This window comes from Candidatus Margulisiibacteriota bacterium (assembly GCA_003242895.1).
Classification (GTDB): domain Bacteria; phylum Margulisbacteria; class Riflemargulisbacteria; order GWF2-39-127; family GWF2-39-127; genus GWF2-39-127.
Genome location: QKMY01000060.1, coordinates 1 through 57,671 on the forward strand (window position 1 = coordinate 1; position 57,671 = coordinate 57,671).

Genomic DNA, 57,671 nt, shown 5'->3' on the forward strand with positions numbered 1-57,671 from the left:
TTATCCATTAGGTTGTTTTAATTATGGAAAGTATCTTTTCAGGTTGGGTTATCTTGAGAAAATGCAGGACGTTTTAGTTGCTTTATTTTAGGATATTACAAATGCCCAGACGGCAGCTTTGCTATTCCACCTGGAAATTCGTTTCCTGAAATTATCTCAGATGGAGCAAAAATTAATCCAAAAAGTAGAAATGACAAAGTGTGGAGATGGTCTCAGGAATCATACTTATCTCAAAAACACAGATTGTCCTTTAATAAATCAAAAAACTCTCCATTGTTAGATGAAAATGGAAACTCTTCTAATTGGAATGTTTACACAAAACAGTATTTGCATGAAATACAAGAAAAAGGATACGTACCTTCAAATCTTATTGATGAAAATACAAACTCTATTGGGTCTAAAGAATTAAAAGAATTAGGTGTAGATTTTGATTTTCCTAAACCGAGCACATTAATAGGTTATTTAGCAAGAATCATTGATTTTAATTCAAGTGACATCCTGCTAGACTTCTTCTCTGGCTCTGCTACCACTGCTCACGCTGTTATGCAACTTAATGCAGAAGATGGAGGTAATCGTAAATATATTTGTGTTCAACTCCCTGAACCTTGTGATGAAAATAGCGAAGCCTACAAAGCAGGTTATAAAAATATTTGTGAAATAGGTAAAGAGCGTATCCGTCGTGCAGGGGAAAAAATAGTTGCACAGCTTAAAGAAAAACAAAATGGGCAACAACAATTACTTGAATCCGAAGGTGCTATAGTCAATCCTGACACTCTTGATATTGGCTTTAAAGTATTTCGTGTTGCGTATTCCAATATCCGCTGGACACATGACGCAATCAACAATACTGGACTTACGCCCATTGAAGAAATCCAATTTTCCCAAAAAGACCTGCTTGATTTCATGATACATTTTACAGATATTGATGTGGTATATGAAATACTTTTGCGTCAGAGAGACATACCGCTTTCAAGTAAAGTAGAACAAATATCAAAAATAGGGAATCGCACTTACATGTTTGCGGACAGTTACGTTGTCTGCCTTGAAGAACAAATTACTAAAGAACTAATAGAAGCGTTAGCAGCCATTGAACCGCTGCCAATCAAGTACGTTTTCAGGGACAGTGCTTTTGAAGATGACATATCCCTTAAAGATGAAACTTTCAGACGGTTACAGGCTTTAATATCAAGAAATACAGGTGAAAGCAAAAAAACTTATACTGTAGAGTTTATTTAGGGAAAGATTAAACCCCACGAATTCGAGTGGTTTAGAAATGAAGAATAAAAGATGACAAACCGTATATTATTTCAATTTGATGACAAATTAGATTACCAGCTAAAAGCTGTTAATTCTATTGTCGAGCTTTTTCGCGGATTGCCTAAAATACCAACTACAAGCATATATAAGAATATTCGTAAAAAATACAAATGGACTGCTGGTGACCCTGTTCGCAACCTGGATATAACAGAAGGCAGTAAACTACTGGAAAACTTGCGGTCAGTACAGCTAACAAATAATCTATTTGCAGATAGTGAAATACAAAACAATAATTTCACCATTGAAATGGAAACTGGAACAGGAAAAACTTATGTTTACCTGCGAACAATACTTGAGCTAAATCGTGAATATGGCTTTAATAAATTCATCATAGTAGTCCCTTCTATCCCAATCCGTATGGGTGTTGAAAAAACAATTGATATGTTAAAGGAACACTTTAAAGCTCTATATGATATTGACCTTAAAAAACACAGTTTTGTTTATGATAGCAATAACCCTCAAAAAGTAAGCACCGGTTTTGTAGAAACCAAAGAACTTAGTATTTGCGTAATGAATATCCATGCGTTTAATAAAGATACCAACAAAATCAGACAAGAGGATGAATATGGTCAGGTTTTGTGGGAAGACATCAAATATGTCCGCCCTATAATAATCATAGATGAACCTCAAAAAATAGAAGGCACCGCCAAGAAAAAGTCCGCTTCCTTGCAGGCAATTGAAGTAATTAACCCATTATTTACTCTGCGTTATTCCGCTACTCATAAACAGCTATTTAATCAAGTATACAAGCTGGATTCTTTTGATGCATTTCAAATGGACTTAGTTAAAAAAATAGAAGTAAAAACCGTACATGGAATCATTCCTAAAGATAGTCCTTATATCAGGTATGTAAGTTTCACAAAGGAACTAAAAGCCCGCATTGAAATATTTTGTCAGGAGCAAGGTAGTAGCATCAAATTTAAAACATTTGACGTTCGTGGTGGTACACCGCTATTTGAATTGTCTGGTAAACTTGTTCAATACAGGGATATAAGAATACAGGAAGACCCGCACAAACTTAAACCTTTAAAAATTGCTTACAAGGATGACATAAAAGAAATTGCTCTGGGTCAAAGCACTAATGAATTCACACATAATGAAGCTGTCAAAATTCAAATACAACTGGCTATTATTAATCACTTAGACAAACAATTCAAAATATTGGCAAAAGGGGAAAGAATAAAGGTATTGTCTCTATTCTTTATTGATGAAGTTGCTAAAGTAAGAGATAACACACAACCAGATGGACGAGGAGAATATTTTAGAATATTTGATGAAGAATATAAAAAGTTTATTTCTGACCCCAAGTATAAAAAAGAATTTGAAAAGTATTCTGATTTGTTTAAAAGCTATACCGACATCCAAAATGTAAGAGAAGGCTATTTTGCCATAGATAAAAACAAGACTGCGGTAGATATAGAGGGCTGGGACAGTTCAATTGATGACAACAAAGTAAAAGCCAAATCGCAAGAAGATATAGACAGGGGGATAGACCTGATATTGAAAAAGAAAGATGAATTAATCTCTTTTGATGAACCTCTTGCTTTTATTTTTTCACACTCTGCATTACGTGAAGGCTGGGATAATCCTAATGTTTTTACACTATGTACTTTAAAAAGCGGCGGGTCTGAAATTGCTAAAAAACAGGAAATTGGCAGAGGGTTAAGATTGCCTGTTGATGTTACAGGGAACCGCTGTACTGATAGCGAAGTTAATGAGCTTACTGTTATTGCTAACGATTACTATGAGCAATTTGCGGACAATCTACAAAGGGATTTTAATGACAGTATGAATTTTAATAAGGATGAAGTTACCGCAGATATAATTATTTCAACTTTAAAAAGTGCTGGTATACCAAAGATTAAAATTACTCCGGCATTGGTTGATGCATTCAAAAATGAACTGTTTTATGGAGGTGTTGTTTCTACAAGCAATACCCTAACCAATGCCGCTGAAAGTATAAAATATTTGAATTTTAAAGACGAGACACTGCAAGAACACAGTGAAATGATAAAAGAAAATTTCATTAAATATATGGTTCAAAAAGGGACTCACAAAATCACTATAAAAAATGGTGATAATGACCCAATTACTAATTCCGTACATAATTACGTTGCAGAGGAAGATTTTGTTAAACTCTTTAAAAGTTTGTCTGAAAAACTTTGCAAACGGTCTATCTATAAATTTGATTTAAACAAAGATAAGTTTATTGAAGAATGCAGTAATGAGCTAAATGAATATTTAAAATTTATGCGTGTAAAAAATGAATATGAAATTGAATCAGGAAAAGCTGGTTTTGATGAAACCCAAAAATTTAAAATGGCAGATGCTGCTATTAAAGTCATTGACAATATTTCAGAGGATTTTATTGAACAGAAAAGTGATTTGGAAATTGTTAACTATATAATGCATCATACTATGCTGCCACGTTTTGCTATCCTTAAAATTATATGGAGGCTTGAAAAAAGAGAGCTGCTAAATAATCAGGATATACTAGATGCTATTACAGGGGAAATATTAAATAAACTAAACAACGCGAAAGCCCAAAACCTTTATGCCTATGAAGTAATTGAAGGGTATGAACTTGAAACCGGGAAAATATTTGAAGCAGATACGATTGATGAAGAACTATTTAACCGCGAAAAGGCAGTATACATAACAAATGCTGCTAATCGCAGAGCTATTAATAAATATTACCGTATGGATAGTGAAGGTGAATACTCCTTTGCTGAAAAGCTGGAACAGAACAAAAATGTCCTATTATTTACCAAACTTAAAAAGGGCGGTTTTGTAATAGATACTCCTTATGGCAATTACTCCCCAGACTGGGCAATTGTTTATAAAAAAGATAATGGCAATATTAAACTCTATCTCATAGTTGAAACAAAATTTGCAAAACAGATAGAAAACCTGACCTCAGTTGAAAAATTGAAAATTAAGTGTGGGAAAAGACACTTTGAAGCAGTAACAAAAGAGGCTCAATTTGATTGGGTCAACAGCTATGACGATTTCAGGCGGAAATTTGGGGTTGTTGATACGTTATAATAGGCCTGAAATAATTATAATAAAAAATAATATCTTATGAAGCTAACAAATCATTTGGTCACATAGGCCGTTATTGATGATATAATACTGGAAATGAATAGTCCTAATTGTAAAGTTGAGCGAAATGAAAATAGTTGCCGGTAAATATAAGGGCAGGACCCTGTTTTTTAAAAAGACCAAAGAAGTAAGACCTATGACTGAGAAGGTAAGGTCTGCCATTTACGATATTCTTCAAGACTGGATCGTTGATAAAAAAATGCTCGATCTGTTTTGCGGCAGTGGCTCTGTCGGGATCGAGGCAATAAGCAGAAGTGCTGCCCACGTCGATTTTATTGACATGGACACGCGAATTGTCATTGAGAATGTCGAGAACCTGGGAATTGGCGAATCCGTGAGTATATATAGGAAAGATGTTTTCAGCGCTTTGCAGATAATAAAGAAGAAAAGTAAGCGCTATGATTTTATTTTTATTGGTGCCCCGTATACTTTCGAAAAAATTCCGGAAATATTGAAAAATGTAGATGATTTTGGTATATTAAACCATAAAGGATTGATGATTTTAGAACATGTAAAAGGGCTTGATCTGCATTATACTTTTAAATCCTTGTTTCATGTGAAAACCTATACTTATGGACAGACAATTCTAGAACTATTTGAAAGTAACGTATGAGAACCGCAATATATCCTGGGAGTTTTGATCCGATTACTAACGGGCATCTGGATATCCTGGAAAGAGCAACAAAAGTCTTTGACAAGATCTATGTTACAATACTGGTGAACCCTCAAAAGAAATGTCTTTTCAGCGATGCTGAGAGGCAGGAACTGATTGAAAAGAGTATCGAGCCTGAAAACAAGATCATTGTCACTACTTTTGACGGATTGCTTACAAATTATGCTGTTAAGGTTGAAGCTCAAGCAATTATCCGTGGTCTAAGGGCGGTATCGGATTTTGATTATGAATTTCAAATGGCGTTAACAAACCGGAAGTTAAACGATAGTATAGATACGGTTTTTTTTATGACCAGTGAAAAATATTCGTATTTGAATTCCGGACTGATTAAACAGCTCGTAATGTTTGGGGCAGATGTTTCTCAGTTTGTTCCTGATATTGTTGAAATGAGACTTAAAGAAAAATTTAATAGATAGAGGGTGGACTAGATATGGAATTATTGGGATTAATTGATGCCTTAGAGGCAACAATTCTTTCATCTCCTAAATTGCTGCTTACTAATAAAACAATTATTGATGAACCTAAGGTTATCGGGATCATCGATAAAGTTAGGCTCGTCATCAAGAATGGTGGGCATATCATTCACGATAATGTTACAAAATTATCAAAAGACGATATTCGGGTTGAGCCTATTTTTGAAAAGAAACAGGTTCTGTCCAGTCATGAAGTTGTCAGTAACAATAATTTTAAAAATAAAAAATTGGATGAAGTGGATGAGATTATTGAAAGAGCAAAGAAAGAGGCTCAGGAAATTATCGAAAATGCTGATAATTATGCAATTGATGTATTAGAAAAGCTTCATTTGACGGTTATGAAAGTTCAGCGGAATGTAGCCCGGGTTGAGAAAACTATTGAGGATAGCAAGGTTAATCTTAAAAATGATTATAAGAATGATTATATAAAAAATAATTTAGAAAAAATATAATAATGATAAGAAAATAGAATACAAAATATAAGGAGATTGTATGAGACTTGATGGCAGAAGCGCAGATCATTTAAGGCAAATAAAGTTTGTGAGAAAGTATAATAAATATGCGGAAGGGTCCGTATACGTGGAATCCGGTGAAACCAAAATTATCTGTACTGCTACAATTGAGGAAAGCGTTCCTTTTTTTCTGAAGAATTCGGGAAAAGGTTGGATTACTGCAGAGTATGGCATGTTACCGCGATCAACTGTAGATAGAATGAAGCGCGAAGCTAGCAGTGGTAAGCAGGGTGGGCGTACTGTAGAGATTCAGAGACTTATTGGGAGAAGCCTTCGTTCTATTATCGATTTGGAAAAATTGGGAGAACGAACGATTAAAATTGATTGTGATGTAATTCAAGCTGATGGAGGAACAAGAACGAATGCTATTTCCGGTTCTTTTGTTGCTCTCCATGATGCAATATCCTGGCTGCTTGAGCGTAAAAAATTAACCGTCAGTCCTCTTAAAGAATTCTGCGCAGCTATAAGTGTTGGTATTGTTAAAGGAGAGAATTTACTTGATCTCATTTATGAAGAAGATAGCAAGGCTGAAGTTGATATGAATGTCGTTATGACAGAGTCCGGGAAGTTTATCGAGATACAGGGCACTGCAGAGGGCGATCCTTTTTCTTATGACCAAATGACAGGGCTTGTTGCTCTTGCTAAAAAAGGTATCGATGAGATTATCAGTATCCAGAAGCAAGTTCTCGGGTTGTAGAGGAATCTGCATGAATAATATTTACCTTATTGGGTTTATGGGGGTAGGCAAAACATCGGTCGGTACATTATTGGCAGGACGGATGGAGTGCCAATTAGTTGATACTGATAAGCTAATAGAAGAAGCGCATCAGTGTGAAGTGTCCACTATTTTTTCGCAGTTTGGGGAACCTCATTTTCGTCAGTTGGAATCAGCTCAGCTCAAGGAACTTTCCGGAAAACAGGGACTGATTGTCAGTACCGGAGGCGGAATAATCCTTAGTGAAAAGAATGTTACGGTTATGAGAGAAACAGGCATCGTTGTTTTGTTAACGGCGACACCGGAAACAATTGTTCAGCGGCTAAGTCATGACACGACAAGACCTCTTCTCCAAGGGGATGACAAATTTCAAAAAATTATGTCTATTCTTGATGCCCGTAAAGAAAAATACCTCGGTGCTGCGCATTTTACTGTCGCGACCGATGACCTAAAATTGGAAATTATCGCAGAAATAATTGTGAATCATATACATCAGCATAAAGGAGTAGCTTGTGGGTAATCTGGGTACTTTGCCTTTGTTCAATACAGGAGAAGAACTTACAGGTATTGAGACAATCCATGTCAACGTAAAGAATGCACCTTACGATATTTATGTCGGCGGCGGAATGCTTTCAAAAACTAATTATTTATGGAAAAAGTTAAAGTTATCTTCTCAGGTTCTTATAGTGTCTGACCCGGTGGTTTTTGAACTATATGGAAAGAAATTGATAGATAATTTCAGTTTTCTTGGGATTGAACCGTTTGTTCATTGTGTTGCGCAGGGTGAAGCTTCCAAGAACCCGGATGAGATTTTTAAAATATACGATATACTTGTAGCAAATAAATATAGCAGAGATTGCGTTATTGTTGCTTTTGGCGGAGGTGTCATCGGTGACCTTACCGGTTTTGCTGCAGCTACCTATATGCGAGGCGTTAACCTGATACAGATTCCAACAACGCTTCTTGCCCAGGTTGACAGCAGTATCGGTGGTAAAACTGCTATTAATCATAAATACGGGAAAAATCTGATTGGATCGTTTTATCAACCTAAGGCGGTTATAATCGACGTTGATGTTTTAGCTACATTGCCGGAGAGAGAGCTGAGGACCGGACTTGCCGAAGTAATTAAATACGGCGTCATTGAAGATCAGAGCTTTTTTGACTATCTGTCGAGAAATAAGGATAAGCTCGGAGTATATCAGCCGGAGAATAAAACTATCTGGATCAAGATAATTCTGACATCTTGTAAGGCAAAAGCTAAAATTGTCACAATTGATGAACGGGAACAAGGGCTTAGAGCAATTTTGAATTATGGGCACACGATTGGGCATGCTATTGAGACAATAACTGATTACAAGAAGTATAATCACGGTGAGGCAGTTGCGATTGGCATGGTCGGAGCTGCGATAATTGCCAAAAACAGGGGACTTGTTGATCCTGATGTTGTTATGAGAATTAGTAATCTTGCCAAATATCTGGGATTGCCTGTTGAAGTCAAAGGATATGATGCTAGTGAGATAATAAATATATTGAAATTAGATAAAAAAGTTAAAGAAGGCAAGGTGCATTTTATTCTGCCCAAGAGAATCGGGCTGGTTGAAGATTTTGCTGATATTACAAATAATGAGATAATGAAAGCATTAAAGGAATTAGAGGGAACGAAATGAACCTATTAATTATTAATGGTCCGAATTTAAATATGTTAGGCAAACGAGAACCTGCTATTTATGGGAGCGATTCACTCCTTGAGGTTAATAATAAAATTGAAGCGGTTGCAACAGAAAAAGGGATAACGGTTAGTTTTGTCCAGTCGAACTCTGAAGGAGTAATGATTGATTCGATCCATAATGCGATGGGGAACTATAATGCGATAATTCTTAACCCCGGTGCTTATACCCATTATAGCCTTGCCTTATCAGATGCGATTGCTTCTGTCGATATTCCGGTCATCGAAGTGCATCTCTCTAATATACATGCCAGGGAAGACTATCGAAAGACGTCTGTAACAGCCTCAAAATGTATTGGACAGATTAGCGGATTTGGTTATTATAGCTATGTCTTGGCGATAGAAGCGCTTTGCAAGAAATTGGGTAAATAACGGAAAACATAACGGTTCTTGCGGTGAGAGTGAAGAAAGATAAGCATTATGAAAAAGTTTCTGGTTAATGCAGTAGAAAAGCTAACTATTTTTGTCGATTTTATCTGCCAGACGAAAACTGAAGAAGAGAAGAATTATTTACGTGAAGCCGCAGCTATAGCTGATTCCATTTTCATTCAAGTTAGTAAAGAAATAAAGCCTGGCGTCAGCGAACTACAGATCAAAAGGCTGTTTGATAGCTATGTAGAAGAATCAAAGGCTGAAAAATTAGCTTTTGATACTATAGTAGCTTCGGGACCGAACGGAGCATTTCCTCATGCAGTTCCTTCCGGGCGCATTATTCAGCGCAATGACATTGTTGTTATTGATTTCGGGGTGGTATATAATGGCTATCATTCTGATATGACGAGGACGTTGCTAATGGACCCTGACGACAAGAAAGCCCGTTCTCTCTATAAATTAGTTCTCGAAGCCCAGCAATTGGCTTTAGCTAAGGTAATCTCCGGAGTTGATATCAAGTCTCTCGATGATATTGCGAGGGGACATATCGGCAGTTATAATTTTCAGGATTATTTTGTCCATGGGTTAGGGCACGGCGTAGGGCTAAAGATACATGAAAAGCCTTTTATTAATCAAAGAGCCAAAGGTGTTCTCAAAAAAGATATGGTTATAACCATCGAGCCTGGGATCTATTTGCCGGGCTATGGAGGTGTCAGGATAGAAGACACGGTTATCGTCGGTAAAAAGGGTTATGAAGTCCTTACGAAGTCTCCCAAAATGATTTTCTCCTAGTGATTTAATTTTAATCGAAATTAATGTTAAAATAGATAATATTAATATTAGAGGTATAATGAATGAAACGTAATAGAATTAGATTTTATAGAAGGTCTAAGCTTCTTAGAGAAATAGAACAATACAAGGCAAAGCTAGATATCCTTCGCTATTACGTCGAAGAAATTAAGTGTATTTATAAATCAAAAAATGAAGAGCTGCAAAAAACAAATGAAGAGCTGATATTAAAGAATAAGACTATCAATGAGCAGTTTATTAGTCTCTATGAGAAAGAAGAAGAACTCATAGTAGCTAATAAAATTCTTAAAGCCAAGGAAGAAAAATTAAAGTTATTAAACGAAGAAATTTTTCAGATAGCGCAATTGAAAAGTGACTTTCTTGCGAATATGAGCCATGAATTACGTACGCCGCTTAATTCTATTTTAGGGTTTTCTGATATTTTGGTGGACGATAATTTCGGCACGTTAACAGAGAAACAACGCAGATTCGTTATAAATATTCAAAATAGCGGAAAACATTTGCTTGAACTTATTAATGACGTGCTTGACCTTTCTAAGATAGAATCCGGCAAGGTCGAGATTAACGTTGAGGATGTATTGATTGAAGACACGGTGGAATATGTTGTAGAAACACTGTCTCCTTTAGCCCTCAAGAAAAATATTGAACTTTCGGTTATCAATAAAGATAATGTTAATAAGATAGAAGCTGATGAAACTAAGCTTAGGCAAGTTATTTTTAATGTGGTTGGGAATGCGATCAAATTTACTCCTGAACATGGCAGTGTTAAGATTTTTATAGAGAATTATTTGCCTGAAGTAGGAGCCGGGTTTACTAAGTTTACAATAACTGATACAGGGATCGGAATAAAAAAAGAAGATTATTCGAAAATATTTTCTGAGTTTGAGCAGATAGACAGCTCTTATGCCCGCGAAAACTCAGGAACAGGTTTAGGCTTAGCGCTGACTAAAAAACTAGTTGAAAAGCATAAGGGAGATATCTGGTTTACTTCAGAGTATGGTAAAGGAACGTCCTTTTATATAATTATCCCGAAGAATATTACCGAAAAAAAAAATGAAGATATCTGGGAAGAGTTCAGCAAGTTCGCTCCGGCAGTCGATTATGCGCAAGACCTATCTTTTTCTCTTGACTCGGTTCTCGTTTATGAGCCTGATGAAGATAATAAAGAACGACTGTCAATGATCCTTTCTGAAGATGGATATCGAATTATTTTCATTGATAACTTCGAAAATATCCTTGATATTGTGAAAAAAGAAGAACCGTTACTGATCCTCGTAAATTCTTCTGTTCTGCCTGATCCTGACGAAGTATATTCCTTGTTAAAAAATGAGCAGGTGCTCTATGATATACCACTTCTTATTATGACTGATAACGATGATAAGAGGTTACGTTATAAATATGGAATTTCAGATGTTGTACTGCTTCCAATCGATAAAGTAGGCATGAAGAATAAAATCAAGAGCATGGAAAAGAAGAAAAACGATAAAGAAGCCAGGAAAGAAATTGTTATCATCGATGATGACATAAACATAATAGAACTGGTTCATAGCTTCTTTGAAAATGATAATATAATTGTCAAAGGTTTTTCTGATTCCCGCCAAGGGCTTCGATATTTAGCTAATGCCCCAGACCTCGTGCTTCTTGATATCATTATGCCGGACCTTAATGGGTTTGAGCTGCTTAAAGAAGTTGATAGGCTCTATAAGAAAATGGACAATATTGTGATATTTTCTATGAAAGAGCTCAATGAAGAAGAACGGAAGTTCCTGAATAAAAGAGTTATCAAAGTAATCGATAAAACCAATTTTAGCCGTGAGACGTTTGTGAGAGAGATTAATCGGCTATTGTCGGTATTGAAGCAATGAAAAACTATGCAATTATTGCCGCAGGAGGTAGTGGCAGCAGACTGAAAATCGAAGGAGGCAAGCAATTACTCAAGCTCATGGGAAGACCGGTTGTTGCTCATTCGATCCAGTATTTCCAGGATAGTGATGTTGTTGATGAAATAATTATTGTTACTGAAAAGAACTCAATTACTGCATATGAGCAACTTGTTTTAGAATATGAATTCACCAAAGTACGTTGTATTACCCCTTCCGGTGCAACCAGACAGCAATCAATCGCAAACGGCCTCGCTCAGCTTATGGACGCTAGATATGTCTTTATCCATGACGGTGCCCGGCCTTTAATGCGTGAAGAATATATTTCCGATATCATTGGTGCCCTGTCTATATTTGATGGTGCAATTATCGCTGTTCCTGTGACTGATACTATCAAAAAAATTACCACCGATGGAATTGTAGAAACTACTTTGAACCGTAGTGAGCTGGTATCGGTACAAACCCCACAGGGATTTCGTTTTGATATACTTAAAAAAGCATATGAATTGGAAGATAAGCATCTTTTTACCGATGATTCTTCGATGGTGGAAAAGGTCGGTGGAACAGTAAAAGTGATTGATGGTAGCCCTGAAAATATAAAAATTACTTATCCTCCTGATGTATTAATTGCCGAGAGGTTAATGAAATCGAGAGAACGTAAGGAGTTATCATGAGGGTAGGTATCGGGTACGATGTACATCAACTGGTGGAAAACCGGAAATTAATATTAGGCGGCGTGGATGTCCCCTATGAAAAGGGATTGCTTGGGCACTCCGATGCAGATGTGCTGGTTCATGCTATTATCGACGCATTATTAGGCGGCGCAGGACTAGGTGTCATCGGACAGCATTTCCCGGATACGGATAACCAGTACAAGAATATCGATAGTATGGTTTTACTTCGCAGAACAAATGAGCTGTTGGCAGAAAAAGGATTTGAGATTAATAATATCGATGCTACCATAATAGCTCAGAAGCCCAAATTGTTGCCATATTTTGACGCCATGACCGACAATCTGGCAGATGTGCTGAAAATAGACCGCAAGCTTATTAACATCAAGGCTACTACAACTGAATATTTAGGGTTCGAGGGCAGGGGAGAGGGTATCAAAGCTGTCGCTGTTTGTACGGTACTATGATAAAAAATATAGATTCTATACATAATAACAAACTCAAACATATAAGAAAATTGTTGGAATCTCGCAAAGAAAGAAAACAAGCAGGTTCTTTTGTTGTTGAGGGATACAAATCCATTCAAAGCCTTTTGGAAGGGCACATAACCAGTTACAAAATAACCGAGATATTTTTTTCACATTCAGCCCTTAAAAACGATAAGAGCACATCTATTACCGATCATTATCCTTCGATGTCTTACTATTCTGTCCCTGATGACGTATTCGAAAAGCTATCGGACGTTGTTACGAGCCAGGGTATTCTTGCTATTGTCAGCTATACAACAACAGTCCCGTTAATCAGTGAAGATCGTGGCCTCTACGTTTTAGTCGATTCAATTACCGATCCCGGGAATCTTGGTACTATTATTCGATCGGCAGTAGGCGCTGGTTTTGATGGGGTATTATTCTACGGTGCTACTGTTGATCCATACAATCCGAAAACAATCCGTGCAACGATGGGCACTTTTGCATATGCAACGTTTTTTATTATCGATGATGGTTTTCTTAATGATCTTAAAGAAAGAAAATATGATATAATAATTTTCACAATGGACGGAAAAGAGAATATATTTGCTGCAGACTATTCTCCGAAGACAGTAATAGCAGTGGGGAATGAATCCTCCGGTATTTCTCAGCGTTTAAGATCAATTGCGAATCGAAGTATTTTTATACCAATGAACCCGCAATGCGAGTCATTAAATGCTGCTGTAGCCGGGAGTATAGGTATGTTTCAGATAGCGCATCGAGTTTATGACAGGTGAGGTTATATAAATTAGCGCTATTAGCCACCTTTAGTGGATTTAGGGGTTATAGTGACGAAGGGAGTCATATATGGATTATTCTCTCAATGTAAGCAATGCGTTTACTCTCGATATAAGAAGAATGATGAGTAATTTGAAAAATGTTTTTGAAGAATATGGCATAGAATCAATACTGTTCTTGGATCAATCTGCGATGGAAGAACTCTACTTATTCAGTCAGATGAACGTTACTGTTTATGCTGATATTGAAAATGAAAAGCTGTCAAGGATTTTGAAAAAAGATTTAAAGCGGGTCCGCCCTGTTTCCGAACTTGATGATAAAGTCGACATGATATTTTTGCCTGCGGATAGATCGATTAATCATTATGACCTTCGTACAGAACGAAAACGATTAAGAAAAAAGGGTTTGATTGGGTACAAGACCTATAATTTCCCGAAAAAAGGCGAAGCACCTCTTTTGCTGCAGCAATATTACAACCGCTTGGGATTTATGACATTATTGTCTCCTAAAGGTAAGTTAACTAAAGTCGTAATTACGAGTCATGAGACCTGTTATTATTATCAGGATAAGGACACGCGGCTTGAATCTAAAGAGGTTAAGTCACTTGTTAAAAGCTATGGATTTAAGAAGGAATTATATTTCGGGGAACTCTGCGAGGCTTACGACAAAGAGGTAAACCATTATGCCTATAAGTTCTATCGAAAATCGAAAGGCGTTATGACCAAAGAGGAGATGGATGAGGAATTGATGCCTCTGATGACGTCCGGAGAGATATCTGATAGATTTAACGATATCATGGAAAAAAATAGCTTAAAGCGTGAAGATTTTGAATTGTAAATATTGACAAATAATGTCATCGCAGTTAGCATTATGGTGAAGATCTTATCGAGAGTGGTGGAGGGACAGGCCCGAAGAAACCACGGCAACCTTGTTTAGTAACAGGTGCCAAATCCTGAGCAGTGTAACTGCGAAGATAAGAAGTTGAAATGTAATATTTTAGCCTCTTATCAATAATGGTAAGAGGCTTTTTTTGTCGCTGGGGAGTGCACTTTCTCCCCTGATGATGTGAAAAACTCTTGATAGAACGAGGAATTGTATGGATCAGGACTTGAATACCCAGACTGGAAAATTTACCTTTGCTGAGCCGCCAAGTACGTTTGTATTGGAGAGCGGACAGATAATCGGCCCGATTACGATTGTTTATGAAACTTATGGTCATCTTAATAAAGAGAAAAGTAATGCGGTACTGATCTGTCATGCTTTAAGCGGAGATGCTCATGCGGCAGGGAAGTATAACGAGAAAGAGAAAAAACCAGGCTGGTGGGATATTATGATAGGTCCGGGTAAGCCGTTTGATACGAATAGATATTATGTCATTTGCTCGAATGTTATCGGCGGTTGTAAGGGAAGTACCGGTCCTATTACGATTAATCCCGAAACTGGAAAACCCTACGGAATGGATTTCCCGGTAATAACAATTCAAGATATGGTGAAAGCTCAGAAGGCGCTTATCGATTGTCTCGGTATAGAGGTCCTTTACTGTATAGCTGGCGGATCGATGGGCGGCATGCAAGTTCTTAAGTGGACACAATTATTTCCTAAACGGGTAAAGGCTGCAATGGCCATCGCTACAACGGCGCGGTTGTCTGCCCAAAGTATTGCCTTTAATGAAGTCGGAAGACAGGCGATAATCGGAGATCCTCATTGGAATAGAGGGGATTATTATCATAAAGATCATCCGCACAAGGGGTTATCAATTGCCAGGATGCTTGGACATATAACCTATTTGTCCGATGCGTCTATGCGCGAGAAATTCGGGAGAAAATTGCGTGGCAGTGATACTTATAGCTATGAACTGTTAACAGAATTTCAGGTGGAAAGTTATCTGCATCACCAGGGAAAGAGTTTTACTGAGAGATTTGATGCGAATTCTTATCTCTATTTAACAAAGGCCATGGATTATTTTGATTTGGCGGATGGGTATGCTAGTCTTCAGGATGCCTTAAAAGATTATAAGAACAAATACCTGGTTTTGTCATATTCTTCTGACTGGCTTTTTCCTACCTATCAGGCGAAGGAACTGGTAAGCGCGTTACGGGGAAATAATATCGATGTGTCTTTTTGTGAAATACAATCAGCTTACGGCCACGATTCTTTTTTAATTGAAAATCCGTTGCAGGATAAGTTGATTCGGGGTTTTCTGGAAAATATTGAGTAAGCTTACTTGCTAACTGAGAGGTTGGAAACTATGTATCATTTTCAAGGAATATACCACGAACCGTCACATAAGCGGCTCGATTTACAAATTATCGTTGATTTGATAGAAGAGGGCAGCAAAGTCCTTGATATCGGGTGTGGTGATGGCGATTTGCTGGCACTTTTGAAAAAAGAGAAGAAGATTACTGCATACGGGATAGAAATACTTGATGAGAAGATAGGTAATTGTGTCAGCAAAGGGCTTACCGTTTTTCAGGGGAACATTGATGAGGGACTTTGCGATTACGGGAACGGGTGCTTTGATTACGTCATATTATCCCAAACTCTTCAGGTTGTTATGAAAACCGAATTTGTTATTAACGAAATACTTCGTGTGGGAAAGAAAGCTATTATAAGCTTCCCAAATTTTGGCTTTTGGAAGTGCCGCTGGGACTTGTTGATTACAGGACGGTCGCCAAAAACGAAATCATTACCATTTGAGTGGTACGATACTCCGAATACGAGAATACTGACAATAAAAGATTTTAGAGCTTTTTGTGAAGAAAAGAATATCGCTATAATCAAAGAAATCCCTTTATTAGGAACCAAAACACAGGGGAAAGTTGTGGCGATGCTTCCTAATTGGAGGGCACATTACGGCATGTTTATAATTTCGAAGGACTAGGGAATAGTATGAATAATCTCGTTTCAGCGTGTTTTAAACCTAGAGCAAAAGATTCGTACAAGGGTGATTATGGTCGGTTAATGGTGTATGGCGGCAGTTTCGGGATGATGGGTGCTGCGTGTCTGGTTGCCAGAGGCGCGATGAGGACCGGAGCTGGTTTAGTCTATATTGCATCTCCTTTATTATTAGTAAACTTTTTTAACCTTGCTTTTACCGAGGCAGTAATTAAGGGGTATCCTGACGAGTTAGGAACTATTTCGCATGATTCTATCGATACGTTATTAGCAGACATGGAAAAAGCGAGTGCACTCGTTATCGGACCGGGTTTGGGAGTCTCTCCCAACGCGAGAAAAATAATTTTGGATATTTTAAAAAATTTAAGAAAGCCGGTTGTTTTAGATGCTGACGGTATTAACAATATTCATCGGCATGAATTGAAACATATTAAAGCATCTGTCATCATTACTCCTCATTACGGAGAATTTTCACGGCTGATGGATTTGTCGATTGCTGATATCCAAAGCAGCGGGACTGAGTTATCCAGAAGAGCTGCCGGAGAGTTGAATATTACTATCGTTTTGAAAAGTTACAGAACGTTAATAACAGATGGGGAACGTTCTATTGAGAACACAACAGGTAATCCGGGAATGGCGACAGCCGGATCCGGAGATGTGCTGTCCGGTGTGATTGGCGGGCTGCTGGCTATGGGTAATGGAGTTTTTGAAAGTGCTGTTGCCGGGACATATGTGCATGGGTTGGCTGGAGACATTGCGGCTGTTGATAAAGGAGAGTATGGTCTGATAGCCTCAGATATTGTAGAATGTTTACCTAGTGCAGTTTTAAAGGTGCAAAAATATAATGTTTAAGTTATTAGGTTCTTTAGTCATAAGTTTCATTGACGAGTTAGGTAATATCACTATTCTGGGCCTCAGGGCAATGCGTTCGATTGTCAAAGGAAAGGTCCAGATGCGGAATGTTATTGATCAGATGGCTTGGCTTGGCGTCAACTCACTGGCTGTTTCGGTGACTACTGCTGCTTTTGTCGGCATGGTATTTGCGACGCAGATCGTTACTAAATTTTCGAAGCTTGGTGCGATCAGTATGGTCGGTGGAATTGTTGGGCTAGCTGTGTGGCGGGAATTAGCTCCTATCCTTACTGCTGTTGTTCTTGCCGGTAGAATAGGCGCTGCGATTGCTGCAGAGTTAGGTTCTATGAAGGTTACTGATCAGATAGATGCCATGGAATCTATGGCAGTAAGCCCGGTTGATTACCTTGTTGCTCCTAGAGTATTATCCTGCGTTTTTATGTTGCCGGTCTTGATTATTTTTGCTGACCTGATAGGTTTTCTAGGCGGATATTTCGTTTCTGTATTTATCTTTAGTGTTAATCCGGTATCCTATTTTACCTCGGCTTCAACAATGCTAACAGTTACTGATATATGGCCAGGTATTTTTATTAAAGGCCCTATTTTTGGTTTGATTATTTCTATGATCGCTACATACAAAGGGTTAAGCGCAAAAGGTGGTGCTCGAGGTGTTGGCGAAGTAACAACAAGTGCTGTTGTTCTCGCATTAGTAAGCATATTTGTCTCCAACTATTTTTTGTCGCAAATTATTTTTAGGTGATACCGTGATAGATTTTGAGAGAGTAACAAAAATATTCGATAGCAGGCTTATAATTGATAATGTTGACCTGACAATCAACAAAGGAGAGAAAGTCTCTATTATCGGTCCAAGCGGGTGTGGGAAAAGCACTATGCTGCGACTCATCATCGGGCTTCAACCTGTAACTTTTGGACGAGTCATGATTGAAGGCGATGATGTTGCGAAACTTAGCTCTACGGGACTTGCAAAACTTCGCTTAAAGTTCGGGATGGTATTTCAGTCTTCAGCTCTGTTTGATTCTTTGGATGTGGGTAAGAACGTAGGTTTTGGACTGAAACAGAATACGGATTATGATGATAATAAAATTAATAAAATTGTCGCTGAAAAATTGGAGATGGTTGGTCTTGCCGGTATAGAGAGGACAATGCCATCGGAATTGTCCGGTGGGATGCAGAAACGTGTGGCCCTTGCACGCGCGATTGCAACGAGTCCGAAAATACTTCTTTATGACGAGCCGACAACCGGATTAGATCCTATTACCTCAACTGTCATCGAAAACCTGATAAATAAATTGAATGCTGAGCTTGATGTTACTTCAATAGTGGTTACTCATCAGTTGAGCACTATATATAATACTTCAGATAGAATTATCATGATGCATAGCGGGAAGCTGTTCGAAGCCGGAACTCCGGATGAAGCTAAAAGAAATCAAAATCCTATTATCAACCACTTTTTAAATGGAATAGTGACACCGAGTGAAAGGAAGGAATATTAATGAATTTATCGAATGCTACAAAGGTAGGTATTGTTACTTTTTTATCGGTAATTATTTTAGTTGTCGGACTTCTATGGAAAAGTGGTCTGTATATTAAAGCATACGGTTATCGAATATATGGTAATTTTGAGACTGTAAGCGGACTTTTGCTCAGCTCACAGGTACGATATCGAGGTTACCTGGTCGGGTTCGTAGAAAAAATAGAGCCTCAAACACGCAGAATAAGGGTTTCGCTTATTATTAAACGAGGAGTTGTACTTCCAGCAAGTTCAAGGCTCAGAGTCTCGTTTGATGGGCTGATAGGTGAAAAATATATGGATATTCTCGCTGAAGTTCCTACAGATGAAGTTTTAAAAGCAGGCACAGTATTGCCTGGCTATGCGTCTAGGGGCCTCGTGGATTTTGTCGATATCGGGACACAGAACCTGGAAGAAACCAAGAAAATGTTGGAAACACTGCGCAATATAATTACTTCGCCAGAAGTTGAAAAATCGATTAAAGATACAATATTAAGGCTTGATACCATCACCATAAGATTTGATGAAATACTCTCGAGTGTCAGCAAATTTACGTCATCAGAAGAAGTATCAGGATTAAAAGATAGTTTGTCTAGTATTTCTCTCTTTGTTAATGATTTGAGGAAAAAGCTTCTTAATCCGGAAGCTGTTAATGATGTTCACGCTATTTTGAAAAATACTGATAGTGCAATGAAAAATATCAAAGAAGCCTCAGATAAAATTAATAGTATTTTTGGATCTGTTGATGGAATGATGCAAGAGAAAGGAACTACTACTGATATTACCGGGCTGCTTAAAGATACAAGAGAGACAATTCAAAGTGTTAATAAATTACTTTCTGAGCCGGAGGTAAAAACAACTATCAAAAAGACGAATCTGGCACTTGATAAGACAAATAGAATTCTTAGCACCATAGAAAACACTGAATTTGTTCCTTATGCCAGTTATAATAATAGAACCAAAAACAGTAATAACTTCTATGATCTAGGGTTTGACGTGAAATATGCAGATATTTATTCAACAGGTATTGGCCTGAGCAATCGTAGTGGAAAAGATAAGCTGGATTACTTACAACAGGGTATACAGTTGAATCAGGATATTGTTGGTCGTGTAGGGATAATGAGATCATTAACCGGCTTTGGTTTGGATTACAAAAAATATGAGTCTCTCCATGTGTCAATTGATTTTCCATACGATAAAGGCCTTAATCTTGACTGTCGAGTGAAGTATAGTCCGTTTAATAAAGGCGTGTTCGAGAAACTATACTTAATGTTGGGGCAAGAGAGTGTTTTTCGCGAGAATTCTTCTTTTGTATTTGGAATAGGATTTTAGTAAGGTTTTTTTCTGACAATAATAGTTATTTCTGAAAAACCATCGGATAATAATTTTTGTATTTAATGATTAATATGATAATATAATAACAATGGGTAATATTTAGTACATTTAATGTATATTATAAATATTAGATGATGGAAACTAAGTGATCAGATGTTAATAAGATTTAGTGATGATAGGTTACATGCTGATATTAGTGTAGGCAGTGATGAGATAGATGCTGCTACTGAAGATAAACTTTATCAATTTCTCAAAGCTAAAGGCATTGGGTATGGTATATTGACGGCCAATGTTACAAGAATTATTGCAGAGAAAATATCCAATAAATATGTTCGGATAGCTGAAGGTAAACCTCCGCAAAGTGGCAAGGATACAGAATTTATCTTGTTTTTTAAGAACGAGATTAAAGCGGAAAAACCAAGAGAACGGGAAAATGGATCGGTAGATCATAGAGATCTTGGTTATGTTATTCCAGTAAAAAAAGGCGGCAGATTAATTGAGATTATCCCACCTTCAAAAGGGGTACAGGGTATAGATGTTTTCGGCAGTATAATCCCGGTAGTTGATGGAAATACATTCTGTATAGCGATTGGTGAAAATACGAGCCTATCAGAGGATGGCCGGTATGTTTATGCTGAAGCTGATGGTGCGGCATCTTTTTTAAATCAAGAGGCGAAAGTTACGACTACACTTCTCATTAAATCTGATATCGATTACTCGGTAGGAAATATTCGCTTTCCAGGGGATATAACAATTTGTGGTAGCGTTAAAGATGGATTTACCGTAATATCCGAAGGAAATATTTTGATCCTTAAGGATATAATTAATGCAACTGTCGAGACAAAAGGTTCAATAGTTATTAAAGGTGGAATAAACAATAAAACCGGCGGTCATGTGAAGGCCGTTAAAGATATCGAGGTAAACTTTATTCAATTTGGCAAAGTTCATGCAGGAGAGAAGCTTATTGTTGAAAAAGAAATTATGTATAGTAACGTTGTAGCGGGTGCGCTGTTAACCAACGATGGCAAAGATAGCCGGATATTAGGCAGTAATATTAAGTGTTATGGCAAAATAATCGCATATGATCTCGGTTCTAGAAAAGAAGCGAGTAAAATGGTGATCACCTTATCTGAAAATTTGGAATTATTGGAAGCAATTGAAAATATCGGGATTAAAATCCAAGCAAATAAATCTGAATTAGTTGGGATAGATACGGAAGTAAAGTATATTGAACAATACCTGGCTGCTCCTAATTTAGCCTCAGATGAGTTCCATGAGTTCGAAAAAATTTATGAAGATTTTAACCAAAAGAAGTTGGAAGTTGAAAAAAATAATATGTATTTAGAAGAAGAAAAGAATAAAATACTTAACTACATTAAAGAAAAAGGCAAACCAATGATCCATGTCAAGAATTCTATCTTTCCGGGGGTTACGTTGCAGTTTTCGACGAGGAAACTTGATATTACCTCTGAAAAAAGAAGAATTAGGATTTTCGAAGAAAATAATGTAATTAATTTTAGGCCTTTGTAAACCGGAATTTGTTTAAATAATGCAATTAATTTCTCCTGAGTAACTCCCACTTAGATTCTGTCGACTTTAATCCTGGTAACTAAAAAGAATTCTTTGGCTTAAACTGGTCAAAAATGTCAACTAACTATTCTTTTAGTCAATATTATATGTTTGAATTATTGATCCGCTAGTGCTATTGATGAGATGAAGTTTTGTATCCTCTAAAATCATCACTGTTGGTGTTTTTTCGTTATTTTTCGGGGATGCCGGTGATCCGGGGTTAATGAAATATATCCCGTCTTCTTTAAGGTAGTTATAGATATGAGTATGTCCGGAGATCAGGATATCTGCCCGTAATTCTTTTGCCAGTAATTTTTTTGATATGTAAGATAAATATATGTCGCCATGAGTAAAAACAATTCTTTTTTTATCGAAGGTTACTGTTCCATATGGATGGGACATCATTCCGTCAGGAATCTCCTGGGCCATATATTTATCGCAGTTTCCTCGGGCAGCATAAATCGGAATGGTAGTAGTTGTCAGGGATGACGTGAAGGATTTCATGTTGGCGTAATCAGCACCGTAAAGGATGTCTCCTGCGTGAATGATGGCGTCAACATCGAGAAAGATATAATTTCGGATGTATTCCCATGCGGAATAATCACCATGAGTATCGGATATAATTCCAAGTTTCATTGTATTACCAGGTAAAGGGTATTTTTAAAATATTAAATTTTAATAGGGATGCTACGAACCCCATAGCAATTGCAATACTATATGTGAATGTCGCAGATTTTTTTTTGTCAGGAAATATGAGTGGCATTCGATAGAGCAGTTTATTTTTTAAACTTATAAAGAATATAATAATTTGAGACCTTTTTCTTTTTGTTACGATATCATTTATTATTAGAAAAAAGCTGCATATTCCTCCGGCTATCAATGTATACAAAATGCACCAAATAATGAAGTGAGAACCCATAAATGCGCCTATTGCCCCCATAAGCTTAGCATCTCCGCCACCAAACCATCCGAAGGCAAAAAGAATAAAGAAGACAACGAGTGCAATAATAAGTCCCGAGAAACTGAAAATAAAGCCTTCTGCAATTGCTCGAAGGGAAAAATTGTTTAAAGAAAAATAGATCATGTTGAACAAGAGTCCGCAGCATATGGCTGGTAAAGTCAAAATATTGTATATTTTTCTTGTGGCTAAGTCAGTGATAACAGAGATTGTTATTATAATTGTGACGAGAATAACTTTAGAAAATATTAATACGTCCATTTTTGTTTTATTTACTAGACCTTTTGAGATTAAGTAAGAAAATAAAAAAGGAAGCCCTATCGAGATGGTAGGGCTTCCTTTTAATACTAGGTACCTGCGATGTTGCCGCCGACAGCTTTCATTTTGTTGCTTACTGTCCCTCCAAGGAAGGTTAATGCAACGATAGCTGCAACTGCGATTAAAGCTGCAATAAGAGCATATTCAACTAGCCCTTGTCCTTCTTCATCTTTAATAAAATTAGCTATTACTGATAACATGGTATCCACCTCTTTTCTGTAAGGTAATATTTTTATTTTATCATAATAATATATAAATGCAAAAATTTAATAATTTGGGTCAAGCTTTCATGTGTCTGTAGCGATGTTGTCGCCGATAGCTCTCATTTTGTTGCTCACTGTCCCTCCAAGGAAGGTTAATGCAACGATAGCTGCAACTGCGATTAAGGCTGCAATAAGGGCATATTCAACTAACCCTTGTCCTTCTTCATTTTTAATAAAATCAGCTAGTAACTCTGTCATGGATTTCACCTCCTAATCATTTGTACTATTACTTCAACAAAAAAAGTATATATTTTTGTTTTATTCAGCCATCCAGTGTGATTGAAAAGGATTAATCATTTTTTGTGCCAATGTGAGAAAAGATTATATTAACTGAAGGATTGTTCGTTATGCCGTCCACAATCACGTAATTATTTTTGTAACGGGATGGCTGGTATGAAAAGTAAGCTCAGCGGTGGCATCTGTATGTGGGATTATGCTGCATGGAGATGATCACATTGTTGCATTATGCTAATATCGTTGTTCTTCTGTGATCATAACGGTCTTTGACAACGAAAAAAGAAGGGAAGGCATGGGAACTTAAAACTAATTGCCTGGGTCAAAGGGGGTTTTAATAAAGAATGTGGTAAGTCGAGATGTTTTTTGTAGTTACCGGGAAGCGATAATGTGAGATCTCGTTAAAAGCTTTTTAATCTATAAAATAAAAATAGATATAGCCTGATAATTATCAGGCTATAGTAACTATTAATTTGGCAATCCAAGTATTAGAAGGTTTTTTCGAGCTTATTTGTCTTTATACAAGATGTGCAAGCTTTTACTTTTTTCTTAATACCTTTTACAAGAATTGTTATTGCTTGTATATTAGGGTACCATTTTCTTCTGGTTTTTTTATTAGAATGACTTACTGCATTTCCGAATATCGGACCTTTTCCACAAATATCACATTTTTTTGACATTTAACTGCCTCCCATGCATTTCATTAGCGAGAAAAAATTATATCACAGCGTATTTTTATTAACAATGGTTAATTTTAAAAGAAATTCCTTGATTTCTTAGTAAAGTATTTTTTCGGATATTATTCGGCAATAGGTTCAAAAATCCTGTAATAGAAATATTCGTATCTGTATTTCAGATTTCAGCTAATTTGGGCAACCGTGCATTTTTATATACTCCTGCGAATGGAAATATTTAGACAACCAATGCAATTTTATGTTACTATCAATGAACGTATCAAAAATATATTTATTATTGAAGCGTAGCGTTTATTATGGATGGATTTGCTTTGATGCTCATAAAATTAGCTTGAAGCGCTTACCTGATACAACCATCCGTTGAAGTCACATTTAAAATAATAAAAAATAATGGGGAATTGTCATGTCAAGAACAAGCTTAAAAGAATGTGATGGAATAAGGCTGAAAAATTTTATTATTGCAGGAGCTAAATGGGTTTATCATCATAAAGATCATCTTGATGAGATTAATTATTTCCCTGTTCCGGATGCTGATACCGGCGCTAACATGTATCTTACCTTTACTTCGATCCTTAATGAAATCAGAAAAGTTGAAAATCCTTATTTGACCTCTTCGATTGCCCGAGCTGCCGCTTTAGGCGGATTGATGGGGAGTAAAGGAAATTCAGGACTGATCCTGTCCCAGTTTTTTAGAGGGTTTTCTGAGTCAATCGGAGATAAAGAAGTGCTCGATGCCGAAGATATTGCCAATGCTTTTTATAGAGCTGCCCAGACGGCGCGCGAAGGAATCCTAAGCCCAAAGGATGGTACCATCCTAAGCGTAGCATATGATGGAGCTAACGCTGCATTAGCAAGTATAAGCAAAAGCGAAGATCTTATCGAAGTGATGACAAGTTTTTATGACGGTGCTTGTGAATCTCTTGAAAAAACAAAAACTTTATTGCCTGAACTCAGAAAAGCCGGAGTTGTTGATGCTGGAGGTAAAGGGCTGGTTCTCTTTTTTGAAGGTATGCTGCGCTTGGCTACCGCTAGGTCAGTTAAAGATGTGCCTGTGATAGATTCTCAGGAAATACCGGACAAGGCTAAAGAGGGAAAAACTATTACTCATCAGTTTTGTACTACGTTTATTATTCAAAAGAATCTCGATATCGATGATAATCATATCAAAAAAATTATTAAGTCATACGGAGATAGTGTTATTGTCGATAAAGGCATCGATAATTTTGCCAAGATATACATTCATACCAATAACCCTGATCAAGTTCTGGAGAAAGCTTCTGAACTGGGAAAGATAACCAACGTTATGATTGATGATATGAAGAAGCAAATTGTTGATCTATGAATATAGGGCTTGTTATTGATTCAACGATCGGTATCCCTTATGAAATTGTAAAGAAATACGCAGTTCGTACTGTAAGGTGTTCGACTCATTTCCTGTGTCTATCTGTTCAGCAATAAAACTAATTGTAGCGCTGAAAAGCCTTGAACATTCGGGCTCATTGAATGATATCAAAATGATATTTGCGGAAGAAACCAGAAATGTTCTAAAAGAGATTGAAAAGTTATTTAAAACATGGAAGAATAGTTCTTGAGAACTTGAATATGTCGGGCTTGCTTATAGTAATTCGGATACTCTGGTCCCAGAACTTGAAACTGTTGTTAAACTGTACTATCCTCATGTTGATCTGGTAATTGTTCAGTTAAGCCCTGTTGTCGGATGCCATGCCGGACCAGGACTCATAGGCTTTGCAGTTTACTAAATCCGAAAAAGATATTTTGCTTTTTATAAGATAAACAATCATGAACGAAAAATTAAAAACATCAATACAATATATCAAAGGTGTTGGTCCGAAGTTAGCTAAATGTTTTGAAAAGCTAGAGCTTTATACTGTAAATGATCTTATCTATTTTTTCCCGCGTTCGTACGAAGACAGACGCCGTATCCCTAAAATTTCGGAAGCTAAAAATAACGAAACAATGTTTTTTGTCGGTGATGTTGTTGCTACGAAAGTGGAGACTACTAAGAACCGGCATAAGCTTTTTAAGGCAAATATCCATGATGGCTACGGGTATCTTTCGGTAGTCTGGTTTAATCAGGCGTTCCTGGAAACTACCATAATGAAAGGAAATCGTCTCTTTGTGTCCGGTAAAGTTGAGTACAATCACTATACTGGCGAATATCAGTTGATGTGTGCCGATTATGAGATTCTGGATAAAGATATGGCGAATAATATTTCCTTGAACCGAGTTGTTCCGGTGTATAACTTAACAAAGGGCATCGTGCAAAAAAAGATCCGTATGTCGATCTATAGTGTTCTTCTCGGATATTTGAACTATGTTGATGAATTCTATGAGGAAGCTTTTCGCAAACAGCATAAACTTATGGGGATCAAGGAAGCTCTGTATAATCTCCATTATCCGAAGGACCGGGAATCCTATGCACTCGCTAAAAGAAGAATTGTGTTCGATGATTTTTTTATGATGCAGCTTGTTCTGGCAAAAAAGAGATTTCTTAACCAGCATCGAGAAAAGGGAATTAGCTTTAATGTGGATTCACAATTATATGTTCGCTACCTTGATTCGCTTCCTTATTCATTAACCAATGCCCAGCAGCGTGTTATTAACGAAATTAAAGGCGATATGAAGAAAATTCATCCGATGAACCGGCTTGTTCAGGGCGATGTCGGTTCCGGTAAAACCGAGATTGCAGTAGCCGCTATTATTGTCGCAGTTGAGAATGGCTATCAAGCAGCGCTGATGGCTCCGACAGAGATTCTAGCCGAGCAACATTACAAAAAGCTTCTTAAATATCTTGAACCACTTGGTATTAAAGTGGAATTGCTTATTGGAAGGCTCAAAACCAAACAGAAGAGGAATGTGCTTGAGTACGTGGCCAGTAACAGTGTTGATGTTGTGATTGGAACCCATGCGCTTATTCAGGAAAAAGTTGAAATTCCTAATTTAGGCTTAGCAATAGTTGATGAACAGCATCGCTTCGGGGTTATGCAACGAGCAGCACTGAAGAAATATGGGAAGAACCCCGATCTCGTGGTAATGACTGCGACTCCAATTCCACGAACGTTATCGTTGACTGTTTATGGCGATCTCGATAAATCGGTTATCGATGAAATGCCTCCGGGAAGAAAAGAGATAAAAACCGAATGGGTAACGAAGTCAACACAGGTACTTGAGTTCCTCAGAAAGAAATTAAAAGACGGAGAGCAGGCATATTATGTTTTGCCTTTGGTAGAAGAGTCGGAGAAGCTTGATCTTAAAGCTGCAATAGATATGCACGAATATCTTAAAACTGATATATATCCTGAGTTTCCGGTAGGGCTTATTCATGGGAAAATGAAAGGTGATGAAAAGGATAATGTCATGCAGATGTTTAGAAATAAGGAAATCCGGCTTCTTGTTGCAACAACCGTTATTGAGGTTGGTATTGATGTTCCTAATGCTACTGTGATGGTAATAGAACATGCTGAAAGGTTCGGGTTATCCCAACTTCATCAATTGCGGGGAAGGGTAGGCCGGGGAAGCTTGCGGTCCTATTGCATCCTCATAGGGAACCCAAAATCGGAAGATGGCCGTAAAAGGCTTAAGGTGATGACTGAGACAACAAACGGCTTTAAACTTGCAGAGTTTGATTTGCAGTTGCGGGGACCGGGAGACTTCTATGGCGTCAAGCAGAGCGGGCTCCCGACAATGAGAATGGCTGATTTTATCAAAGATGAACCGTTGTTGCTGGAAGCTCGTAAGATTGCCGTCGATATTATTGAGATAGATCCGCATCTTGATGGTAGCGAACATAAGAGCATCAAAAAGGCATTGGAGCGGACTGAAGAATACCAGTTTAGTAAAGATGCTATGAATTAAAGCTTAATCTGACGAGATTTATTTTGAGATACTAGAAATCTTCCAGTAAATTATATTTTTTTAGTATGTCAGTATTCCTTAGTATATCTATCGGGCCATCTTGTGCAATTTTCCCTTTTTCAAGGATAATAACTCGCTGGCATAGATATTGTGCCACGTTAAGTTCATGTGTTGCGATAATTTTGGTGCAGGTGAGATTTTTAAGGAGCCTCACTGTTGTAGACTTTTGTCCGGGATCAAGGCCGGCTGCCGGTTCATCAAGTACGAGTATCTCAGGCTGTTGTGCCAGTATTCCTGCCAGTGCGACCAATTTTTTTTCGCCTAAGCTAAGATGAAGAGGATGTTTGTGTTGCAAGTGAGTGGTTCCGGTCATCAGCAGGGCATTGTTTATCCTGGCTTCAATATCGTTTGATCCAAAGTTATAGGGAGCAAATCCAATATCTTCGCGCACGCTTGACATGAAAAGCTGGTTATCGGAGTTTTGGAATAACATACCCACTTTAGCTCGAATTTCGGATAAGTTTTTGTTATTGATGGGAAGCTCGCCGATGATGATGTTTTCATTGTGTTTTTCCGGTAGAATGCCATTGAGGTGATAGATAAGCGTTGATTTGCCTGCACCGTTCGGTCCCATTAAAGCAACATTTTCTCCTTTTTTTATTTCTAACGAGATGTTGCTAAGGCCTTTATTGCCGTCACTATAGATATAGGTTACATTATTCAGTTTTATAATTGTCATGAATTGCCTTATGTCAATTTTATTCGGGTTATAGGAATAGTCCGCAGAGAAACATTCCTACCATTGCCTGCGCAAAAATTATATCACGGAAAGATATGTGATTTTTTTTTGTTTTTTTATGGAGTAACGGTCTGTGGACCTGATACCCTCGGGCGATCATTGCATAATGAACGTAATGAGCTTTATGGAGAGATTTTACCAGCAGACCGGTCAGGATGTTGCCGAAAAGCGTTGTCGATTGTAAGCGGGAGACTTTTAGTCCTCTGCTCAGCGTGGAATTTTTGATGTGGAGGTATTCTTGTTGGACAATGCCTTGATAGCGCCAGGCTATCATGCAGATATCTATGAGGAGATGCGGAATTCTAAGTTTGCAAGCGAAATTAAGAAGGTCGTTTTTTTCAGTTGTTGTAATGATGAGATGGAGAAGAATAATTGAAGTAATTGCTTTGTAGCATAGTAATCCGGCGATAAGTGAGCCTTTGTCATAGATATTAATGAAGCCAAGATTGACGATTACCTGAGCATTCGGGTCGTGGCGAAAAGGTAATAGGCATATTATGAGCGCAAGGAAAGGCAATATATGGGTGATTTTTTTTAGATAAAAGTGTATTGGCTGCTTTGACAGATATAGTAAAAAGATTAATGCTGCACTAAATATCAATTGCTTAATTGTGAAGGTTGAAATTGAAAGATTAAGTATAAAATAAATTGTAAAGAGCAGTAGTTTCGGTTCAGCCTTTAGGCTAGATAATAACGATGTGCTGCTGGTTTTCAATGCTGTCAGTCCTTCGTTGCCTGTAGTTGTTTTGGTGTGGTATTTTTTTTTGTCAGGATTTTACCAATGAACAATGCTGAAATAAAGGTCAATAAAGTTCCTGTCAAACCTGCTATCGAGGTGGATAATCCTGAATTAGAAATACAGCTAACCGTATAATCCGGGAGGATTCCATGAATTGCCGGGGTTATGACTGCTTTGCTCATGAAGTTCTTTGCGATGGCGACGTATTCAAGCCCGTCTGGGGCAGTGCAAGCAAATGGGGATATCAATCCGCTAATCATTATTGATGCAAATAAACCTGAAAAAATGAATTTTTTCATAGGACTCCTTCGGATAATAATTCCGGTTTTGCTTTTCGTATAGCGTTTGTTGTTGCAACTGTAATGATGCCTTCGCCGATGCCGATAAGCGAATGAATTCCGACCATTGCAATAATCGTACTTAATAACGGTGTAGTATGGCTTGTTATGAGTAATAGTGAACAAATAGCTGATGCTGCGACGACCGATGTCCATGAAGCGATAAATAATACGACGGCCGTTTTTTCTTTACTGAAGAAAGCGTGAAGTCCCTTATACGCAAAGTAGCTTGTCCATACCGCAATCATCCCCATGCACAAAATATTAGCACCGAGTGCAGTGATGCCGCCGTCACCGAATAACAGGCACTGGATTATGAGAACGACGCTTATGATGATCGAGGCTAATATTGGGCCCACAACTATTGTTGCCAGTGTTGCACCAATAAGATGTCCGCTCGTGCCGGCTAGTACCGGAAAATTAATCATCTGTCCGGCAAAAATATATGCCGAAAGTAATCCGATTACCGGGACAGTTTTGTTGTCGAGGATCGTTCGGGCTTTTTTTAGGGAATAGGCGAGATAACCTGCGGATAAGGTTGAGGTAAGGAGTATTGTTTTTGTATCTAAAAACCCATCCGGTATATGCATCGTCGCTCCTAGAAAGTGTCAAATTTTAAGTTGCAAACCATCATTCTTGTTAAAATAAAGCATTGTTATGATAGCATAATTTTAAAAAAAGTAACACGTACTTTTGTGTCAGCGTATATTAAGCTGGTGGTAATTATTACAAAGGATGCAAGGCCGGCGACTAGATTTTTCTTGATTGTTATAAATTGATAAGTTAAATGGCTAAGGTTAATTTTCCTGTTTTTACCCCTTTGACGGAGGCCAGGTTATTTGCCAGAGACTCTAGCCGGGCTATGGGGCCTTTAACGACAATAACTTCGAGGCAGTTATGATGGTCAAGGTGGATATGGATGGTCGAGTTAATTAATTCATGGTAGTCGTGCTGTATTGCTGTGAGCTTGTGTGTCAGTTCGTGGGTATGATGGTCGTAAACAATGGAAATTGTTCCGGTTGATTCTTTGGTCTTATCTTCCTGATCTTTTTGCGCAAGACTGTCTCTAATAAGGTCCCTTAATGCTTCCGATCTGTTGGTATATCCTTTTTGGTCAATAAGTATGTCGAACTTATCAAGCAATTCTTTTTCTATTGATACCCCGAATCTCACCAGATCGTTCATTGCTATTCACTTTTAGCCGGGCTAGTTTCCGTAAACTTGTTAATTATTTGATACATGTTATAATAACATGAGTTAAAAATATTCGTCTTTTTAGTATATCATGAAAAGGAAAGATTTAAAATGAATAAACGGGTTTATCTAGATAATAATGCCACAACTCCCCTACACCCTGAAGTTCAAAAAATCATGACAGATAATATCGATATTTTTGGAAATGCCTCCAGTTTTCATGAGAGTGGACGCAGAGCCCGGTCGTTGATAGAAAAGTCCCGGGAGACCATTTCCAGCTACCTGGGATGTTCGCCGCTCGAAATTATTTTTACTGCGGGAGGTTCGGAATCAAATAATACTGCCCTTAACACGATTAATTGCTGTAATGCAGCTTGTGCTGCAGAATGTAAGCGAAGAGTAATTACGACTTCGATCGAGCATCCTTCAGTATTAAATGCTTGTATGTACTTTAAGAAAATCGGACGGGAAGTTTCTTTTCTGCCGGTAGATGAATATGGTATTGTTCGTACTGCCGATCTTGAGAAAGAGATATCTCCGGGGCTTGTCTCGATCATGTATGCGAATAACGAAGTGGGATCGATTCAGCCCATAAAGAAATTAGCGGAAATTGCCCACAAACATAAAGCAGTGTTTCATACCGATGCGGTCCAGGCAGTAGGAAAGCTGCCTTTTAAAATCGTCGATATTGATGCTGATATGTTGTCGCTTTCAGGGCACAAACTTCATGGTCCCAAAGGTATAGGAGTTCTTTATATCAAAAAGGGTATTCATTTTTGTCCGCTTATCATTGGCGGCCACCACGAGAGAAATCGAAGAGCCGGGACTGAAAATAATCTTGCTATAATCGGGCTTGGTAAGGCATTTGAAATGCTTGAAAAAGAGTTCGAAGAGGAAAATGAAAAGTTATTGAGATTAAAGAATAAACTACGAGATGGAATACTTGAGTCAATTCCAGAAGTGAAGCTTAACGGGCATGAAACCGAATGTTTGCCAGGGACACTGAATATATCTTTTAAATATATAGAAGGTGAGTCAATTCTGCTGATGCTTGATATGGAAGGTATAGAGGTGTCGACCGGGTCTGCTTGTGCTTCCGGCTCTCTCGATCCTTCACATGTTCTTCTGGCGATGGGGCTTGATCCACATTTCGCTCATGGGTCTATTCGCTTCAGTCTGGGAAGAGATAATACTGAAGCCGATATAGATTATGTGTTGCTCAAACTGCCGGCAATTGTCAGTAAACTGCGGAAGATGTCTCCTCTCTATAAAGGCCCAGTCAGCGCCAGAGCAGTTGAAACCGGTAAGTCCCGCTAGAAAATCACGGTTGACAGTGATCCGGGTTTTGAGGAAAAAAGATATTGCGAATTAAATAATAAGGAGTTAATAGCTATGGGACAGGAAGCTTGGGCATATAGTGATATTGTAAAAGATCATTTCACGAATCCGCGGAATGTTTTAGAGGATGAAGATTCCTATGAGGCTGACGGCAAAGGGTATGTCGGTAATCCGACATGCGGAGATGCGATGCTGGTCGTTATTAAAGTTGATAAAGAGAGTGATCGGATTAAGGAATTAAAATGGAAAACTTATGGTTGCGCCAGCGCTCTAGCCAGCACGTCGATGATGTCAGTAATGCTTACTGAAGATGGTGGTATGATACTCGACAAAGCGTACAAAATAACTCCCCAGCAGATTCTCGAAAGACTTGGGGGCCTTCCATCACACAAAATTCATTGTTCCGTTTTAGGCGATAAAGCTTTGCGTGAGGCTATTGATGACTATTATAAGAAAAGCGGGCAAGGGGATAAGGTCGAAAAAGATGTCGCGACCGTTATCTGTCATTGCCTTAATGTCACTGACAAAGAGATAGAGGAAGAGGTCCTTGAAGGTTCAGATACTTTCGAAAAGCTGCAGGAACATACTAAAATATCGACTGCTTGTGGTAAGTGCAGGTTAAAAGCAATAGAAGTATTTGAAGAATATCGAAAAAAGTATTTCGGTGAGTAACGAAAGGGGGATTATGCATGGCAATTTCTGAAGTATGGATAGTTGACGGATGTATTTCCTGTGGAGCGTGTGAAGCAGCAGCTCCTGAAGTGTTTGTAGTTCCTGATCTGGCCGAAATTAAATCCGGAGTGGATTTTAATCAGCATGAGGGCGAAATTAAAGAAGCGGCGGAATCGTGCCCGGTGAATGTGATCCATTATAAATAATATAATTAATCGTAGCAGGCCGTTAGTTCTAAAGGTTTATTACTAGCGGTTTGCTGCTTATGTAAGTAAATGATGAATACTCTAGAACTTATATTTCTCGGATCTGGAACTAGTCAGGGAGTCCCGATGGTTGGCTGCCACTGCCCTGTCTGCGTTTCTGCCGACCCCAAAGATAATCGTACAAATGCATCCCTATTAATTAAGGTGAATCGAAAGAACATTCTTATTGATTGCGGTAAGGATTTTCGCTATCAAGCTATCAGGCATGATCTCGAAACGGTTGATTCGGTTCTCCTTACTCATAATCACTTCGACCACATTGCCGGATTGGATGAGTTACGTGTTTATAATAAAAAACAAGGTGCGCCAATACCTGTATATGGCAAGCAGGAGCATCTTGAGAATTTGAAGCAGTTTACTTTTAATTATCTTTTTTCCCCTTGTATCCAAAAGGGCGGAGGTATCTCTGAACTTAATCTTGTCGCTATTGAGACTTCTATTGAATTAGAAGAAATAGTATTCGAGCCGCTTAAAGTAAATCACGGAATATTAGAGATATATGGATACAAGTTTCTCAATTGTGCCTATATTTCCGATGTTTCTTCTATACCGGAAGAGACAATGGATCGGCTGTACGATCTTGACCTGCTGATTATTGATGTACTGCGGTTTCGTCCGCATAGTACGCATATTAATCTCCGGCAAGGTTTGGAGATCATAAACCGCATTAAACCTAAACAAACTTATTTTACTCATATTTGCCATGATTTTTCGCATCAGGCGGTGGAGAATATGCTGAGGGATCCATCGAACGAATACTTTTCTCAATACGCTGTGAACCTAAGTTATGACGGATTAAAAATCGTTATGTGATTATTTTGTGAATTCGTTGAAAATTATCTGAGACGGCGTTTGATCTTTTCTATTGTCGGGATATCTGCCTGATAGGGTATTTCCGGGAGTATTGGCCGTGGGATCAGGTGTGTCTGGTGAAACGGCGTCTTTTCCAGATTAAGGTTATAGGCCATGACCATCAGGACTTCCAAATTGACCACGTCCATTATGTTATAAGCGAGTAACGTTTCGAGTGCCTTTTTGTTGTCATTTACCTGATAATCCTGCCACAACAGCACCGCAAAATATCCGTCAACGCCATCAAGTTCTTTTCTGTCCAGGCCTAACTGTTTTTCGCATCCTTTTAGACCACCTTTATATCCGAGATTATGCATGATGTAGCGAAGGTCAATATGTGCCTTCGGTAGTTTTGTTTTGAAATAATTCTCGATAAAAGGGACGTCAAAACACTTGCCATTATAAGTAACGATGAGATTGTACCGCTGTATATCTGTCAGGAAATCTTCGAGATTCTGACCTTTAACATAGCAATATATGTCTTTTCCGTCATATAATGAAATAGAGGTTATGTAGTTCGCGTCGCAATAAAGACCGCTTGTTTCTATGTCAATATAGGCTACTGATTTTCGGAAGTGCGGGAATAAACGCCAGTGCAATTGTTTCGGGAGTTGTTCGTAGAAATAGACCGGATTATCATTTTTCAGATGATTCATCGATTCTTGTGTATAATTGGCTAGCTTTTCTCTTCGTGAAAACGGGAGTTTTTTGCCAGTATCTGTATTAAGATCATTCCAGGATAAAACACCGGAATCCCATATTTTCTGCTCGGAATTAACGCTGATTTTTGGTATATGACAGAAGGTGTTTATTAACATTATTTCTCCGATAAATACGATAAAGTTTCAACCTCAAGCCATGCAGAGCAAAACTCATGAACATGTTAACATATTTTGCATAATAATGTATACTATTTCTGTTAATGGCTCAGGTTGATGCCCATAAATTCAATGAGTTTCTTTACTCGGACTGGGACTTGTTTGGAACATTAATTGAGTCGCGTTTCGTTAATGCTGTCGAGGATGATATTTTTTCGCGAAGGATTGTTGATGGATTATAAAGCAGTAATATTTGATCTCGATGGAACGCTTGTCGATACGATTGATGATATAGCAGATTCTATGAATTCTGTATTGATATCCTTTGGATTTCCTTCTCATGATGTTGAAGCGTATAAGCAATTCGTAGGTGAAGGGCTGGAGCAGCTTGTAAGGAAATCTCTTCCTGAAGACCACCGGGAAGAATTGACGGTAGGGCTGTGTATTGCAGGAATGAGAAGAGAGTATTCTAATCGCAGTTCGAAAAAATCAAAGCCGTATCAGGGAATTGCTGAGCTATTTGACGCGTTGGTCGCCCGTAAAGTAAAGCTTGCTGTGTTGTCGAATAAATTCGATGAATATACAAAGGAAATGATTTGTAATTATTTTCCAATGTATCATTTTGACGCTATTTTCGGCGAGCGGCTTTCTGTTCCTAAGAAACCTGATCCTGCAGGAGCAATAGAAATATCGCAATTGCTCGGACTTAAACCTGAGCAGTTTATTTATGTCGGAGATAGCGGAATCGATATGATGACTGCCAAAAGGGCAGGCATGTACGCAGTTGGCGTGACCTGGGGATTTCGCAGCGAACATGAGTTGCTTTCTCATGGTGCTAAAATGCTTATTAATAACCCGATGGACCTTATTTGCCTTTTTTAATACAATAATGGCGGGATATTTGAAAGGAAACCTATCTAATGAATAGTGTAAATAGAAAAAAAGTGATTTTGTTCGTTGTTCTGACCTATCTGATTGATTGGTCGATGGTTGTGATATTTATGCTTAGGGGTGGAAAGTGGAATTCCAGCTCTGCATTAATGCTATCACTTTTTTATATGTTAGTTCCAATGTTGGTAACGATTGTTTTCCAGAAATATATTTATAAAGAAAATATGAAAGAACAATATGGCCTTTCCTTTAAGGTAAACAAATGGTTCCTTGCCGCGTGGTTATTGCCTGCATTACTTGCTTTTGCTGCGTTGGGTGTGGCTTTGCTTTTGCCGGGCGTACATTTTTCGCCCGATATGTCAGGTATGATTGAGAGGTTCAGCCATTATCTTACCCCGGAACAAATGCAGCAATTACGTCATAAAATGGCAACGATGACTATTCATCCGCTTTGGCTGACTCTGTTCCAGGGGCTTTTTGCGGGAGCAACAATTAATGCTGTTGTTGCTTTTGGAGAAGAGTTGGGATGGAGAGGGTTTCTTCAGAAAGAGTTAGGTGGGCTTGGCTTCTGGAGATCATCATTCCTTATCGGTATTATCTGGGGGTTATGGCATGCTCCGCTTGTCTTGCATGGTCTTAATTATCCGCAGCATCCGGTTGCCGGTATATATATGATGACCATCTGGGCCGTTCTTTTGTCGCCGATTATCGCTTATATTCGACTCCGGGCGAAATCTGTTCTGGCCGCTGCGGTTATGCATGGTACTCTCAATGCTACCTACGGGATATCGATCATGGTCGTAAGCGGAGGAAGTGATTTGACTGTTGGTCTTACCGGGCTGGCGGGGTTTATCGTTCTTATTGTCGCGAATTTGATTCTTTATTATTCTGTTTCTGAATATTAGTTCGATAATCGTTTGGTCAATCTGTCAGCTTTACGCCTTGTTACTTTAACCCGGTTAATTCTATTTAAATTTCCACTGAAGATACGTTGACGGTGATTCCTGCATTTTTTTCTTCGAAAAAATTACGAAATAGTAAGGGTCGTTCGCGAACGGCCCCTACTCAAAATAAGTATTTGGGTTAAAATTTGCCGGATGTAGTTACTCCTTTATAATTTTTTTTGTGGTATTGATGGTATGTGACTGGTAAAAAATGGAGAATTAACATGAATATAGCAAATCATGCTCTTCAGAAATAGTTTATTGTAAAATTGGAAACTACAAAAATGTAAAATTACAAAAATATATTGAAAATTTATTGACGATGTAAAAATATGAAAGTATTATTGTAGGTAATTCATTATTAGAAGAAAGGAAACGTCATATGGATAATATTGTAGAATTAACGAGGGCGATTGATACTGTCTGGGTAGCAATTTGTGCGGCGCTGATATTTCAGATGGAGGGCGGATTTGCCTTGCTGGAATCAGGTTTTATCAGAAGCAAAAATGCAGTAAGTATTGTGGCTAAAGTGTTTGTTGATCTTATGTTTGGAGGGATCGCGTTTTATGCGATAGGTTTTGCGCTTATGCAAGGTGTTAGCAATGGTTTCATGGGGAGTGGTTTTGGGATTGTAGTTCCTTCAATCCACATAACTGTAGCTACTTCGCTTTATTGGTTTATGCAGCTAGGATTTGCAGTCGCTGCTATTTCGATTGTTTCCGGTGCAGTTGCTGAAAGGATGAAAATATGGCCATACGCCGTGTTTGTTCTGCTGTTTGTTGCGTTTATTTATCCTGTAGCTGCCGGTTGGGCATGGAATGCAAATGGTTGGTTGGCACATTTAGGGTTTAATGATTTTGCAGGATCAGCTGCGGTCCACGCACTTGGTGGTTGGGCTGCGTGTGCTGCTGCCATAGTCCTTGGTGCAAGAATCGGCAAATATAACAAAGACGGTTCTTCGAACGCTATTCCGGGCCATAATATTCCTCTTGCAGCTGTTGGCGCTTTTATACTCTGGTTCGGATGGTTCGGGTTCAATCCGGGATCGACGCTAGCCGCCGTCGGCAATTGGGACTTGATTGGCAAAGTTGTTACCAATACCTTTCTGGCATCAGCTATGGGTGGTATTGCAACGATGCTCTACACTTCATTACGTTATAAGAAGATAGATGTTACAATGGTTATTAACGGGGTTCTTGCTGGTTTAGTTGCTATTACTGCCGGATGTAATATAGTTTCTGCAAACTCAGCATTAGTAATTGGATTTGTTGCCGGGGTACTGGTTGATATCGCTGTATACACAGTTGATAGATTGAAAATTGATGATCCTGTCGGCGCTATTGCCGTGCATGGAGTTAATGGTACTTGGGGAACGATAGCCGTAGGATTGTTTTGTACTCAAAAGGGGCTTTTCTATTGTGGAGATGCCAGTTTTCTTGGGGTACAGGTTGCTGGTGTGCTGGCAATATCTCTATTCTCATTTATTCTAACTTTTGTAATACTGACCATTATGAAAAAAACCGTTGGAATAAGGATCAATAGAAGTGAGGAAATCCTAGGGATTGACATGGCAGAATATGGTATAGAAGCATATTCAACTTTTGAATAATATAACTTTTGAAAAAAAGTAAGGAGAATCAAAGATGAAAAAGATTGAAGCTATTGTTAAGCCATCTAAGTTAGAAGCAATAAAGGAAGCCTTGGTGCTTGCAGAGATTCCCTGTATGACAATCTCGGCCGTGAAAGGTGCAGGGCTACAACGCGGGTTTACTGAAGTATATAGGGGAACGGAACGAAAACTGAACTTACTTAATAAAGTAAAAATAGAGTGTGTAGTAAGCGATGATAATTTAGAAAAGGCTATTGATATTATTGTTAATAATGCTCATACAGGCGAGATTGGAGACGGGAAGATATTTGTTTATGACGTGGCTGATGCGATAAGAATAAGAACGAAGGAAAGAGGTCCTCAGGCAATCCGGTAATATTTAAATTTGTAGGGTGTGCCACCGGTACGCCCGTACGGATAGTTGTGTTAGCAGAGCGTACTTTTTAAGTGCGCTCTTCTGTTTATTAAACATGGTATTTTCCCGGTCTTTGTATATAATGACCAAAACGGGTTTCAATCAAAGGGGGGGAGAAAATATGGAAAAAGTCATATTGCCATTTCTTCTTGATAAAAGGTCTGAGGAAGCAGTGGAAGTCCAAAAGATATTGACGGAGTATGGGTGTATAATCCGTACTAGATTGGGACTGCATGATGCAGATGAAAGTATGTGCTCAGATTTTGGGTTGATTATTCTTGAGCTTATTGGGGATAGATCGCAACAGGAATCGTTGCATAAAAAGCTTAACAGGGTTCATGGAGTAAAAGGGAAACTTGTTGTTTTGTCCGGTAAGTGATAATAAAATCTATAATTTATGTTTTAAATAAAAATCGATAGGCATAAAAAATTAAAAGAATGAAAAGAAACAACTTATTTAAAATATCTGATGTTGATAATCTAGGCATGTATGGGGCATTTAAGATTATTGCCATATATATTGTGTTTAGCGCTTTGTGGATACTGTTTTCTGATAAATTGCTATTTTATATAGTTCGTGATTCTGAATCGCTGACTCAGATGCAGACTGTTAAGGGTTGGCTTTTTGTCTTGATCACGGGCATTATTCTTTATGGTTTAATACATCGGTATCTGATTCAGATCTACAATGCAAAGGTTGCTCTTGAGGAAAGTGTTTCTCAGTTTAATAATGCCCTGGCTAATTCTCGCGACTTGCTCTATATGTACGACCTCAGAACCGGCAGGTTTTCATATATTAGTCCTGCATGTGAGTCAATATTCGGTTTTACATTCGAAGAGATACAAGAGATGAATATAAAAGGAATAATAGAGCGAGTTCATCCTGATGAAAAGGAGTCGGTCAGTCATGAGCTTGAATCGCTGGCCAAAGGAGAGCTGAATGTGCCGGTGCGTTCTGTTGTGGAGTTCAGGTGGAAGTACAAGGATTCGGAATATCGCTGGTACAGCGATAGCCGGACAGTTACCTATGATTCCAGTGGAAGACCTATTGCAACTACTGGTAGTATCCGGGACATTACTGAGCAGAAAACCGTTGAGAAAAAGGTGATCGAGTTGAATCGAAGGCTTGAAGATAGAGTGAAAGAGCGAACTAAGCAGCTTGAACTTATTAATAAAGAATTAGAATCTTTTTCGTATAGCGTATCTCACGACTTACAAGCTCCGCTTCGTAGTGTCGATGGCTTTTCCCAGGTATTGCTCGAAGATTATATTGCCCAACTGGATGAAGAAGGGCAGGATGTTGTAAGGCGAATTCGTATGGCTGTGAAGCGTATGGGCAATCTGATAAATGATCTGCTAGCGCTATCGCGAGTAATTCGTGAAGATCTTGTTAGAAAACAAGTCGATTTGAGTGCTATAGCGGAAGAAATTTTATTAAGGTTTCAAGAAACTGATAAGCAGAGAAGTGTATCTTTCTCTATTACTCCTGGAATTATTGTGTACGGCGATGAGAGGTTGCTAGCTATAATGCTTGAAAACCTTCTTGGAAATGCATGGAAATTTACTTCAGGGACTGCAAATGCAAGAATTGAATTCGGGGTAAGCAAAGAAGATCAATCGGTGTTTTTTATAAAAGATAATGGTGTCGGGTTTGATATGAAATATTCCGGAAAATTGTTTAACGTTTTTCAACGGTTGCATACTGCTGCAGAATTCGAAGGTAGCGGAATCGGACTAGCTATTGTACAGCGGATTATCAATAGGCATAGCGGCCGTATTTGGGCGGTCGGTGAAGTAGGGAAAGGGGCTACTTTTTTCTTTACTATTGAATAACTAATGGCGTACACTTTTTTTTATGTTTGCAGTTATAATTAGACTGTTGGAAATTGATGAAATTAAGAATACTTCCATTTCGTGGAGCTTTGTTGACGACTATTTTTAACCGGATGGGAGAGAAAAAGTCAGGAAGAGACTTCTCAGGAACTGCTAGAGATACTTGCTGCTTTCGGTCAATAAGGGTTTGGTGGTTTCCTGCTGGCTACTAATACGATTACAAATAGACCCATGAAGATAATGAACAATATTCTTGAGAAGATAGTTACACCTTCGCCAATACCGGTAAATCCGAAAATATAGGCGAGGAACGCTGATATAACAAATATGAGTGACCATAAAACCATGAGCCTTCAGTCCTTGTCCGTTAGATTTTTTATTTGTATATAACTTACCCGTATCAATGTCAATTTCAATCTAAATATGATAGACGGAATTGCTGAAACTACTGCAATTGCAGTGTTAGCCCTTTCTATGCTTGTGATCTTTCCGAATGATAAAACAAGCCAAAGATTGTCAGCTCCCCATTTATTGGGGAGCGATTGATCGTGCTTTGTTACGCTTTCAGGTCGATAGTCCCAGTGTTTGCGGTGTTGAGTAATTCTACTATTGAGGTGTGACCGAATTCTCTTGCCCAGGCAGCAGCTGTTTTCCCTAAGGCACCTACGAAATTAGGGTTGGCCCCTTTTGCTAGTAAAAGATGCACTATCTGCCCATGACCGTTACGTGATGCTTCTATTAGTGCTGTCTCTTTGGGGAAGAGTGTTGTTGTATTAGGGTTTGCATTGTAGCTAAGCAGCAGGTTAACCATTTCTGTGTGTCCATTGCTAGCTGCTTTTATCAATGCGGTTGCGCCATTTCCATCTTTGTCGTCAATGTGCGCGCCTTTCTCTAGAAGTATTTTTGCTATATCTAATTTTCCCTGCTGAGCGGCAATAATTAATGCGTTCAATCCTCTTTTGGTTTTCATGTTTACATTTGCACCATGGTCAATGAGCAGCTTTATTGTATCCGCATTTGAATTAATTGCTAGTATTAATACTGTGCTGCCATCTGGGAATACCTGATTTACTTCTGCTTGTTTCAGGATCAGCATTTCAACGATATCAAAGTGGGAGTTGATGATCGCGTACATGAGTGCTGTCCAGCCGTAGTTATCTTTGAGGTTAGTGCGGGCACCTTTTTCTAAAAGAAGATTAGCGATTTCCTTGTTCCCTACGGTGGCTGCGATCATTAACGGGGTTATTCCGTAATTATTGGTAATATTTAAATCGGCACCACTGTTTATCAGAAGCTGTGCTATCTGGTTGTTTTCTTTTTGTGTCGCGATAGCAATTGCAGACAATCCGTCGTGATCCTGTGCGCTTATCGTTGCACCATATTGTAATAGCTGCTGAGTGACGGCAATATGATTATGAAACGCTGCCCACATTAAGGGCGTCCAGTTGTCCGGTGAAGCTGTGTTTATGTTGACTTTGTTATGTAGTAATTGGGTGATGAGAGTGGTGTTCCCATTTTTTGAAGCTGTAATGAGCTTTTCTTCTGCAAGGATATTCTGTTTGTATTTTATTGCGGGATTGATCGCCAGTTTTTCTTTGTGCTTGATTTCAAATTTCGGGAAAAAGCTGCTGTTGACTGTGTAGTTGATTTCTTTGTTTATATCGAAATTGCTATTTTTTGGTGTAAAGTTATATAATATCTCCGACATTTCGAACATTTTATTCCCCCCTGTATTTTATCCCCTAAAAAACTGCCATATATATAATACATTTTAATAAATATGTAAATGCTTTTTAGCGGGAGCAAGACTGCTCAATAATTATTATATCAAGAAAATATTGTTGAAAAATTTATTAATAAAATAAAATGCTCATATCGTGTATGAGCTTTGTTTGTTGGTTCTAATGGCGTGTTGTTATCTTAGGTTATCAATATTGTTTAATATCAATAAATTAAGCTTCAATTATATTATATTTGTTTTGTATTTGTGTGGCGCTTGTTTTGGTGATTAATTGATTTGCGGGTATAAATAAGTAGCTTTATATTTATTACAGCCATGTTTGTTATGCTTAATGCTTCTAGAAAATAGTACATCCTTTGACAAAAAAATATCAAATTGTTACTATTATTCTAAGTAATTTTGCTTGAGAGTGATGGAATAAATGATTATTAGTAAAAATTACATTAAACGGCTCTCGAAATATAAAAATGCTCTCTATAGATTGCGTGCTTTGGGGCTTGTTAAAATTTTTTCAGATAATTTAGCTGATGCGGTAGGGGTGAAATCATCTCAGGTAAGAAAGGATTTTTCTTTATTTGGTATTAAAGGAAGCAAAAAGGGCGGATATCAAGTTAATGAACTTATCGAGCAATTAAATGGTATTCTTGGTAAGAAAGAGCAATACCGGGTAGTGCTGGTCGGTATCGGGAATATTGGGAATGCCCTTATTAATTACAATGGATTTGAAGGTGAAGGGATTAAGATTGTTGCCGGGTTTGATATCGAACCGGAAAAATACTCAATTAATGATAGCCTTCCCATTATGCATGTGAAAACTCTTTCTGAGTATGTCGTAAATAATAATATTAAAATAGCTATTATTGCAGTTCCGGATACGGCTGCTCAGCAAGTCCTTGATTCTTTGATTTTGTCGGGGATCAAGGGAGTACTGAATTTCGCTCCTATAAGATTGAAAGCACCTGATAGCGTAGTAATTAATAATGTAAATATTGTTTTGGAGATTGAGAGCGTTATTTACTATGTCAATAATCTCGCTATTGCCGAGAAACTATAATATTGACAAATATAACCCGGAGTCTATACTTGGCCCATCACATTAGTAATAGGAATGAACCTAATCACCAGTAACTCATAGCAATTACCTTCGATTATGCTAGATGTTATATCTTATTTGTAATTGTCGACTGAATTACACTAATCAATATGTTGGAAATACATCCAGATAACAGCTGATAAGGGGCGTAATATTTTATCTGCTTACTATAATTGTGCGATGGAAAGGTAAGTGGCTTTTGTAAAGGAAAGTAATATTTGTTGATAGCAATTATAGAATTGTCAATTACCACTGGAGGGTTGGATTCAGGTTTGCAGTGCTCTTGTAATGTTCGGATAAAGAAAGGTTGGGTTAATATTTTAAAGCTATGAAGGGAGGCAACTATGAAAAAAGCAAAAACCGGTGATACTGTGAAAGTCCATTATGTAGGAAGGCTTGAAGACGGGAGTGTCTTCGATACTTCGATAAATGAAACACCGTTAAAGTTCACTATTGGCGAAGGGAACCTGATTCCGGGCTTTGAGCGGGCTGTGGTTGGAATGAGTCCCGGAGAATCAAAAACCGAAATTGTATCTCCAACTGAGGGATATGGTGAGCCAAGAGAAGATTTACTTATTGATATCGAAAAGGAAAACATTCCGCCGGAAATTGAGCCTGAAATCGGGGAGGTCTTGCTGGTTAAACAACCTGACGGGTATCCTGTTAAGGTTACTATTGTTGCAATCGCAGATGGTTTTGTTACGTTAGATGCAAATCATCCTCTGGCAGGAAAAAACTTGGTTTTTGAAATAAATCTTGTTGAGATAATATGATAAGCTGTCTAATGACAGTGACAAGTGACGAGTGACAGGCATTAAGCTATCGGGGACAAGTTTCCCTTTACCAGTCACTCGTAACCTGTCACTAACCAAGACAGCTGGTATCGAATTGATGTTATTATACTAAAAAGTAAGTGGTAAATGATCCCCTCATATCTATCTTTATCTAAGAAAGAGTTATTAAACAGAGTCCGTCTGCTGAATGAACAGTTGCGCAGCTGCAGTTTGTGTATGCATAAATGCGGTGCAAATAGATCTCTGGGCGAGGTTGGAGTTTGTGGTGCAGGCAGTGACGTATATATAGCTTCTTCTTGTGCTCATTTTGGTGAAGAACCTTTTTTGACTGGCAAAAATGGTGCTGGTACGATATTTTTTTCTTATTGTAATTCTTTTTGTGTGTTCTGCCAGAATTATCAGATAAGTCACGAGCATCTTGGCTCCATACTATCGATAGGCCAGTTAGCTCAGAGTATGTTGGAACTTCAGAAGAGAGGGTGTCATAATATTGATCTGGTGTCGCCAACACACTATATACCTCAGATAGTCGAGGCGGTTGCCCTAGCGGCAGATAATGGGTTGTCTATTCCTCTGGTGTATAATACCAATTCCTATGATTCTATCGAAACACTGCGGTTACTCGATGGAATTGTTGATATCTACCTGCCGGATATCAAGTATGGGGAGGATATTTATTCTCTTAAATATTCTGGCTTGCCGAATTATGTAGCCTCATCACGGAAGGCACTTCGAGAGATGTTTTATCAGGTTGGCCTTTTAGCCTGTGATGATAATGATATTGCCCGGAAAGGCATGGTTGTCCGGCATTTAGTGTTGCCAAACGGTCGAGCTTCTTCGTTTGAAACGTTCGATTATCTCTTTTGGCTTTCTCCTGATATTCACCTTTGTATTATGGGACAGTATAATCCGTTGTTCTGTGCATCCGAATACGAAGAGCTTAGCCGGAAAGTTTCAGCGCAGGAATATCAGGAAGTTGTTGATTATGCCATAAAAAAAGGCTTTGCTAATATCCTTGTTCAGGAACTGACTAGTTCTTCTGTCTATATTCCGGACTTTGGGCGGGAATGTCCTTTCGAAGATTGATTTCTTGACATCTAGATTCCTTATAAGCATAATAAAATATATGACTTTATATATAAGATTAGCTGCATAATGATGAATCATTGTGTGAGCAGTTTTGTGTTTGTATATAATCGGTTCTTTCCTGTAAATTATTAGATGTGAGCCATAAATAAAACTTAAAAAGGATAGAAATATGACTAAAAAAAAATCAGGTATTATGAATGCATTACAATATTTAAATCCCTTTTATCATCTGAAAATTATGAAGGTCAGAAATAAAATTATTCTTAGCTTTACCTTCATTATTATCTGTATCCTTATTGTGAGCTTGTTCAATATTCTCATGGCTAATATCGTAAGGAAAAATACCAGTTCAATTTTTTTTGTTGAACTCCCAGTCTCGAAATTGGCTTCGGATTGTTCAAAACAACTCTTTAAAATACGAATAGCTATGATGGAAATTCTCTCAAGTAAAAATGAATTTGATAAAGCGTTCGCGCAGTTTAATGCAGAAAATGATCGTCTGATGAGAAATGTTGAAGAATTTAATGTTTTGCTTGGGAAAGAGGACGTAAAGACGCTTCAGATACAGAATATTAAGATGTATAACGATCAGTTCAGGGCGACGGTTTTAAAATTATTATTTGCTTTTAAAGATAGGATTGAACTTGAAGACCAATTGAACAATGAAAAGAAAGAGGATGTTCGTCCGATATATCTCGCAAAGCTCCAAAATATTGAGATCCTTAAAACCGAAGCTAATAATAAATATGACCTTATGAGCAGGGCATTAGACAAAATTGAAATTGATTACCAGGATCATGTGAAGAAAAAAATTAACGGGATAGAACTTCTTCAAAATAAGTTTTCAAGTATATCAATTGTTGTTACTCTTATATCTATATTAATAGGGTTAGTGATGTCGGTAATTATTTTCTCAAGTATTATAAATCCGTTACAGAAAATATCTCTCTACGTAAAGAAACTGTCCGGCGGGTTGATTCCAATTATTGATATTTCCGAGTTTAATGCCAAGGATGAGATTGGTACTCTCGCCATGGATTTTCAGAATATGTGCGATGGCATTAAGTTTATTGTTACTGATATAAAGGAATCCTCGAAACATATAAACATTGCAGTAAAGAATTCTATTGCTAATTCTGAACAAATATCAACAGGTACATGTAACCAGTCGAAGTATCTCGAAGAGACTTCCTATATGGTGATGGAATTATCTAAATCAATAGATAATATATCTAAATTTATTAATTCATCTTATGAACTCTCTAAAAATACTCTTGATTCCGCTCAGCGGGGAAATGAATCGGTAACCGGAACCATTCAAGAGATCTATGATATTAAGACGATTTCACAGTTATCGGTTGCAGGTTTAGAAAGACTTGCCGAAGGGTCTAAAAAGATTAATAACATTACTGAGATTATCTCTACTATTGCCGATCAGACAAATATGCTGGCACTTAATGCAGCAATTGAGGCAGCGAGAGCCGGAGATCAAGGCAAAGGTTTTGCTGTCGTTTCTGACCAGGTCGCAAAGCTGGCGGACCGTTCGGCGCGCAGTGCTAAGGAAATTGAAGAATTGATAGAAAATATTCAAAAAGAAATAGATTCGATTATGAAAATTGGCGAAAAAAGTGTTTTGAAAGTCGAAGAGGGTGTTCGGAGTGCGGAAGTCTCAGGCAATGCCCTGAAGTTAATAAGTACTAATGTTGATAAAGTTTATAAAAATATTGAGGATATAAATATCGTCAGTGAACAACAAGTCACGTTAAGCAAAAAAATAAATGAAGCAGTACAGAATATTGCCGCAACATCAGAAGAAACAGCAGCAGGCTCAGAGAGTTCGTATACTCAGGCTCAATCTCTTGGCGTCATCGCTGACAAGCTACAAGATATTGTTAAACAGTTCGAAATAGAGAATGCATAGCTGTTACTATCTATACATATTAAAGGATAAGTGGAAATATGCAGCTTTTTTGTTTTTTTATAGGTCAGCAGGAGATAGGAATTCCCATAGACTATGTTATAGAAACGAGTTGTCTTGAATCATTTACTCTGCTTCCGAATGCGCCAAAATATATCTTAGGATTAGTTAATCTCAGAGGAGACATAGTTCCGATAATTAATTTGTCTAAATTTTTTAAGCTGACCTGGGATAACTCGATAAGCAAAATTCTTTTTATCAATAAAGATTCTATTTTGTTTGGAATCATTATTTCTAAGTTAAGTAAGCCTGTGGTTGTCGATAAGGATGATATCAATGAATATCCCAGAAATATTAATCAATCGATACGAGAATATTTTTCTGGTATTGTGCATGTCCACGGTAGGAATATCCAGGTATTGGATCTAGGTAAATTAATTAATTCTATAAAAAATCGAGATAGTTAACTATGGGCGAAAACTTCGAGAAGTTTTTTATTGAGGATAACTACGATAAGTTCCTCAATATCAAACAGTTTATCGGTAAAAATCAGAATCTCACCGATAGGCAGTATAACACACAATGGCATGAACTAATTAATGCTGCACTGCGAGCTGCGCGTATTTCCGGATATGTTGAATTATCTGCTATTTATGAGAAATTAGCTGTATTTCCTTTCCAGGAATTTAGTCGTATCTACGGAGACCTGCCAGAACAGTTTATTGAAAAAATCGACCGGGCCCTTACCCTGATAAATGAGAACATATCCACTTCAGAACCTATAGCTATTTTTAACGAAGTGAGAACATATTTTTCGGATACTCCGGAACTGCCGACTGAGGCTCAGATTGTCGACAATATCGGTGAAAATGGATTTGATAAAGATTTTAGCAATAACTTGAAGGACCTTTTCGTTGAGGAATCGACTGATATTACCAATGAGCTTGCGAATGACCTTATTGAGTTCGAAAATAATCCTCAAAATATCGATATAGTTAATAAAATGTTCAGGGCCGCTCATACGATAAAAGGCAATGCTGCGACGCTTGGATTTGGTAAAATTAAAGAATTGTCCCATAAAATGGAATCGGTCCTGGATATGTTCAGGAAAAATAAATTACAGCCTTCAATTTCAATTATCGATGTATTGAGTGAAGGTGTTACTCTGCTAGAGGAATACATCCATTCAATCCATAACCCGAAAGATGATCAGGGTAATCTCGACCATTATTTCTCTAAGCTTGATGAAATATCTATCTCGGGAGGGGATATAAACCGGAAAAAAGAGGCATTGTCTAGTAATCATGATCCTGTCGCTAAAGAGGAAGTAACATCTGAAAAATCTAATGATTTGCAATCAATAAAGTCCTTAAGGCGGAATGTAGTTCGCGAGAATCAATCGCTTAGAATTGATTCTAAAAAGCTTGATAATATTGTTAATCTTATTGGTGAAGTTAATATTCATAACAATAATTTAAGTCGTGAATTCAAACAGGTGCTTAATATTGTTCGACATGATAAATTGATGTCGGAAAGAAACTCTGAGGAGCTCATTAATAATCTGGATACTTTTAGCGCACTGATACTTTCTCTTCAGGCCTCAATTGTCCAAGCCAGAATGATTCCTTTTTACGGCATCTTCAAAAAATATCCGACAATTATTAGAGCTCTCTCTCGTCAGACAGGGAAAGAGATTAGTTTCGAATTTTCAGGAGAGAACATCGAAGTAGATAAAAGTATCTATGAAGAAGTTGCTGATCCGATTATGCATCTGATAAGGAACTGTGTTGATCATGGTATCGAGTCACCGGAGCAACGACTGAAAGCAGGGAAAGAAAGAAAAGGAAATATAAAACTCGATGCAAAAATTGAAGGTAGCCAGATTATCATTACAGTAGAGGATGACGGCAAGGGTATTGATCGGAAGAAAGTTCTTGCAAAGGCTGTGGAAAAGGGCATAGTTACCAAAGACAGAGCTGCGAGTTTTTCTGATAAAGAGATCTGCGATTTAATTTTTTATCCTGGATTCAGTACTATGGATACGACAACTGAGATTTCCGGGAGAGGTGTCGGAATGGATGTAGTTAGACTTAATATCCATAATCTCAAAGGGATGATTTCTTTGTTCAGTATTGAGAATGTCGGGACGAAATTCGTGATGTCGCTGCCAACTTCGCTTACAATACGAGAAGTTTTGATTGTTAGTAACGATATCCATAGTTTGGGGATACCTGTTGAATTTATTGTGGAAGTTATTGACGTGAGTCCCCTTAATATTTTTGTAGTTGAGAATAAAGAGGTCATCGAATACGATAATAAGCTGGTCCCTTTTATATACATGAGAAATGTACTTGGGATTAAAACAATTGGGACTGAGAAAAATTTTAAAACGATTATGCTCAAGATCTTTGATAATTATATGGCAATTAGTGTAGATGTTATCGAAAGGCGCCAGCAAATAGTAATGAAACCTCTTAATGAGCTGATTACCCAGCTAAAGTTCATTAATTCAACTTCTATTTTAGGGGATGGCTCTATTCTTTTATTATTAGATGTCGTTCAAATATTTGATCGGTTGGATTCTATAAGTGTTCCTGTTTTTAAAGACAGGCATTTAAAGGATTACAGGAGGCTGTCTATTTTAGAAGACTCGTATGAACCGAGATTTATGCACGAGGATGTGCGTGAGTATATCGTTTTGTCAGTCTACTTTGATGACGCTAAAAATGATCATAAAGGCTATTACGGAATCGAAGTAAATAAAATTTATCAGATTCTGGAATCTACTGAATTAGCTGTTCTTCCTGATCAAAATTCTCGTGCATCCGGTTATTGCACATATCAGGAACAGGCAGTTCCAGTGTATGACCTTTCACATACTTTGGGTGGAAGGTCAGATGTTAATTTCAAAATACTTCTTATTGGCCATCACAATAATTACTTTGGGATATTGTGCCATAAAGTATACAAAATAATCCGCAGCCGTAACGAGGATCTCAAGAAAGTAACCAGCATAAATCAAGACGATAATATCTCGGTCCTTTCAGATATAGCATTTCATGAAGATTTTCAGGAGATTATGATATTTGATACTGTGAAGCTGTTAGAGAAGCTTAATAAGAAAGAAAGTTATTTATCCCTGCTCGATCAAATATGATACCCTGATTTTCGAGTGGTAGATATCTGCCCAGTGGGAAGACTTTTTTACTCCGGGATTAATGAAATCCTGCCATTGATAATTATTAACGACATAGGCATCCCACGGCAATACTCTATATTGTAAATTACATAAATTTAAAAAGTTTTCCATCGCTTTCAGTGTCGGTAATGTGAGTAAACTGAGCGGTTTATTTCGGTCTTTTTTTCTAAAGGTATGTTTAAGTGTATAGTCTTTTTTTTGAGCCTGGGTCATCGGGTAAACAACGATTGGAAGATTAAACGTTTCTGGTAACGTATATTGGGCTATTTCGGTCCCGTCTTTTGAAACAACAGCCGCATAATAAGCAGTAAAAGTATCGATGATAATGTTTTTTGCAACTTTTTTCATGAGCCGTAGTAAATAGAGCGGATCATTAACGTAATAAAAAATGCCCAGACATAGTATCGTATCGAATTCACCTGGCGTCATCTTCTCTAAAATAGATATTATGTCACCTTGCTGGAAACGATATCTGTTTGTATCAATTTTGCCGGCCTTGAAAAATTGTAATGCCTCGGATATAAGTTTTTCCTCGCTATCTATCCCATAAACATAGTTTGCTCCGTGAGTGAGGACAGCATAAGAAAATGTTCCGAAATGGCAGCCGAGATCTAATATTCTTTTTCCTTCAATAATGTGTTTGTTTCTAATAATGATATTTTCGACTCGGGAGTTGAGGCATTCGTGGTTGTATGGAACCGCCCATCGGGTTTTTCTGCTATCGTTTGTTAGAAATTGAGAATCGTGAGGAAATGTTTCTATCATTTTACGGCTAGCACTGTCATGAAGTTTAAATATTTTACTATAATATGTATTTTTCTGAATCCTATCTTTGTTAATAGATCAACATAATGTTCTTGTGAAAAGGGTATTAAAACATCTTTTAAGGCTGCTTTTTTTTGTTCTATTTCAAGCTTTGAATAATTATTCTTAAGCTTGAATTCATCGTAAAGTTCAGAAAAAAGATTGTCGGTTTCCGTATCTCCGGTAATGGTTTTTTCGGAAAGGATCAGTGTGCCTCCGTCAATGAGTCCTTTATACATGGTCTTTAGAATTTTTTCTCTTTTTTGCGGACGTATGAATTGCAGAACATAGGCTGCATTGATTACAGACGCATTATCGAAAGGCATGTTCTCAACTCCGGCACTTATCCATTTGATCGTGAGCATGGCACACTTTGATTTTGCTATTTCAATCATTTCTTTTGAATTGTCTATGGCTATTATTTTTATATGGTTATTTGTATGCTTAAACAGCTCGATGATCGTATTGCCTGTAGAGCACCCGATATCATAAAAATAAGTTTCAGGTTTGTAGGAGGCAACTATAATTTTTGCTATGATAACTTGTAATTCATTATAAAGCGGGATCGATCTTTTAGCCATATTGTCAAAAATAGCAGATGTTTGCTTATTAAAGGCAAATGGCTCGATTTTATCTTTTTTTTCCTGGTAGATTTTATCTATGTTATCCATTTGTTACTGGTTGCCTTGAGAGGTTGATCTAAAGCTTTGAATGTAAGCTTCGCCATTAATTATTATTGTACCACTAAATAGCCGGCCTCTGTGAATTGTGTTGTTACTATCGGATACGGATATGCTGGCTCTGATGATGTGATTGCCATTGTGTTCCTGGATGCTTCCGTCACAGCTAATTATTTCTGTCGGCTGATTAACTGTTTTTTGAATGTATTCGTTTTTTTCTTGGGTATAATAGCCTATGGTGGCATTCTTTACTGTTCCGACTATTTCAAATTTCCCGTAATGTATATTCTTGGTTTTGGCAATCAGAACTAAGGTTGAGATGAGGTCTTTTCCTTGGGGAAGTTCGATGAGGTAATGCTTTTCCGGCTTAACTTCTTTTATTCCGAGTTTATTCATGTCGGCATTTTCTTTTGTCTGATTAGGACTGTTTACTTTTGGTTTCCAGGTTTTTGCCGCTGGGGAAATCTTGTTTGCTTGGATAAGGGGGGATCGCTTTATCTTTTTGTCTGATAATAGCGGGGTTATTATGATTGCCGGCTTTGCTGTGAAATCTTTTTGAGCTACAATTATTGGAGAATAATGAGCTTCATTGAGGTTATCGAACTGATAATTATGGTTAGAGATGTCGTTGATTATAAGATCAAGATATTTTGCCGTATTCTTCGATGTATCATGGAATAGTATGATGCTGCCTTTTTTTAATTTGTCTGTTACTTCGCTAATAATTTTGGTGTTTCTTTTTTGTATATAATCGAGAGGATCAATTGACCATAATATTATTTTCATTTTTTCTTTGTTCAGCGCCCTTAAGGCATTGTCATCATAATAGCCAAAAGGTGGTCTAAATAGGGTGGGGGTAACTCCTGTCGCATTTTTTATGCTTTTTTGAGTCCATTCAATTTCGTTAATGATTTTATCTTCAGAAGCCTTGTTTAAATTAATATGATGGTACGTGTGATTGCCTACTCCATGTCCTTCACGTACAACCATGGCTGCAATTTCCGGATACCTTTTTACTTTCTCTCCTATCATAAAAAAAGTTGCTTTGATGTTATGTTTTTTTAAAATGTCGAGGATTAATGGGGTTGTGACAGGGTCCGGGCCATCATCAAAGGTGAGGGAGACCTTTTTTCCTTGAGTATTCCCGTGCCGGGCAACGTCTACTGTTGTTTTTCCAGTACTTGTTGTTAAGTTTTTTGTTGATTCGTTGTTGCTTTTGGCATTTTTTGCATGCGAACCTGCTTGCTGAACAAATTCAAGGTTTAAGCCTGTATGTATCATAGGGTTAAGTGTTGAAGCGCAGAGAATCGTAGCGAACCCTAAAAAGAGTGAAATTACAAAACAATATACTAATATTCCAGGTGATATTTTTCTTTTAAGCATACAATAATTGAGTTGCTATTCCTGTAAATTATATAGGCCGGACAATCACTATTATTCATAGTTACCCATGATTACGAGTACTGCTTATCAGCAATGATTGATCCGAAGCGGGAAATTCATCAAATTCCCGGCTACCATTATATATTTAAACGGATAAAATTCCTAGGCTTCCTTTTCTGATTACGTTTAGAAAAAATCTATTTTGGGAACAATAATGTGTAGAGAAAAATATAAGAGGTTCCCAATGATCATCTTTACAATTCTTTTATCCCTTTTTCTAATAATAAATGATGCACAAGCTGCATTGATTGATAATAGCTTTGTCAATCAGTGCTACGGGGCTAAGATTGCTGCAATGGGTGAATGCGGAACAGCTCTTTACGGTAACCCTGAGTATGCTTATTTTAACCCGGCTTCAAATGGCTTTATTAGTAACGCAAAAATAAACAGCAGTTACAGTGATTACTATGCCGGTTCATTTTTACAGGGATCTTTCTCCGTAGCGCTTCCTATTTCCGGATGGGGGGTTGTTAGCGCAGTCGTTCCTATCCAAGTTGTTAGCAATATTCCTTTAACTCAGAAGGATATCGGAAATAACGAGTTTTATCAAATTGGCAGCTATAACGATATAGGAGCTGCCGGATTGTTATCCTGGGCAAATGTAATTGATAATTCAATATCATTTGGGGCTACCTTGAGATATACGAAGCAAAAAATATATAACCAATCATCCGCTGGCTTTGGCTACGATATCGGTGCTTTGTATAAAGTGGATAGTTCTTATGCTAATTTCCTTGTTGGGTTGAGTATTCTTGACATCGGGAATACTGTATTCACCTGGGATACAGGCTATAGCGATTACATTCAGATGTCGACGAGACTCGGTGTTGCTATTGAAAAACGAATTGATGACTGTTTATTAAGGGTAGCATGTGATGCAGTTTCTCAAGGTAGTCAATCGGAGATCCGTTACGGCGTTGATTTTCAGATAAGTAATCTCTCTTTTATGGCAGGTCTTAAGAATGATACGCTTACGTATGGAATGGGATTAAGAATGAGCGATATGGAAATAGATTATGGGATAAAAACTGATAAAAATTTGGGGAATATCAGTAAGGTTTCTGTAGGATTAAGTTTTTAGGAGATAATAAATGAATAATCGATGTTTTTTATATGCTCTTTCACTTGTGTTGCTGTTTGCTTCTATGGCGCAGGCTGCTGAGAAAAATCAACCGGAGTACGCTCCCGGTCAGATAATAGTTAAAATGAAGAGTCAGGTTTTTGCTAAAAAAACCGCTTCTGTATCTTCCATTTTTGATATTATTGATAAGTACAAAGGAAAGATAGTGACAAAGCAGCAGGTGAGCAGTGCACGCATTGATAGGATGACTGCGGGCACACAAGAAGAGCTGTGTTTGCTTGAGTTTTCTGCGGATAATGACCTGCAAAAGATCCGGGATGAGATTAGCAAAGCAGATTCAGTGGTTTATGCTGAACCGAATTATTATGTTTATTTGGATTCCATGTCAATCTATAAGTGTGCAGAAGAAGTTCCAGTGACACTTGGTGGCCAAAAAATAACAGCATCCGGCAATACTCAGAATGAAGTAATTGTTGCAGTTCTCGATACAGGAGTTGACTATACTCACAATGATCTGAAAAGTAATGTATGGATTAATAAGAACGAGATTCCAAATAACAGTATAGATGACGATGTTAACGGGTATGTCGACGATTATAACGGATATGATTTTTATAATTATACCAGGAGCGGCGGGGACCATAATCCTCTGGATGAATATGGGCACGGTACACATGTTTCTGGAATTGTCTTGAGAACTGCAGATAATGCTATCGCTATAACCGGTACGCCAAGCAATGTCAGGATAATGCCGGTTAAATTCCTTGATAGCCAGGGGCGAGGGATGCAATATGATGCTGCTGCCGCCATCTATTATGCAGTCAATAACGGAGCAAAATTAATTAATTGCAGTTGGGGTTATTTCTCGACAACGAAGACCCTCTATGAAGCAGTTAAATATGCTTATGAAAAGGGTGTGTTTGTTGTTACTTCGTCCGGTAATAATAATTGGGATACTGAACAGTTTCCTGCTGCCTTTTCTGAAGTGATAGCGGTGGGTGCAGTTGATAATAACAGCCGGAGAGCATACTTTTCAAATTATGGGCCATACCTGGATATTGCCGCACCAGGTGTTGATATCTATAGTGCTTTTCCTGGAAACAGTTATGCAAGGATGACAGGAACAAGTCAGGCAGCACCTTATGTTTGCGGTATTATCTCTACTCTCCTTGGGAACAATCCTCAGGTGGACAGGGATAGCTTACTGACCTTAATTTATCAGAACGCTACTGATATTGTAGATCCTGAAAATAACGGTTCGCGCTTGTCTGGCTGGGATAAGTATACTGGCTATGGTAAGATTAACGGCGTGAATGCTTATTATGCATTATTAGGGAATGATAAGATATACGATAATAATAATAGTCCGATAAATAATGCCGCTCCCCTTTTTTTTGAGAAGGTTCTGAATTACCCGAACCCTGCATCCAGTATGACTGAATTCGGATTTTATCTGGGTGGTAAACCGGCAGACGTCACCATAAAAATATATGATATGTATGGAAAAGAGATTAAAACGATGTTTTCTGTTTGTTCTCAACTGGATACATATTATAAAAAGAATTGGGGTTTAACAGATGAAAACGGCGATGAGGTCGCCAATGGAACCTATATTTATATAATAACTGCGGTTGCACTTGACGGGACTAAAGCTACCAAAAAACAGAAACTTTCTGTATTGAGGTAACTCTCAGTAGTTACAAATCACCAGCCTTCTCGAATAATTCGACATCCCTTTTAGAATTTTTTGTATATAAATTTGTTTTCTTGAAAATTTTCTTTTACTTATAAGAAAATTTTCTTTAATAGAAATTCTTGCAAATTTTGAGGGCTTTGCCTATTATTAGCCAAGCATAATATAACGAAATAATGTTATGTTCGGTAAATCAGAAAGCCAAGATGCACTTTGAATCGATATTGAGGAAAGTGATCAGAGATGGGCGTAACAATACGCTTCAGTCAAAAAGCTATGATTACGCTTTTGTGCACTATAATGTCGGATTAAGGTATCTTGAGTTAAATCAATTTGAAGATGCAATTAAATCATTTAAACAAGCCATTGTTTGCAACAACAAAGAATCACAATTCTATTTCTATATAGGCATTGCTTATGCTATTCTCGGGAGCCATAATGAAGCTAGAGAATCCTGGATCAAAGCCATAAATATTAAGTTTGATTATAGTGAAGCCCTTTATTTGTTGGGATTGTTATATTATTACGTATTAGGGCTTTATAGCGAATCTATAAAATTATTCAAGCAGGCAATATTATATTCGCCGCTAAATAAAGATGTCCATTATCATTTAGGGGTAGCATACGGTATTATCGGAAGATACTGCGATGCCATAGACTCTTGCAGCCGGGCTATACAAAATAACATTGCGGACGCCGAAATCTATTATTATATCGGCACCGTCTACCTTATGCTCAACAAAAATGAATTGGCTATCTCGTCTTTTCGAGAGGCTATCCTGTTAAGGTCAGATTATGGTGAAGCTTATTATTTAATGGGACTTACCTATTATTATAAAATGCATAATGCTGAGAAGGCAGTTGATGCCTATAGATTATCTTTGCATTATGACCCTAACATCGTAGATGAATACTATGCATTAGCTCAAGCATATATTAAGCTAGAAAAGAATACGGAGGCTATCGAGATACTCCGGAGTGCTATAAGGAGATATCCCCTAAACTCAAAAAGCTATGAAATACTGGGAGAGTTGTTAGTAGCTATAGGGCAGTACGAGGATGCCAGGATTGTTTTGGTTGAGGCTATAAAGATTAACCAGAAGAATTCTAAAGCACATTTTGCTTTGGGACGTGCGCATAATGAGCTGGCTTGTTATGAACAGGCGTTAGAATCATTTAATATGGTCATTAACCTTAGCCCTTTGCATGCGGACGCTTATTTCGGACGTGGATATGCAAATAATGAACTGGGGTTTATTCCTGAAGCGATTGATTCATATCGACAAGCAATAGGTATTAATCCAAAAGTGCCGGAGTATTATTATAATCTAGGTCTTTCGTATGGGCTTGCAGGCAATTATAAAGAAGCGAATAAAGTTTGTGCGC

60 protein-coding genes and 1 riboswitch (1 of these 61 running past the window's edge) are annotated in these 57,671 nt (G+C 37.8%); of the genes, 44 read left to right on the forward strand and 16 right to left on the reverse strand.

Features of this window, described 5'->3' with window-relative positions:
* Positions 1 to 84: 84 nt before the first annotated feature.
* The 22 genes from DKM50_11065 to DKM50_11170 all read left to right on the forward strand — a co-directional run bounded on the left by DKM50_11065 (position 85) and on the right by DKM50_11170 (position 21,659).
* The gene (locus DKM50_11065) at positions 85 to 1,236 is read left to right on the forward strand and encodes a hypothetical protein (GenBank protein PZM78497.1); all 1,152 of its coding nucleotides are present in this window, start codon (positions 85 to 87) and stop codon (positions 1,234 to 1,236) included.
* Between the two features lie 51 nt (positions 1,237 to 1,287).
* Positions 1,288 to 4,362: a restriction endonuclease subunit R gene (locus DKM50_11070; protein ID PZM78498.1), complete on the forward strand. Its 3,075-nt coding sequence runs from the start codon at positions 1,288 to 1,290 to the stop codon at positions 4,360 to 4,362.
* Between the two features lie 124 nt (positions 4,363 to 4,486).
* On the forward strand, positions 4,487 to 5,032 hold the full coding sequence (gene rsmD / locus DKM50_11075) for a 16S rRNA (guanine(966)-N(2))-methyltransferase RsmD (GenBank protein ID PZM78499.1): 546 nt from the start codon (positions 4,487 to 4,489) through the stop codon (positions 5,030 to 5,032).
* Complete coding sequence (locus tag DKM50_11080) at positions 5,029 to 5,508, forward strand: pantetheine-phosphate adenylyltransferase (protein PZM78500.1); 480 nt, start codon at positions 5,029 to 5,031, stop codon at positions 5,506 to 5,508. Before rsmD ends, DKM50_11080 begins: the two co-directional genes overlap by 4 nt.
* Before the next feature lie 14 nt (positions 5,509 to 5,522).
* Complete coding sequence (locus DKM50_11085; protein PZM78501.1) at positions 5,523 to 6,017, forward strand: hypothetical protein; 495 nt, start codon at positions 5,523 to 5,525, stop codon at positions 6,015 to 6,017.
* 40 nt (positions 6,018 to 6,057) lie between these two features.
* Positions 6,058 to 6,774, forward strand: coding sequence for a ribonuclease PH (locus DKM50_11090; GenBank protein PZM78502.1), 717 nt, complete (start codon positions 6,058 to 6,060; stop codon positions 6,772 to 6,774).
* On the forward strand, positions 6,734 to 7,312 hold the full coding sequence (locus DKM50_11095) for a shikimate kinase (GenBank protein PZM78503.1): 579 nt from the start codon (positions 6,734 to 6,736) through the stop codon (positions 7,310 to 7,312). Before DKM50_11090 ends, DKM50_11095 begins: the two co-directional genes overlap by 41 nt.
* Before the next feature lie 46 nt (positions 7,313 to 7,358).
* Positions 7,359 to 8,459, forward strand: coding sequence for a 3-dehydroquinate synthase (locus tag DKM50_11100; protein ID PZM78575.1), 1,101 nt, complete (start codon positions 7,359 to 7,361; stop codon positions 8,457 to 8,459).
* Positions 8,456 to 8,890 (forward strand): type II 3-dehydroquinate dehydratase, encoded by a 435-nt coding sequence (gene aroQ, locus DKM50_11105; protein ID PZM78504.1) that lies wholly within the window; start codon positions 8,456 to 8,458, stop codon positions 8,888 to 8,890. Before DKM50_11100 ends, aroQ begins: the two co-directional genes overlap by 4 nt.
* 48 nt (positions 8,891 to 8,938) lie before the next feature.
* Complete coding sequence (locus tag DKM50_11110; GenBank protein PZM78505.1) at positions 8,939 to 9,682, forward strand: hypothetical protein; 744 nt, start codon at positions 8,939 to 8,941, stop codon at positions 9,680 to 9,682.
* 62 nt (positions 9,683 to 9,744) lie between these two features.
* Positions 9,745 to 11,565, forward strand: a complete 1,821-nt coding sequence (locus DKM50_11115) for a hypothetical protein (GenBank protein PZM78506.1) — start codon at positions 9,745 to 9,747, stop codon at positions 11,563 to 11,565.
* Positions 11,562 to 12,254, forward strand: a complete 693-nt coding sequence (gene ispD, locus DKM50_11120) for a 2-C-methyl-D-erythritol 4-phosphate cytidylyltransferase (protein ID PZM78507.1) — start codon at positions 11,562 to 11,564, stop codon at positions 12,252 to 12,254. Before DKM50_11115 ends, ispD begins: the two co-directional genes overlap by 4 nt.
* On the forward strand, positions 12,251 to 12,718 hold the full coding sequence (locus tag DKM50_11125) for a 2-C-methyl-D-erythritol 2,4-cyclodiphosphate synthase (GenBank protein PZM78508.1): 468 nt from the start codon (positions 12,251 to 12,253) through the stop codon (positions 12,716 to 12,718). The genes ispD and DKM50_11125 overlap by 4 nt, the downstream gene beginning before the upstream one ends.
* Complete coding sequence (locus tag DKM50_11130) at positions 12,715 to 13,515, forward strand: hypothetical protein (GenBank protein PZM78509.1); 801 nt, start codon at positions 12,715 to 12,717, stop codon at positions 13,513 to 13,515. Before DKM50_11125 ends, DKM50_11130 begins: the two co-directional genes overlap by 4 nt.
* Before the next feature lie 70 nt (positions 13,516 to 13,585).
* A complete protein-coding gene (locus DKM50_11135) occupies positions 13,586 to 14,353 on the forward strand; it encodes a hypothetical protein (protein PZM78510.1) in 768 nt (255 codons plus the stop codon).
* Positions 14,354 to 14,395: 42 nt separating this feature from the next.
* Positions 14,396 to 14,496, forward strand: a riboswitch (SAM riboswitch).
* A gap of 116 nt (positions 14,497 to 14,612) precedes the next feature.
* A complete protein-coding gene (locus DKM50_11140; protein PZM78511.1) occupies positions 14,613 to 15,734 on the forward strand; it encodes a homoserine O-acetyltransferase in 1,122 nt (373 codons plus the stop codon).
* A 30-nt stretch (positions 15,735 to 15,764) separates the two neighbouring features.
* Positions 15,765 to 16,397: a methionine biosynthesis protein MetW gene (gene metW / locus DKM50_11145; protein ID PZM78512.1), complete on the forward strand. Its 633-nt coding sequence runs from the start codon at positions 15,765 to 15,767 to the stop codon at positions 16,395 to 16,397.
* 8 nt (positions 16,398 to 16,405) lie between these two features.
* Positions 16,406 to 17,263, forward strand: a complete 858-nt coding sequence (locus DKM50_11150) for an NAD(P)H-hydrate dehydratase (GenBank protein ID PZM78513.1) — start codon at positions 16,406 to 16,408, stop codon at positions 17,261 to 17,263.
* A complete protein-coding gene (locus tag DKM50_11155) occupies positions 17,256 to 18,023 on the forward strand; it encodes an ABC transporter permease (GenBank protein ID PZM78514.1) in 768 nt (255 codons plus the stop codon). The genes DKM50_11150 and DKM50_11155 overlap by 8 nt, the downstream gene beginning before the upstream one ends.
* Positions 18,024 to 18,027: 4 nt before the next feature.
* Complete coding sequence (locus tag DKM50_11160) at positions 18,028 to 18,777, forward strand: ABC transporter ATP-binding protein (GenBank protein ID PZM78515.1); 750 nt, start codon at positions 18,028 to 18,030, stop codon at positions 18,775 to 18,777.
* On the forward strand, positions 18,777 to 20,126 hold the full coding sequence (locus DKM50_11165; protein PZM78516.1) for a hypothetical protein: 1,350 nt from the start codon (positions 18,777 to 18,779) through the stop codon (positions 20,124 to 20,126). Before DKM50_11160 ends, DKM50_11165 begins: the two co-directional genes overlap by 1 nt.
* Positions 20,127 to 20,282: 156 nt before the next feature.
* Positions 20,283 to 21,659, forward strand: a complete 1,377-nt coding sequence (locus DKM50_11170) for a hypothetical protein (protein PZM78517.1) — start codon at positions 20,283 to 20,285, stop codon at positions 21,657 to 21,659.
* Positions 21,660 to 21,791: 132 nt separating this feature from the next.
* On the opposite strand, the gene DKM50_11175 is transcribed toward DKM50_11170, so the two are convergent.
* The 5 genes from DKM50_11175 to rpmB all read right to left on the reverse strand — a co-directional run bounded on the left by DKM50_11175 (position 21,792) and on the right by rpmB (position 24,151).
* Positions 21,792 to 22,334 (reverse strand): phosphodiesterase, encoded by a 543-nt coding sequence (locus DKM50_11175; GenBank protein ID PZM78518.1) that lies wholly within the window; start codon positions 22,332 to 22,334, stop codon positions 21,792 to 21,794.
* Between the two features lie 4 nt (positions 22,335 to 22,338).
* Positions 22,339 to 22,917 (reverse strand): prepilin peptidase, encoded by a 579-nt coding sequence (locus tag DKM50_11180; GenBank protein PZM78519.1) that lies wholly within the window; start codon positions 22,915 to 22,917, stop codon positions 22,339 to 22,341.
* A gap of 86 nt (positions 22,918 to 23,003) precedes the next feature.
* Positions 23,004 to 23,174, reverse strand: a complete 171-nt coding sequence (locus DKM50_11185) for a Flp family type IVb pilin (GenBank protein ID PZM78520.1) — start codon at positions 23,172 to 23,174, stop codon at positions 23,004 to 23,006.
* A gap of 87 nt (positions 23,175 to 23,261) precedes the next feature.
* Positions 23,262 to 23,435, reverse strand: a complete 174-nt coding sequence (locus DKM50_11190; protein PZM78521.1) for a Flp family type IVb pilin — start codon at positions 23,433 to 23,435, stop codon at positions 23,262 to 23,264.
* Between the two features lie 524 nt (positions 23,436 to 23,959).
* Positions 23,960 to 24,151, reverse strand: coding sequence for a 50S ribosomal protein L28 (gene rpmB, locus DKM50_11195; protein ID PZM78522.1), 192 nt, complete (start codon positions 24,149 to 24,151; stop codon positions 23,960 to 23,962).
* A gap of 418 nt (positions 24,152 to 24,569) precedes the next feature.
* Between rpmB and DKM50_11200 the strand changes: the two genes are divergently transcribed.
* The 3 genes from DKM50_11200 (at position 24,570) to DKM50_11210 (ending at position 28,042) form a co-directional block, all read left to right on the forward strand.
* The gene (locus DKM50_11200; protein ID PZM78523.1) at positions 24,570 to 25,508 is read left to right on the forward strand and encodes a hypothetical protein; all 939 of its coding nucleotides are present in this window, start codon (positions 24,570 to 24,572) and stop codon (positions 25,506 to 25,508) included.
* A 292-nt stretch (positions 25,509 to 25,800) separates the two neighbouring features.
* The gene (locus DKM50_11205) at positions 25,801 to 25,926 is read left to right on the forward strand and encodes a hypothetical protein (GenBank protein PZM78576.1); all 126 of its coding nucleotides are present in this window, start codon (positions 25,801 to 25,803) and stop codon (positions 25,924 to 25,926) included.
* A 40-nt stretch (positions 25,927 to 25,966) separates the two neighbouring features.
* Complete coding sequence (locus DKM50_11210) at positions 25,967 to 28,042, forward strand: DNA helicase RecG (protein ID PZM78524.1); 2,076 nt, start codon at positions 25,967 to 25,969, stop codon at positions 28,040 to 28,042.
* A gap of 31 nt (positions 28,043 to 28,073) precedes the next feature.
* On the opposite strand, the gene DKM50_11215 is transcribed toward DKM50_11210, so the two are convergent.
* The 5 genes from DKM50_11215 to DKM50_11235 all read right to left on the reverse strand — a co-directional run bounded on the left by DKM50_11215 (position 28,074) and on the right by DKM50_11235 (position 31,103).
* A complete protein-coding gene (locus tag DKM50_11215) occupies positions 28,074 to 28,781 on the reverse strand; it encodes a cobalt ABC transporter ATP-binding protein (GenBank protein ID PZM78525.1) in 708 nt (235 codons plus the stop codon).
* A 28-nt stretch (positions 28,782 to 28,809) separates the two neighbouring features.
* Positions 28,810 to 29,565: a hypothetical protein gene (locus DKM50_11220; protein ID PZM78526.1), complete on the reverse strand. Its 756-nt coding sequence runs from the start codon at positions 29,563 to 29,565 to the stop codon at positions 28,810 to 28,812.
* Entirely contained in the window at positions 29,562 to 29,879 is a 318-nt protein-coding gene (locus DKM50_11225) for a hypothetical protein (GenBank protein ID PZM78527.1), read from the reverse strand. Before DKM50_11225 ends, DKM50_11220 begins: the two co-directional genes overlap by 4 nt.
* Positions 29,876 to 30,508: a cobalamin biosynthesis protein CbiM gene (locus tag DKM50_11230; protein ID PZM78528.1), complete on the reverse strand. Its 633-nt coding sequence runs from the start codon at positions 30,506 to 30,508 to the stop codon at positions 29,876 to 29,878. Before DKM50_11230 ends, DKM50_11225 begins: the two co-directional genes overlap by 4 nt.
* 193 nt (positions 30,509 to 30,701) lie before the next feature.
* Positions 30,702 to 31,103, reverse strand: coding sequence for a nickel-responsive transcriptional regulator NikR (locus DKM50_11235; protein PZM78529.1), 402 nt, complete (start codon positions 31,101 to 31,103; stop codon positions 30,702 to 30,704).
* A 120-nt stretch (positions 31,104 to 31,223) separates the two neighbouring features.
* On the opposite strand from DKM50_11235, the gene DKM50_11240 reads away from it, so the two are divergent.
* The 4 genes from DKM50_11240 to DKM50_11255 all read left to right on the forward strand — a co-directional run bounded on the left by DKM50_11240 (position 31,224) and on the right by DKM50_11255 (position 34,201).
* A complete protein-coding gene (locus tag DKM50_11240) occupies positions 31,224 to 32,429 on the forward strand; it encodes a cysteine desulfurase NifS (protein ID PZM78530.1) in 1,206 nt (401 codons plus the stop codon).
* Between the two features lie 75 nt (positions 32,430 to 32,504).
* Entirely contained in the window at positions 32,505 to 33,122 is a 618-nt protein-coding gene (locus DKM50_11245) for an iron-sulfur cluster assembly scaffold protein (GenBank protein PZM78531.1), read from the forward strand.
* A 17-nt stretch (positions 33,123 to 33,139) separates the two neighbouring features.
* Positions 33,140 to 33,328, forward strand: coding sequence for a ferredoxin (locus DKM50_11250; GenBank protein ID PZM78532.1), 189 nt, complete (start codon positions 33,140 to 33,142; stop codon positions 33,326 to 33,328).
* 69 nt (positions 33,329 to 33,397) lie between these two features.
* Positions 33,398 to 34,201 carry an MBL fold metallo-hydrolase gene (locus tag DKM50_11255; GenBank protein ID PZM78533.1) on the forward strand — a complete coding sequence of 268 codons (804 nt, stop codon included), beginning with the start codon at positions 33,398 to 33,400 and terminating at the stop codon, positions 34,199 to 34,201.
* Positions 34,202 to 34,224: 23 nt separating this feature from the next.
* Here DKM50_11255 and DKM50_11260 read toward each other — a convergent pair whose 3' ends face one another.
* Complete coding sequence (locus tag DKM50_11260; protein ID PZM78534.1) at positions 34,225 to 35,058, reverse strand: exonuclease; 834 nt, start codon at positions 35,056 to 35,058, stop codon at positions 34,225 to 34,227.
* A gap of 231 nt (positions 35,059 to 35,289) precedes the next feature.
* On the opposite strand from DKM50_11260, the gene DKM50_11265 reads away from it, so the two are divergent.
* From DKM50_11265 to DKM50_11290, 6 genes are all read left to right on the forward strand, one after another.
* Positions 35,290 to 35,940: an HAD family hydrolase gene (locus tag DKM50_11265; GenBank protein ID PZM78535.1), complete on the forward strand. Its 651-nt coding sequence runs from the start codon at positions 35,290 to 35,292 to the stop codon at positions 35,938 to 35,940.
* A gap of 38 nt (positions 35,941 to 35,978) precedes the next feature.
* Positions 35,979 to 36,854, forward strand: a complete 876-nt coding sequence (locus DKM50_11270) for a CPBP family intramembrane metalloprotease (protein ID PZM78536.1) — start codon at positions 35,979 to 35,981, stop codon at positions 36,852 to 36,854.
* Positions 36,855 to 37,275: 421 nt separating this feature from the next.
* The gene (locus DKM50_11275) at positions 37,276 to 38,502 is read left to right on the forward strand and encodes an ammonium transporter (GenBank protein ID PZM78537.1); all 1,227 of its coding nucleotides are present in this window, start codon (positions 37,276 to 37,278) and stop codon (positions 38,500 to 38,502) included.
* Between the two features lie 34 nt (positions 38,503 to 38,536).
* Entirely contained in the window at positions 38,537 to 38,878 is a 342-nt protein-coding gene (locus DKM50_11280) for a P-II family nitrogen regulator (protein ID PZM78538.1), read from the forward strand.
* Positions 38,879 to 39,038: 160 nt separating this feature from the next.
* Positions 39,039 to 39,296, forward strand: coding sequence for a hypothetical protein (locus tag DKM50_11285; protein ID PZM78539.1), 258 nt, complete (start codon positions 39,039 to 39,041; stop codon positions 39,294 to 39,296).
* A gap of 59 nt (positions 39,297 to 39,355) precedes the next feature.
* Positions 39,356 to 40,750 (forward strand): PAS domain-containing sensor histidine kinase, encoded by a 1,395-nt coding sequence (locus DKM50_11290; GenBank protein PZM78540.1) that lies wholly within the window; start codon positions 39,356 to 39,358, stop codon positions 40,748 to 40,750.
* A gap of 176 nt (positions 40,751 to 40,926) precedes the next feature.
* Here the strand turns inward: DKM50_11290 and DKM50_11295 are convergent, their stop codons facing one another.
* Positions 40,927 to 41,097, reverse strand: coding sequence for a DUF1328 domain-containing protein (locus DKM50_11295; GenBank protein ID PZM78541.1), 171 nt, complete (start codon positions 41,095 to 41,097; stop codon positions 40,927 to 40,929).
* Between the two features lie 209 nt (positions 41,098 to 41,306).
* Positions 41,307 to 42,467 (reverse strand): hypothetical protein, encoded by a 1,161-nt coding sequence (locus DKM50_11300; protein ID PZM78542.1) that lies wholly within the window; start codon positions 42,465 to 42,467, stop codon positions 41,307 to 41,309.
* A gap of 448 nt (positions 42,468 to 42,915) precedes the next feature.
* Here DKM50_11300 and DKM50_11305 point away from each other — a divergent pair, with 448 nt between their 5' ends.
* From DKM50_11305 to DKM50_11330, 6 genes are all read left to right on the forward strand, one after another.
* Complete coding sequence (locus DKM50_11305; GenBank protein ID PZM78577.1) at positions 42,916 to 43,545, forward strand: redox-sensing transcriptional repressor Rex; 630 nt, start codon at positions 42,916 to 42,918, stop codon at positions 43,543 to 43,545.
* 383 nt (positions 43,546 to 43,928) lie between these two features.
* Entirely contained in the window at positions 43,929 to 44,357 is a 429-nt protein-coding gene (locus DKM50_11310; GenBank protein ID PZM78543.1) for a peptidylprolyl isomerase, read from the forward strand.
* Positions 44,358 to 44,504: 147 nt separating this feature from the next.
* The gene (locus DKM50_11315) at positions 44,505 to 45,464 is read left to right on the forward strand and encodes a radical SAM protein (protein PZM78544.1); all 960 of its coding nucleotides are present in this window, start codon (positions 44,505 to 44,507) and stop codon (positions 45,462 to 45,464) included.
* Between the two features lie 172 nt (positions 45,465 to 45,636).
* Positions 45,637 to 47,388, forward strand: coding sequence for a hypothetical protein (locus DKM50_11320; GenBank protein PZM78545.1), 1,752 nt, complete (start codon positions 45,637 to 45,639; stop codon positions 47,386 to 47,388).
* A 38-nt stretch (positions 47,389 to 47,426) separates the two neighbouring features.
* Positions 47,427 to 47,852, forward strand: coding sequence for a hypothetical protein (locus DKM50_11325; protein PZM78546.1), 426 nt, complete (start codon positions 47,427 to 47,429; stop codon positions 47,850 to 47,852).
* A gap of 2 nt (positions 47,853 to 47,854) precedes the next feature.
* Positions 47,855 to 50,542 carry a hypothetical protein gene (locus tag DKM50_11330; GenBank protein PZM78547.1) on the forward strand — a complete coding sequence of 896 codons (2,688 nt, stop codon included), beginning with the start codon at positions 47,855 to 47,857 and terminating at the stop codon, positions 50,540 to 50,542.
* On the opposite strand, the gene DKM50_11335 is transcribed toward DKM50_11330, so the two are convergent.
* From DKM50_11335 to DKM50_11345, 3 genes are read right to left on the reverse strand one after another with little or no spacing between them, the layout of a single operon-like run.
* Positions 50,519 to 51,349, reverse strand: a complete 831-nt coding sequence (locus tag DKM50_11335; protein ID PZM78548.1) for an SAM-dependent methyltransferase — start codon at positions 51,347 to 51,349, stop codon at positions 50,519 to 50,521. The genes DKM50_11330 and DKM50_11335 overlap by 24 nt on opposite strands.
* Complete coding sequence (locus tag DKM50_11340; GenBank protein PZM78549.1) at positions 51,346 to 52,059, reverse strand: hypothetical protein; 714 nt, start codon at positions 52,057 to 52,059, stop codon at positions 51,346 to 51,348. The genes DKM50_11335 and DKM50_11340 overlap by 4 nt, the downstream gene beginning before the upstream one ends.
* A gap of 3 nt (positions 52,060 to 52,062) precedes the next feature.
* Entirely contained in the window at positions 52,063 to 53,451 is a 1,389-nt protein-coding gene (locus DKM50_11345; protein PZM78550.1) for a hypothetical protein, read from the reverse strand.
* Positions 53,452 to 53,695: 244 nt separating this feature from the next.
* On the opposite strand from DKM50_11345, the gene DKM50_11350 reads away from it, so the two are divergent.
* The 3 genes from DKM50_11350 to DKM50_11360 all read left to right on the forward strand — a co-directional run.
* Positions 53,696 to 54,592: a hypothetical protein gene (locus tag DKM50_11350; GenBank protein PZM78551.1), complete on the forward strand. Its 897-nt coding sequence runs from the start codon at positions 53,696 to 53,698 to the stop codon at positions 54,590 to 54,592.
* A 10-nt stretch (positions 54,593 to 54,602) separates the two neighbouring features.
* Complete coding sequence (locus tag DKM50_11355; protein PZM78552.1) at positions 54,603 to 56,279, forward strand: hypothetical protein; 1,677 nt, start codon at positions 54,603 to 54,605, stop codon at positions 56,277 to 56,279.
* A 182-nt stretch (positions 56,280 to 56,461) separates the two neighbouring features.
* On the forward strand, positions 56,462 to 57,671 hold the 5' portion of the coding sequence (locus DKM50_11360) for a hypothetical protein (GenBank protein ID PZM78553.1). 701 nt of this gene lie beyond the right edge of the window; only the first 1,210 of its 1,911 coding nucleotides appear in the window; the start codon lies at positions 56,462 to 56,464; its stop codon lies off the right edge, out of view.

What these genes read in the sequence shown, in the direction of transcription:
- metW (PZM78512.1), top strand. Translation starts at nt 15,765, where the DNA reads ATGTATCATTTTCAAGGAATATACCACGAACCGTCACATAAGCGGCTC.
- DKM50_11135 (PZM78510.1), top strand. Translation starts at nt 13,586, where the DNA reads ATGGATTATTCTCTCAATGTAAGCAATGCGTTTACTCTCGATATAAGA.
- DKM50_11250 (PZM78532.1), top strand. Translation starts at nt 33,140, where the DNA reads ATGGCAATTTCTGAAGTATGGATAGTTGACGGATGTATTTCCTGTGGA.
- DKM50_11090 (PZM78502.1), top strand. Translation starts at nt 6,058, where the DNA reads ATGAGACTTGATGGCAGAAGCGCAGATCATTTAAGGCAAATAAAGTTT.
- DKM50_11355 (PZM78552.1), top strand. Translation starts at nt 54,603, where the DNA reads ATGAATAATCGATGTTTTTTATATGCTCTTTCACTTGTGTTGCTGTTT.
- DKM50_11340 (PZM78549.1), bottom strand. Translation starts at nt 52,059, where the DNA reads ATGGATAACATAGATAAAATCTACCAGGAAAAAAAAGATAAAATCGAG.
- DKM50_11290 (PZM78540.1), top strand. Translation starts at nt 39,356, where the DNA reads ATGAAAAGAAACAACTTATTTAAAATATCTGATGTTGATAATCTAGGC.
- DKM50_11215 (PZM78525.1), bottom strand. Translation starts at nt 28,781, where the DNA reads ATGACAATTATAAAACTGAATAATGTAACCTATATCTATAGTGACGGC.
- ispD (PZM78507.1), top strand. Translation starts at nt 11,562, where the DNA reads ATGAAAAACTATGCAATTATTGCCGCAGGAGGTAGTGGCAGCAGACTG.
- DKM50_11225 (PZM78527.1), bottom strand. Translation starts at nt 29,879, where the DNA reads ATGAAAAAATTCATTTTTTCAGGTTTATTTGCATCAATAATGATTAGC.
- DKM50_11285 (PZM78539.1), top strand. Translation starts at nt 39,039, where the DNA reads ATGGAAAAAGTCATATTGCCATTTCTTCTTGATAAAAGGTCTGAGGAA.
- DKM50_11230 (PZM78528.1), bottom strand. Translation starts at nt 30,508, where the DNA reads ATGCATATACCGGATGGGTTTTTAGATACAAAAACAATACTCCTTACC.
- DKM50_11310 (PZM78543.1), top strand. Translation starts at nt 43,929, where the DNA reads ATGAAAAAAGCAAAAACCGGTGATACTGTGAAAGTCCATTATGTAGGA.
- rsmD (PZM78499.1), top strand. Translation starts at nt 4,487, where the DNA reads ATGAAAATAGTTGCCGGTAAATATAAGGGCAGGACCCTGTTTTTTAAA.
- DKM50_11255 (PZM78533.1), top strand. Translation starts at nt 33,398, where the DNA reads ATGATGAATACTCTAGAACTTATATTTCTCGGATCTGGAACTAGTCAG.
- DKM50_11235 (PZM78529.1), bottom strand. Translation starts at nt 31,103, where the DNA reads ATGAACGATCTGGTGAGATTCGGGGTATCAATAGAAAAAGAATTGCTT.
- DKM50_11265 (PZM78535.1), top strand. Translation starts at nt 35,290, where the DNA reads ATGGATTATAAAGCAGTAATATTTGATCTCGATGGAACGCTTGTCGAT.
- DKM50_11155 (PZM78514.1), top strand. Translation starts at nt 17,256, where the DNA reads ATGTTTAAGTTATTAGGTTCTTTAGTCATAAGTTTCATTGACGAGTTA.
- DKM50_11245 (PZM78531.1), top strand. Translation starts at nt 32,505, where the DNA reads ATGGGACAGGAAGCTTGGGCATATAGTGATATTGTAAAAGATCATTTC.
- rpmB (PZM78522.1), bottom strand. Translation starts at nt 24,151, where the DNA reads ATGTCAAAAAAATGTGATATTTGTGGAAAAGGTCCGATATTCGGAAAT.
- DKM50_11335 (PZM78548.1), bottom strand. Translation starts at nt 51,349, where the DNA reads ATGATAGAAACATTTCCTCACGATTCTCAATTTCTAACAAACGATAGC.
- DKM50_11190 (PZM78521.1), bottom strand. Translation starts at nt 23,435, where the DNA reads ATGACAGAGTTACTAGCTGATTTTATTAAAAATGAAGAAGGACAAGGG.
- DKM50_11295 (PZM78541.1), bottom strand. Translation starts at nt 41,097, where the DNA reads ATGGTTTTATGGTCACTCATATTTGTTATATCAGCGTTCCTCGCCTAT.
- DKM50_11130 (PZM78509.1), top strand. Translation starts at nt 12,715, where the DNA reads ATGATAAAAAATATAGATTCTATACATAATAACAAACTCAAACATATA.
- DKM50_11150 (PZM78513.1), top strand. Translation starts at nt 16,406, where the DNA reads ATGAATAATCTCGTTTCAGCGTGTTTTAAACCTAGAGCAAAAGATTCG.
- DKM50_11325 (PZM78546.1), top strand. Translation starts at nt 47,427, where the DNA reads ATGCAGCTTTTTTGTTTTTTTATAGGTCAGCAGGAGATAGGAATTCCC.
- DKM50_11300 (PZM78542.1), bottom strand. Translation starts at nt 42,467, where the DNA reads ATGTTCGAAATGTCGGAGATATTATATAACTTTACACCAAAAAATAGC.
- DKM50_11315 (PZM78544.1), top strand. Translation starts at nt 44,505, where the DNA reads ATGATCCCCTCATATCTATCTTTATCTAAGAAAGAGTTATTAAACAGA.
- DKM50_11240 (PZM78530.1), top strand. Translation starts at nt 31,224, where the DNA reads ATGAATAAACGGGTTTATCTAGATAATAATGCCACAACTCCCCTACAC.
- DKM50_11320 (PZM78545.1), top strand. Translation starts at nt 45,637, where the DNA reads ATGACTAAAAAAAAATCAGGTATTATGAATGCATTACAATATTTAAAT.
- DKM50_11280 (PZM78538.1), top strand. Translation starts at nt 38,537, where the DNA reads ATGAAAAAGATTGAAGCTATTGTTAAGCCATCTAAGTTAGAAGCAATA.
- DKM50_11115 (PZM78506.1), top strand. Translation starts at nt 9,745, where the DNA reads ATGAAACGTAATAGAATTAGATTTTATAGAAGGTCTAAGCTTCTTAGA.
- DKM50_11070 (PZM78498.1), top strand. Translation starts at nt 1,288, where the DNA reads ATGACAAACCGTATATTATTTCAATTTGATGACAAATTAGATTACCAG.
- DKM50_11275 (PZM78537.1), top strand. Translation starts at nt 37,276, where the DNA reads ATGGATAATATTGTAGAATTAACGAGGGCGATTGATACTGTCTGGGTA.
- aroQ (PZM78504.1), top strand. Translation starts at nt 8,456, where the DNA reads ATGAACCTATTAATTATTAATGGTCCGAATTTAAATATGTTAGGCAAA.
- DKM50_11095 (PZM78503.1), top strand. Translation starts at nt 6,734, where the DNA reads ATGAGATTATCAGTATCCAGAAGCAAGTTCTCGGGTTGTAGAGGAATC.
- DKM50_11165 (PZM78516.1), top strand. Translation starts at nt 18,777, where the DNA reads ATGAATTTATCGAATGCTACAAAGGTAGGTATTGTTACTTTTTTATCG.
- DKM50_11345 (PZM78550.1), bottom strand. Translation starts at nt 53,451, where the DNA reads ATGCTTAAAAGAAAAATATCACCTGGAATATTAGTATATTGTTTTGTA.
- DKM50_11085 (PZM78501.1), top strand. Translation starts at nt 5,523, where the DNA reads ATGGAATTATTGGGATTAATTGATGCCTTAGAGGCAACAATTCTTTCA.
- DKM50_11125 (PZM78508.1), top strand. Translation starts at nt 12,251, where the DNA reads ATGAGGGTAGGTATCGGGTACGATGTACATCAACTGGTGGAAAACCGG.
- DKM50_11175 (PZM78518.1), bottom strand. Translation starts at nt 22,334, where the DNA reads ATGAAACTTGGAATTATATCCGATACTCATGGTGATTATTCCGCATGG.
- DKM50_11185 (PZM78520.1), bottom strand. Translation starts at nt 23,174, where the DNA reads ATGTTATCAGTAATAGCTAATTTTATTAAAGATGAAGAAGGACAAGGG.
- DKM50_11200 (PZM78523.1), top strand. Translation starts at nt 24,570, where the DNA reads ATGTCAAGAACAAGCTTAAAAGAATGTGATGGAATAAGGCTGAAAAAT.
- DKM50_11140 (PZM78511.1), top strand. Translation starts at nt 14,613, where the DNA reads ATGGATCAGGACTTGAATACCCAGACTGGAAAATTTACCTTTGCTGAG.
- DKM50_11260 (PZM78534.1), bottom strand. Translation starts at nt 35,058, where the DNA reads ATGTTAATAAACACCTTCTGTCATATACCAAAAATCAGCGTTAATTCC.
- DKM50_11270 (PZM78536.1), top strand. Translation starts at nt 35,979, where the DNA reads ATGAATAGTGTAAATAGAAAAAAAGTGATTTTGTTCGTTGTTCTGACC.
- DKM50_11350 (PZM78551.1), top strand. Translation starts at nt 53,696, where the DNA reads ATGATCATCTTTACAATTCTTTTATCCCTTTTTCTAATAATAAATGAT.
- DKM50_11330 (PZM78547.1), top strand. Translation starts at nt 47,855, where the DNA reads ATGGGCGAAAACTTCGAGAAGTTTTTTATTGAGGATAACTACGATAAG.
- DKM50_11110 (PZM78505.1), top strand. Translation starts at nt 8,939, where the DNA reads ATGAAAAAGTTTCTGGTTAATGCAGTAGAAAAGCTAACTATTTTTGTC.
- DKM50_11170 (PZM78517.1), top strand. Translation starts at nt 20,283, where the DNA reads ATGTTAATAAGATTTAGTGATGATAGGTTACATGCTGATATTAGTGTA.
- DKM50_11210 (PZM78524.1), top strand. Translation starts at nt 25,967, where the DNA reads ATGAACGAAAAATTAAAAACATCAATACAATATATCAAAGGTGTTGGT.
- DKM50_11180 (PZM78519.1), bottom strand. Translation starts at nt 22,917, where the DNA reads ATGGACGTATTAATATTTTCTAAAGTTATTCTCGTCACAATTATAATA.
- DKM50_11080 (PZM78500.1), top strand. Translation starts at nt 5,029, where the DNA reads ATGAGAACCGCAATATATCCTGGGAGTTTTGATCCGATTACTAACGGG.